This window comes from Mangrovimonas futianensis (genome assembly GCF_021245805.1).
In the GTDB taxonomy this organism is placed as follows: Bacteria; Bacteroidota; Bacteroidia; order Flavobacteriales; family Flavobacteriaceae; genus Mangrovimonas; species Mangrovimonas futianensis.
On sequence record NZ_JAJJNF010000013.1, the window covers coordinates 1 to 53,462 of the forward strand.

Below are 53,462 nucleotides of genomic sequence, written 5' to 3' on the forward strand. Positions count from 1 at the left end.
GTCAGGGTCGTGGTGGTATGGCAGCCGGTGTTCACGCTCTCTACCCTTACGTAAACGACTTCACCGTCCGTACCCACATAGGCATCTGCGGATGGGGCCACCTCTGGTGTACCGGCATCGGCATCGGCCTGGCTGGCATGGTAGCTCACCACGTAGTTCGGGTTGTTGCCCGTGATGGGACCGTCCATTTGGGTCAGGTCCATCTCCACAACACCGTCGGGGGTGTTGTCGTCACAGACGATCAGTTCTGCCGGATCCTGTGCCAGGGTCGGAAGCGGGTGTACGGTTACTGTATTGGTCGTCGTGTCCGGACAGGTACCGTTGGTGGTATAGACCACCTCATAGGTCGCTCCCGGGGTCCCACCGGTGATGGTTCCCGTAGCTGCATCAATCACGGCATCCGTTGGTTGTGGGTCTGTAAAGGCATAGGTCCCTCCCGGGGTTACGGCTTCAGCTGTAGCGCCATCACAGGTTGGGGTCAGCGTAAAGCTTGGGTCGTCGGTCACTATTACCGTGACATCCAAGGTCGTTGGCTCACTGCATACGTTCTCAAAGGCGTAGGTAACGGTATAGGTCTCTCCAGAGGCTGCTCCGGTGATCTCCCCGGTAACAGGATTGATATCCGCAGCTCCCGATCCTGTCATGGTAAAGGTTCCGTCCACATCGCCCAATATGGTAGCGGTTGCTCCGCTACAGTTGGGGGCCATCTCAAAGGTGGTATCCTCGGAGAAAGGTACGGTTACCGTCAGGGTCAAAAAGTCCGGACAGGTACCGCTGGTGGTATAGGTCACGTCATAGACCGCCTCGGATGGACCGCCGGTGATCTCACCGGTATCCGGGTTGATCGTACCGCCAACGCCATTGACGTCCACCATGGTAAAGGTCCCGCCAGGGGTACCTGTTACTGCTGCTGTGGCACCGTCACAGGTCGGGGTCAGGGTAAAGCTCGGGTCGTCTATGTCGATCACATTGAAGGTCACTTCAGAGGAAGCGCTACATTCGTTGTCAAGGGCGTATATGATGGTGATCTCCTCGGATGGGGAGGCTCCGGTCACTTCTCCGGTAGTTGGGTCAATCACCGCAACAGGTGGCTGGGGATCCCCAAAACTGAAGGTCCCGCCAGGTTCGCCCGTAAGGGTTACAACACCTCCGTCACAGGTTGGGTCTACCGTAAAGCTCGTGTCGGCAAATGGCTCGATGATCAAAAAGAATACTGGGTCGGGGCTAATGCTAATACATTCTGAATTGGGATCGGTGGGCTCGATACGCACCCATATTGGTTGCGGGGATGATGTAACTGTATATGGGCTTGTTAAGTTTCCAGTTTCAGCATCTGCATTCTCAAAACTCGTATAATAGGTAACAAGAAAATCGGAGGGATTTTGGGCTCCAAGTATATTAGAGGTTTGTGATTCCAAATCAAAATCGGCAATGCCGTCATTGCTTTCGTCGTCACACTGAATTATGTCTTCAACGGGGTTAATGATGGGAGCAGTGTAGATGGTGACCGTTAAAGGTACCAAATCACTCATACAACCATTGCTATTTTCTTGAGATACATAATAGGTTGTTTCTCCGACAATATTGGTGTCTATGGTTGGTGTGTCTGCAAGCGGTAACGAACCATCAGCATCTTCAAACCATAGTATCGTATGGTCTTCAAGAGGGGTGATTTCTAACGAGTCAGGTGTGCTTCCTTGGCAATAAAATACATCGTCAGCAATAGGTTCCTCAACATCATCCTGACTGAATATGATGGAGATGGTGGATGTACAATAAATTGATGACCATTCATAAACATATTCTCCCGGAGTAGTAAATCCTGATATTGTAATGTCGTTTCCATTAACATCACTAATATTAGTGCTTGAAGGATTGTTAGGATCTTCAATCCAGGTACCACCTCCAATACTTTCTAATGAAATTTCATCGACACAGAATACTTCTAGGGGGCCTTCTGTTAAAATACCTACATTAGCAGTAAAAGTGATGGCATCTAGAAAGTTACCTACACTTGCTCCACCAACACTGCTAACCGATTGAAAAATAAATCTAGTGGTAGGTTGGCCCGCAGGAACGGTATAGGTCCCTGTATTATAACTCCATGACGAATTGCCTGTGGAAACAGGTGGTCCAACATTGACGTATGGACCTCCGGGAGGACCAGCCATCAATTGACAAGTATCTGTTCCCATTCTTCCTCTGTGAGCAAAACCATAGTTGAAAATTGTTCCAGCAGGCGTATCATAGTCTTGATAAAGTCCGGAAACCACATTTGCATTTAATTCTACAAACTGACTACCAGAATAGGCAGGGACATTTTGATAATTTGGGTCATTCCACATTTCGATTTGACCGTCTGAAGCGGTAGTGTTCCATCCTGGGACATAAGTTTGATTTAAAAAGGTTGGATAAACACCAGTAATAGATGGTTGTTCAAAATCATCATTTTCGGTGGTAACCATACAGTCCTCTGGATCTATCAAAAATGAAGAGTTATCAATCTTCAACCAATAAATTTCTGGAATTGCAGGATCTATAGGTAATTTGACAAGATGATCCGTACTTCTATAAATCACCTTTCCTTTTAAATTGTAGATTTCAAAATATAGAGCATCTCCCTCAAAATCCTTACTATTTAACTCAAATAGTTTTTTGGTATCGGAAGAAGATATTTTAACAAATTGGGAGTTGTTAAAGCCTTTTTTGAAGCGTTGAATTTTTTGAATAAAGACGTTTGTTGGGTTCTCCTTGGCAATAGCAAAAAATGGCAATGAGAAAAGGGTCCAAATAAGGAATGAACAAGCTATTTTTTTAGTCATTAGGGATTATTTTGGGCGTCTAAAATAACTAAAAAAAATAACACTAAATTAATATGTATTTTGCATTGAAAATTTTTGATAAATTGTTAATTAATTATAGATTTATTTATGATTTAATATTTCTGTTAATACACTACTGCAATTTTACTAGCTTCTTCCAAAAAAGGTTTAAATTTACCTTCTTGATATTAAAATAATTAATGCAATTACAACCAACATGAAAAAAAGATTACTTTTTATTTTATTGATAATAACGAAGCTTTCAATAGTAGCTCAGGAATATGAAATTCTGACTGTTACTTCTGGTTACAATGCCGATGTAATAGCCAATGGGAATGGTAGTGCATTCGATTTAACATCTGTAGGTGTTGATGATGCTAATTATGCCTTTATGTCTACCGATTTTGTTAATCCATCAGGTGTTTCAGCCCCTGCTACAGCTTTACCTGGTGACGGACTTATTTCTAGTGGAAGTATTTCTGGTTTGACTTATCAAATGGGGGATTATTCTTCCAATAATTCATTGAGATTATCTGCTTTAGATCAAACTGAAACGATGATTTTTTCAAATCAAGTTTCGGCAACCGATCTATATGTTTTGGTTACGTCAGGGAGTGGTGCATCCACCATATTTTTACAAGTTAATTTTGCTGATGGAACCAATACGTCGTCCATACACACGGCGCCAGACTGGTATAATAGTAATACCTTGCCGATTGCGTTGCAAGGGGTAGGTAGGGTGAATAGGAATAACAACAACATTGAAACACCTTTCAATAATCCTAGAATTTATAGAATTGATGTTGAAATCGCACCTGAAGATCAAACTAAATTGATTGAAAGTGTGCAGTTTTCTAAAATATCAACAACTGGAGTTTTTAATGCCTTTGCTATATCAGCAAATTTGTTGAGTACATGTCCTTCCCCAGAATCAGTCACGTTTTCTTCTATTTCTCTGGAAGGGGCTGTTGCCTCATGGGATGTTCCAGTTGTTGAGCCCACTTCTTATGACTATTATTTTAGTGATTCTAACACAGCGCCTACAGATACGACAGAACCAACCGGAAATACGACGGATACTTCGGCAGATTTGGATGGGTTTACTCCAGTTACTACTTATTACTTTTGGATACGAAGTAATTGTGGAGAAGGGGATGAAGGCCCTTGGATTGGACCTTTTTCATTTCTTAGTCCAATCGGGAATGATGAATGCTCTGGAGCTTTGGATATTCCGGTAAATCCAGATGAAGATTGCGTTTCAGTAGTTTCTGCTGATTTTTCAGGTGCTACGGAGTCGGCTCAAGCAAGTGATTGTGCGACGGCTAATAGTGGGGATATTTGGTATCAATTTACAGCTGTGGAAAATACCCATATTATTGATTTGGTAAATTTTGATTATCAATCAGACCAATATGTTTCCACGGTTATTTTAACCCTTTATGAAGGAACGGAATGTGATGCATTGAATCAAATGTATTGCAGTACAAATAATAGTATTACTGCCTATGGATTGACTCCAGGAACCAATTATTTCTTGAAAGTGTTATACATATTTACTGCGGGAGATATTGATTTAGGTTTTGATATTTGTGTCAAAACTCCAGAACCTAATGAGGATGGTTCTAGTGTAGATTGTTTGATAAACACTGTAAATAGTGACTTTTCTTATCCAGTCGTGAATGGTATTTTTCCTCCACTTATCGATCAGGATGCCGTTTTGGGGTGGAGTACCACGGCTGCTGATGGTTTTATAGAAATATGGCCAGTACCAAACTTTCAAAATGTGCCTTCTTATTCTGGTGATCAATTTATTGAATTGAATGCCAATTTGGAAGGTGGCGTTTACCAAGATTTTGATACACCCGTCACTACCACATTCAATTATGGTTTTGCACATAGAGGGCGAAGTGGAGTAGATACTTGTGAATTGTTAGCAGGTCCTCCCGGTGGTCCTTATGTAAGTGTAGAGCAAGTAAGTACGGGAAATTCTACATGGAGTTATAATACAGGTAGTTATGTTGTTCCAAATGGGCAGCCAGTGACCCGATTTATATTTCAGGCGGTTTCAACGGCTACAGGAGATAATAGTGTTGGTAACTTTTTGGATGCTATCAGTTTTACAGCCAATAATGGAATTTTAACTGATAATCCCCTAAATATGGCATGTGATCAAGACGAAATTACCGTATCTGCTGCTGGAATTGGATCATGGACCATTTTGGAAGGAAATCCATCGGAAACTGTGATAGCAGATCCTTCTTCTAATGAAACTGTCATTTCAGGGTTTTCAGCGCCTGGAACTTATTATTTTGAATGGGAAACCCTTTATTGTTCAGATATATTGGAAGTTGTTTTCACAGCACCCGTTTTAGAGTTTTCATTTGAATTTGATACAATTTGTTTTGATCAGGATTTCGTATCTCCAATTTTATCGGATGGTTTTGAGGCTGGAGGAGCATTTTCTTCTGCAGAAGGTTTGTCTATCGACCCTATCACAGGTGTTATTGACGTTCAAAATAGTATCCCTGGATCCTATGATATAACTTACACCATTGACCCTAGTCAAGCAGGTGATTGTGATAATACCTATAGTACGTCCATTTCCATAGTAAATCCGGTTGCAGAATTCTCTTATGATCAAGATCCAATTTGTGGTGATGTTGGTTTGGTAGCTCCAATTTTTGCAGAAGGTTTTAGTGAAGGTGGTATATTTTCAGCAGATATAGCTGGATTGGATCTTAATGCGGCTACGGGAGAAATTAATTCTGACAACAGTGCAATTGGAGACTATGTTGTGACTTATACTTTGGACGAATCAGTCCTTGGTTGCGGTGCTTCTTATAGTGTATCGGTTTCCATAGTAGCTCCAGTTGTTGAATTTAGTTATGAGTTTGCTGGTATTTGCTTTGACGAAACAACGGTAAGCCCTATTTTGGGAGATGGCTTTACTACCGGAGGAACTTTTACGGGTCAAACAGGTTTGACCTTGGATGCATCCACAGGAATAATTGATGTGGCTAATAGTAGTCCTGGAATGTATATGGTAACATATAATTTACCTGCCGATGTTCTAGGCTGCGAGGATTCTTATGAAGTAGAATTTTCTATTTATGAAGGAGTCGCCTTAGAAATTTCAGGAGCTTGTGACGGACTTTCTTATTATTTAAGCGTGGAGAGTTTAAATGATTTGGATGTAAATGATATGACTATTACGTGGACAGGTCCAAATTCATTTTCTGATAGTGGAGATATTATTGAGATTGTAGATTCTGGTGTATATGAAGTAACTGCAGTTTCAGTAAATGGTTGCGAATATACAGGTTCTTTTACTGTTGAAAGTACGTTCTGTACCATACCAGAAGTTATTACACCTAATAGTGATGGTTTTAATGATTCGTTTGATCTTACTGGATTGAATGTAAGTGATATTAAAATTTTCAATAGATATGGAACTGAAGTATTTTCTGAAGCCAATTATACCAACCAGTGGCATGGACAAGAAAAGGGTAGCTCTAAAACGTTGCCAGTAGGAACCTATTTCTATGTTTTAAAGTTCGCAGACCAAAGAGAATCTCTGACAGGCTGGGTATACATGACTTACTAATAGTCAAACGATACTGAATATTTTAGAAAGACCATTTTATAATGGTCTTTTTTTGTTTCTAATGGTTTGGTTTAGAGAAGTATTGAAATATTAACGGAAAAGTAAATAAGTTAAAATAAGGTAGGTAGGATTCTATATCTATACGCTTTGGAACGCTGGTTCTATGGTTAAAAAGGATTGTTGCTTATTGTTTTAATCCTTAGCATTGGTTTATAGGAGTAATTGCCATAGATATTTTTTTATAGAGATAGGGCCTAAGTTTAGATTTAAATTAAATGGTTGAATCGAGTGTTGAAAAAAAATCCCTGACACGTCGATGCCAGGGATTTTCAAATTTAAAAAGTAAAGGGCTATTAAAAGGGTAATTTTTCTTATTGCTTGATAATTCTAAATGTTTTAGAACCCTCTGTAGAATTAACTGTTACAAAATAAACACCTTGAGAAAGGTTGCTTACATAGATCGTGTTTTCATTGAAATCAACGGCAACTTTTTGTCCAAGAACGGTAAAGACATCAACTGATTGTACATTCATACCTTTTACAAACAATTGATCCTTAACAGGGTTTGGATACATAGTCACATTTACCAAAGTTTGTTCGTTCACAGATAATCCTGCTTCTTCAGAGAACTTAATACTTGCAGCAAACACGTTAATTACGCCTCCTGTTTCTTTCTGAAAATCAATTGAGGTTATAGTCTTTGTATAATTGCCTTCCTCTAGAGGAATAGCCATTTCGTAAATTCTTGGATTGTTACTTGGGGTCTCAACGTTATCACTTGTAGTATTTACACGTCCAATTCCAGCAATCACATAGTTACCTCCATTGTACCAATCTGATACTGCAGTAGTCGGGATGGCTTGTGTAGACCCATCATTAAAGTGGATAGTTCCTGACATGCTACCTGAACCACCTCCAGAAACGACACTTAAATAAAGGGTTTCAGCAGGGTAAGCATTTGTAACCGTTAAAGTACCACCTTCACTAGCAGTTGGCATTCTTAAAGAATTGTTGTCTGCATATGATTGAAGTTCAAAACTTAAACCAGATGTATTCGGGCTATTCAAAACACCATTTAGAGGCAAACCAACGGAAACTAAGTTAGATCCTGTGGGGTCAAAATCTTTTGAGAAATAGGCGAAATTACCACCGTCTATATCATTGGTTGTAGAAGAAGCTGATGCACCAACACCGTTAGCAATAACATCATCTGTATACCCTGAAGTTTCAAGAGTGGTATAGCTTCCAAATGTAAATGGTCCAGACCAAGGGCTATAACCACCACCAGTACATATCGTTCTGACGTAATACTCTTTAATTTCGCCATAGGTCAAGGATTCTTCATAAGAAGCCTCAGAAACAACCATTCCAGATGATGGTTCTCCAGATTCTGTTGCTTGAACAGCAATTTCATATCCATCCTCAGAAGGACCAGACCAGTTCAAAGTAGCTGAAGTAGGAGTAACGATTGCATCCAAATCTGAAGGGGCATCACAATAAGGTGATCCAAAAGTCATGACATCATCAACATATAAAAACCATTCATTGGTTGAAATCGCTTTAATAGCAAAATAGATGGTTTCCCCTACATAGGCAGATAAATCATAGGTGTATTCGGTATAACTTGTTCCAGGGCCAACATTGGTTGCTAATACCTCTGTAAAGTCAGCCTCTGAATTCCCAGTAGTTGAAACAAGGACATCAAATTCATCTACATATGAGGAACTGTAATTTCGAGCCCAAAAACTAATCATATCAGAAACATGGTCGGTTACTGTAAATGCAGGCGTAATTAAATAATCATTATGAGTTGCTGATTGATATTGAATTCTCATAGATTTAGTGCCACTATGTGCATAGAAAGAATAATCATATAAAGTCCAGGTATTGCTACCGCCACCATTGATAATGCTCCAACAAGTAGGGATTCCATCACCTTCAAAATCTTCGTCAATACCGGGAAGCGCATCACATAAGGTTGTAAAGTTAGTCGTTGTCCAAGAGCTATAACCATCAACGCCACAATTAGCTCTTACATATACGGTGTAAGTAGTTGCAGGATCTAAACTTGAAAAATCAAAGGAATTGGTATCTGTTGGTTCTCCAGAAGTTGGTGCTGGGTCCCCATTTAAAACATAGGCTACTTCCCAAGCAGAAGCTGAACCCATATCCCAGGACGCAGAACCTTCTGTTGTTGAAGTTGCAGCAGCACTTAAGTTGGTAGGTGCTGGACATGCAATAGTGGTTGTAAAGCTTAATGGTCCCACCCAGTAGCTATATCCTGTTGTTTGGCAAACAGTTCTAATATAAGCATCGTAAGCTGTTTCTGGTGTTAGGTCTGTAAAAGTATAAGTTGATTGATCTGTAGTGTCATCACCAGTAACTGGCTCACCAGCACCATCTAAAACAACGGCCACTTCAAACGTATCATTCACATCGTATGGCGTCCAAGAAATTTCGGCATCGTAGGCACCAACAGTTCCTAAAGCTAAATCTGTAGGAACTGGGCAATCTGCGGCCAATTTCCCTGAAACAGCAAAAATGTTTAAGGTAATATTTGCAGAAGTACCCCCTGCGGTTACATTGGTAACTGTTATTCCTGTAACCGTTTTAGATTGATTAGCAGGATTGACGTCAACAGAAAGTTCATAAATTCTAGGATTACTAGTATTAGCCTGTAGAACATTATCAGGAATACTAACTCTTCCTATACCACTGATGATATAATTACTACCTCCATACCAATCAGAAACACTTAAACCAGAAAAGGCTTGAGTAGTTCCATCCTGAAAATCGATAGTACCACTGAAGGTAGAAGGTCCACTCCCTGAAGTTGCTGCAAAGTAGATGGTTTCGTAACTTCCCGTTTCGGCGAAAGTAATTGAAGAATCTACATCTCCAGAAGCAGGAATTCTTAGAGAGTTATCTGCATCATAACTGGCTAGTTGAAAAGATAAATCGGTTGTATTTGGACTAGAAATTAGACCTCCTACAGGAAGCCCGTAAGAAGCACTTTGATAGCCTGTTTCCAAAAAACAATATCCGGTATTGTCGATGTCATTGGTAGTTACTTCAGCTGCAGCTCCCACGCCATTGGCTACAACATCGGCATTAAGACCTGAAATTGTGAATGTGACAAAATCAGCAGGATCCATGATGGGATTCATTTCAGATTTGTTGGGAGAAGGGTTTTTGGAGGCAAATGTTGCCAAACCAAAAACAGTTGTTAAAAAAGCAGCAGAAGCAAATCTCTTAGCCACCCTAAAGTAGTTTTTTCTCATAAAATTTTAGTTTAAAAAATAGAGTTAAAATTAACGTGACTAATATATTTTTTGTTGAAGAGGAGCACTATAAGATGTGTTTCAAATAGTATCATTTTTGTTTCATTTTCTTTGAAACACCTGATAATGTGCATTTTTTTAACAATAAGACAATAAGAAAAGATAATTAAATGATCATAATATAATTATCTGATTATTGCCAATGGATATATGGAAAAGGCTTTATTTTTTATCAAAATGTTTTCAGGACGATCGATCACAAATGAGTAGTGGCTGATTTTTTCCTCTCATTATTTATTAAAAGGCAGGCTTTGGTAGTTGTATTTTAGGGAAGTAAATTCTTATAGTTTAAGAGGTCATTTTTTATTTTTAGGAACTTGCGATCTATTGTTTTAAACCTTCGTTCTCTAAATACTCTGTAGGCGTCAAACCATAGGTTTCTTTAAAACACTTTGAGAAGTATGAAGGACTTCCAAAGCCAGTCTTGTAAGACACTTCGGCGATATTGTAATTTTCTTTTAGGAGCGAAGAAGCTCTTTTTAATTTATAGACTTGTATAATCTTGCCTGTTGTCATATTCGTTAAAGCTTTAATTTTTCTATGAAGACTGGTTCTGCTCATATTCAAACTTGAAGCTAAATCGTTCACACCAAATTGTTCATTGCTTAAGTTGTTTTCAAGTATCTGTTCTACTTGTAATAAGAAAGGATCACTCTTTTCCTTGTTGTTTTTTTCTTCGCTATAATTAGGTAAGAGTTTGAGTTCTTCAAAAATAGTCTCTCGTTGACTCTTTTGTAATTCAAGCCTATTTTTAATTCTAAGCAGCAATTCCGAAATATTAAATGGTTTTGAAACATAATCATCAGCCCCAAGGGTTAGTCCCTCTAATCTGCTTTTTAAATCGGTTTTGGCGGTTAATAGAATAACGGGAATATGGTTTGTTACCATATTTTCTTTTATTTGTTTACATAGCTCGAGACCATCCATTTTGGACATCATTACATCGCTTATTATGATATCTGGAATGATTTCATTGGCTAATTTTAGTCCTTTTATAGCGTTGTCAGACTTAATAACGTTATAGTGGGGCTTTAAACTAATGGATAGGAAATCCAGCATTTCTTCATTATCCTCTACTAATAGAATGGTAGGAGATTCATCATCCTTAATAAATGTAGCACTATCTAGAGGTTGATTTTTTTCTTTCGAAACGTTAGCCAAGGACTCAACCTTCTTATAAGGTAAATAAATTTTGAAAATGGTACCCGAGTCATCTCCAATTTTACTTTCTACATTTATTTCGCCATCTTGCATTTGAACAAGCTCGTTCACTAAGGATAGACCTATACCGCTGCCAGTAACAATATTTGGATTGTTTTTGGAATTTTCTGATTGATAAAACCTTTCAAAGATATGTGGTAAGTCTTTTTTAGAAATTCCAATACCATCATCTTCAATCTTTATGATTACGCCGTCTTCTTTTTCTGATAGGTTCACAAGTATTTTGCCTCCTCTTTTACCATATTTAATGGAATTGGAGATTAGATTGTTTATAATTCTTTCGAGCATGTATGGAGAGAAAATATAATTTGCTGTCAGTGGAGATATTAAATCAATTGTTATGATTTTTTCTTTGGCTTCTTCCTTAAAGGCTTCTATACATTTTTTTATGGATAATACCATATCGCCGGGAAAATAGTTGGCTTCCAAAACACCAGCCTCTATTTTTGAAATGTCCAATAACTGATCTGAAAGGTTCAATAGATTATTGGCGTTTTTTTTAATGATGGACAGTAAACGTTTTCTATTTTTTTTCTTTTTGGTCTTTTTCAGCTGCTCCACAGGAGCTATAATAAGAGACAGAGGTGTCCGTAATTCATGGGTTAGGTTTGTGAAAAATCTTGTCTTAAGATTGTTAATCTCCCTAAAGTGATCAGCTTCTTTTCTTTTAAGTTCTATTTCTTTATTAATCAATTTTTGCTTTATGGATCTTTTGATGAAAAGGAATATTATGCCAGAAAATGCCATGATATATAAAAAAATAGCCCAGTTGGTCTCCCACCAAGCAGGAGAAATATTTATATCTAATGTTTCAATATCAGTACTCCATACCCCTGAAGTATTTGTGGCATTCAATTCCAAAGTATAATCACCAAAGGGTATTTTTGTATAAACAGCTTCATTTTTTCCTTTTAAAACTACCCATTCGTCATCATACCCTTTTAAGCGATATCTATATTTAATATCATCTGACTGAGAGAATTCTAAAGCCGAAAACTCAATGGTTAAATTATTTTTAAAATAGGGCAAGTCTAAAGTGTTTAAATCGCTATATATTAAAAAGTTATCGCCTTCTTTTAAATATGATTCATTGTTTATTTTAATTTGAGTTATAACAACCGAGGGGTTGAATTTGTCATCACCTATACTTAAAGGATTAAAAATGGCGCCTCCATTTATTCCTCCAAAAGCAAAGTCTCCATTTGGCATAATGAACTGGTGATACCTATTATATTCCAGAGCTGTTAATCCGTGAGACGAAGAAAAAGTCCTATGGTTTAAAGTTTGGCTATTGAATCTACAGAGACCTTTATTGGTTCCCAGCCATAAAAATCCTTTATTGTCTTCTAGTAGGGTGTAAATAGTGTTATCTGGTAGTCCATCTTCTATAGTGAACAATTTATTTTCAAAGGTATTTTTGTTGAATTTCAGTAATCCATAATAACTGGCTATCCATAAAATGTTTTTCTCTTTGCTGTCCGAAATAATGCTTATTAAGTTGTTGGTAGGTAAGCTATTTGCGATATTTTCAGCTTTAAACTGGGATATTTTATTTGTTTTGGTGTCTATACGAATCAGCCCACTGAATTCAGTTGTAATCCAAATATTATTATCATCGAATAAGATAGAACTAGGGCTTAGTTTATTTTTAAAACTATTTTGAAGTAAATGTGAATAGGGTTCTAACAGCCATTGCTGCTCTTTATCATTATAGCTAAATAGATTGCAACTTTCATCAATAACCAATGGATTACCATTTCCATTAATAGTTATTCCCTTAATCGGCACAAAATCATCAATGATGGGAACTGGCAAAGCCTTGAGTTTGTATAGCTTGTTCTCACCTGGCTTGTAGTAAGCAACAGTTCTATGTAAAGCCACCCAGATTTTATCGTTGTTCTTTACAGATCTTAGATAGTAACTAGGGAGTAAAAGTAATTTATTACTGGTGTTGAAATTGAAATAATCCTCTAGAGAAATATTAAATTCATTTTTAAAAAGAGTCATTGCAAAATCGTCTTCATAACTAAAGTCTTTAAAATTCAAGCTAAAATCAACTTGATATACACCATCTGTATTGGCCGCAAGCCAAATCAGACCAGATTGGTCCACTAGAAAATCATAAAATAAAGGTTCCTTTTTAGTATTGTCTTCGTCAAAGGGTAACTGACCTAAGAGTGTTATGCCTGAGACATCTTCGTATGTATAAATATTTCTATTGATAATTAAATAGTCTTTCCCATTTGAATTTGTTTGAATTTGCTTAAATCCTTTAGTGTCATCTTTGGGTAAAGGCAACCTTCTAAATGAATTAGTCATAGGATCGAAAAAGTATAGATACTCTTCCTCTATCCACATGAATTCCCCATTATCTCTCTCAAATAAGTTTGTACCGGGCTCATTTTCTATAGAATTTGACGCATAAGGGTTGACTATGAGCTCAAATTTATTCAGGGACGTATTAAATTTATTTATCCCCTTAAGGCCAAGAACCCAAATGTTGTTACTACGGTCAATAAAAATGTTGCTTATTTTGTCTTCGTCGGGAGTATATGTTTTTTTGTCAAATGCCTTTTCAGTAGCATTTAAGTTTAGACTATAAACATTATTCCCATAATAGTACCATAGTTTACTTTTCTTATCTATATAGCCATTCCCTGTTTGATAGTAATTTTCAACACCTGGTATATGGGTTATCTTACCCGTGTTTAAGTCCAGTAAATCTAATTCGTCCGTTTCATACTGGATCCATATGGTGTTGCCTTCCCCTTTTTGAAGTTTGGATATGATATTTGAAGCCAGTGAATTAACTTCTCCAGGAACGTGTTGTAAGATTTCAAGTTTATGGCCTTCATAACGTGCCAATCCATTTCTGGTACTTATCCAGATAAAACCATTATTGTCTTCCAATAAATCTGAAACAAAGGACTGAGGAAGGCCTTCATTTACAGAGATGTGTTTGATGTTTTGGGCATTGCAAAGTAGAGAAGTTATAAAAAATGAAATTAAAAACTGGAAGACCCTCATGCGCTAATCTGTGATAAATAATTTTAGGTTTTAATTAATTATAATCATAAAATTTCCTATTTCGGAAGGCAACTATAAAATTGTTGTTAGAATTGTATTAAAATTCAAATAAAGCATTTAAAATTACACTTATTCAATTTTTAGGCATTTTTATTATAAAATTAAAAGCCAATAGCAGTGTCATCACCTCTCGAGTCGGCGCCTCCTTCATAGGAGCCATTTTCCAATTTTAGAATACCGTCTACTTTTCCAATAATCGGTGTTTTTACTTGGTTTGTTTTATAACCCTTTGCTTCCAGTTCATCAATAAGTTTTGGACTAAACTCATTGGGTTCCATAACAATTTCGTCTGGTAGCCATTGGTGATGAAATCGTGGTGCATTGACAGCTTGCTGTAAAGACATTTCAAATTCGTACACATTTAAAATGGTTTGAAATACAGAGGTGATAATGGTAGAGCCACCTGGGGTCCCTAGGGTCAAATAAAGATCCTTGTTCTTTTCAACAATCGTTGGAGTCATGGAGCTTAGCATCCGTTTTTCGGGTTCAATTTTATTGGCCTCGGCTCCAATCAAACCAAACATGTTAGGTTGTCCTGGCTTGCTACTAAAGTCATCCATTTCATTGTTTAGGAAAAAACCAAGTTCATCAACATAAACTTTAGATCCGTAGGCGCCATTTAAAGTGGTTGTAACTGCAATAGCATTTCCAAAGGGATCAACAATAGAGTAGTGGGTGGTTTCGTTACTTTCATTTGGTAGGATATCACCATGAGAGATAGCTGAGGATGAAGTCGCTTGGTCAAATGAAAAGGAAGCCATTCTCTCGCCTAAGTAGGAGCTAGCAATTAAGGAGTCTGTAGGGATATTTACAAAATCTGGATCACCTAAATAATAACTTCTATCTGCAAAACTTCGTCTTTCTGCTTCTGTCATAACTTGTATAGTTTCTAATGAATTATGACCATATTGCTTTAATGGAAACGATTCTACCATTTTCATCATTTGGGCTAAACATATTCCACCACTTGCCGGAGGCGCCATAGAAATTATTTTTAAATCCTTGTAGTCAAAGGTTATAGTATTTCTCCATTTAGCTTCATACTTGGATAAATCTTCCTTGGTTAAAATCCCTCCCTTTTTTTGAATGTAATCAATCAAAATTTCAGCTGTTTGACCATGATAGAATTCTTCCTTTCCATTGTGAGCGATTCGTTCCAAGGTTTGGGCTAAGGCTAGATTTTTTAAAGTATCGCCTTGGACCAAGTTTTTAGATATTAAAGTGTTTTTACCGTTTACCAAGTGAATAAGGCTATCATATTTTTTAAATTGTCCTTCTTGATGTTTTGTGATTACCACCCCTTTTCTAGCAAGTTCAATAACTGGTTTGATTAGGTCTTTAATTGGCATACTGCCAAATCTTTCATGGGCTTCAAAAAGTCCAGCCATACTTCCAGGAACGCCCACGGCATAAATTCCTAAGGTACTTTTATTAGGTATGATTTCTCCGTTTTCATCTAGATACATAGTTTCACTGGCATTCATGGGAGCTTTTTCTCGAAAATCCAAACTTCCTACTTCGCCATTGCTTAGTCTATAAACAAGGAAACCACCGCCTCCCAAATTACCTGCATAGGGGTAGGCCACTGCTAAAGCAAGATGGGTAGCAAACATTGCGTCAAAGGCATTACCGCCTTTTTTCATGATGTCTGATCCTATTTTAGAGGCTTCTTTTCTAGCTGAAACCACCATAGCCTTTTTTGTAATCAAACCTCTTTCAACAATATTTCTTGGTTTATTGCATGAAATAAGGTTTACGAGAAAAATGGCAAGGATTGTGTTAAGATATCTTACTCTCAATTTCAGGAAGTTTAGTTTTGGAAAAGTTGATAAGTTCAGCAAAGAAGTGAGTGAATTCGCTTTCAAAATCAAAGTAGAATTGGCGCAATTCATTGGTTGCTTGATGCATGCCAGATTTGTAATTTGTTCTGCGATTCATGCCATTTAAAACGTTTTGGATGCCTTCAATTTGCGCATAATTAAGGAGCCAATCTTCGGCTTTCATAAAGGGAAGCATTCTTTGGGTATTTGCAGGGAGCCAATCAAAGTTTTCTTCCATAATTTGATAAAAATTCGCTGTAAATTGCTTTAAAGGAACTGCGCTGTAATCTGACCAATTTTTTGCTAGAAAGTGATCATATAAAATATCTACAATTACTCCACTGTAATGACTGTACTTGGAATGTAATCGTTTGGAACTTTGTCTTACTATTGGGTGAGCATCAGTAAATGTGTCAATTTCTCTGTGGAGCAGGATACCTATTTGAACTTCCTTGGGGTAGTCTAAATATTGTTTTCCTTTAATACTATCGGCAATAAAATTTCCAATGGTGACCATTTCATTGTTTCCCGATAAATAGATGTGGGCCAAAAAATTCATGTTTCCAATTTACAAATTTTATCTCCCGGGCTTTTATCTCCTTCAGGGAATTAATTCACAAAGAGTTGTTTAAAAAATTAATCAATCAGTTGTCTGTAATCGGTTTTTAGAAAATTTAGAAGGCTTATATTTGCTAATATTCTTAATAAAAAACAATGACTCTTATAAAATCAATTTCAGGAATTCGTGGGACTATTGGAGGTGAAGTGGGAACTAATTTAACGCCTATTGACACAGTAACTTTTGCCGCTGCTTACGGAACATGGCTTAAGCAATACCGACAAAAGGAGAATTATAAGGTAGTAGTAGGGAGAGATGCCAGAATATCAGGAGAAATGATTCAGAGTTTGGTGATGAATACCTTGGTAGGTATGGGAATTCACGTTGTTGATTTGGGATTATCTACAACACCCACCGTTGAAGTTGCTGTTCCTATGGAGCATGCTGATGGAGGCATTATATTAACGGCCAGCCATAACCCAAAACAATGGAATGCTCTAAAACTTTTGAATGAAAAGGGGGAGTTTTTAAGTGGAGCAGATGGCGAGCAAATTTTAAAAATTGCAGAAAGTCAGGCTATGTCGTTTTCAGAAGTGGATGCGCTTGGGAAAATCACCAAAAATGATGCTTATATCGATTTACATATTGATGAGGTATTAAACCTCAAGTTGGTTAATAAATCTGCCATAGAAAAGGCTAAATTCAAAGTGGTTGTTGACGGTGTGAATTCCACGGGAGGGATTGCCATTCCAAGATTATTGGAACGATTGGGTGTAGATGTTGTGGAATTATATTGTGAGCCCAATGGTCATTTTCCTCACAATCCCGAACCATTAAAAGAGCATTTAACCGATTTGTCTCAAGCAGTGGTAAAAGAACATGCTGATTTGGGAATCGTGGTAGATCCAGATGTTGATAGATTAGCATTTATGGATGAGAATGGTAATATGTTTGGCGAGGAGTATACCTTAGTGGCTTGTGCCGATTACGTTTTAGACAAGCATCCTGGTAACACGGTAAGTAATATGAGTTCAACTAGAGCTCTTAGAGATGTAACAGAGAAGCATGGTGGAACTTATGAAGCCAGTGCCGTAGGAGAAGTAAATGTGGTGACTCTTATGAAGAAGAATCAAGTCGTTATTGGAGGTGAAGGAAATGGAGGAATTATTTACCCTGAGCTTCATTACGGTAGAGATGCCTTGGTAGGGGTTGCTTTGTTTTTAAGTCTTTTGGCAGAACGTAAAATGGCGGTGAGTGACTTAAGAAAAACATATCCTAGCTATTTTATGAGCAAGAAGAAAATTGAATTGACTCCTGATTTAGACGTGGATGGTATTTTAAAAACCATTGAAGCGAATTACTCTGAAGAAAACCTAACAACTATCGATGGTGTTAAAATTGATTTTCCTGAAAATTGGGTGCACCTAAGAAAAAGTAACACTGAACCGATTATCCGTATATACACCGAAGCTAAATCACAGAATGAAGCCGATGAATTAGCCGATAGATTTATTTCGGAATTAAAGCAAATAGCTGATTCCTAGTTATTTTTTTAAAGCAGGAGCCTCATGACGGTGTTTCCATCGCTTGTGAGTCCATAGGTAATATTCAGGAGCTTGTCTAATTTGAGATTCTAGAATTCGATTAAACTGTTCGGTTATTTCGAAGTCTTTTACAGTTTTTGGGTCTTTTGATAAAATAATAAATTCCGACTCGTAATAACCCCTTTTAACTTTATCTATTTTTAAATAGGTGATGGGGTAATTGTATTTTTTGGCTGTTAATTCAGCTCCTATAAAACAGGGGATAGTAACTCCCATAAATTCTCCCCAATAGTTATTTGGTTTTAATTTAGGAGATTGGTCACTTATAAAAGCAATCAGTCTTGTTTCCCCATTATCATGAAGCTCTTCAATTCTACATAAAGCTCTTTTGCTGTCAACGAGCACCGAGTTATATTTTGAGCGAATACGTCTCACCAATCTATCGAAGTATTTATTGGCAATTCTTTTATAAATGCCTAGTGCCTTATTGGTAGCGTAAGATTGTAAAATAATGGACCATTCATAACTTGCATAGTGCCCATACATCACAACAATACTTTTTTCGGTGGCTTCAAGTTCTTTTAAAGTTTCAAGGTTTTTAAGGACAAATCGTTTAGAAAGTTCCTTTTTGGAAACGGTAAGTGTTTTAATCATTTCCAAAAACATATCACACATGTGGTGGTAGAATTTCTTTGTAATCGATTTAATTTCCTGATCAGATTTTTCTGGGAAAACTAATTTAATGTTATCCCTGACAATATTTTTGCGATAGCCAATGACATAGTATAACAATAAATAAACACCATCGGATATGGCATATAGAATCCTAAAAGGCATTATAGAGATTATCCAAAGTATTGGATAAATTAAAATGTAAGCAATAAATTGCATGAATAAATATTAGATTTGCATTGGCAAATATAACCTTTATTTTTATTGATAATTTAATGTATTTATGGGTAATTTAAGTATCGTGACCATTATTATAATCGCAGCCAATGTGCTAATATCCTATAAAGGGTTAGGTGATTTTGGTTTCTTTGAAAAATATAAATTTAATGTGGGAGCTATCAGAAGGGGGGAGCAAATTAGAATGTTTAGTTCTGGTTTTTTACATGTGGATGTAGCCCATTTGGTCTTTAATATGTTTACGCTTTACTTTTTTGCAAATGTGGTGTTGGCTTATTTAGGTAATATTAATTTTATAATTGTCTATGTAGGAAGTTTGTTATTGGGTAATTTGTTGTCTTTATACTTTCATAAAAATGAATATTATTACAGTGCAGTAGGGGCCAGTGGAGCCGTTATGGGAGTCATTTATTCTGCAATTTTGCTTCGTCCAGATTTAACTATTTACTTGTTTTTAGTAGTTCCGATTCCTGCTTATATTTTCGGGATTGCATATCTGCTTTATACCATATATGGTATGAAAAGTAGAGTAGGTAATATAGGACATGATGCACATTTTGGTGGAGCAATTGGTGGTTATGTCATAACATTGATGCTAGCTTCGTGGCTCTTTGAAACCCATTTAACCATGATTATATTATTATTGATTCCAATAGTGCTATTGTTTGTTTTGAAGAAAATGAATAAAATCTAAATATGAAAAAAGCCCTCCAAACTTGGAGGGCTTTTTTATTCTGTGTCTTGCTTTAAACTACTGAAGTAATTCGGCTACTTTTTTATCAAGCTCTTCACCTCTTAAATTTTTAGCAACGATTTTACCTTCACTGTCCAATACAAAAGTTGCAGGGATAGCTTGGATATTATATTGTTTAGCAATAGGATCATTAAAATAAGACAGGTTGGAAACTTGGTGCCAAGTAAGTCCATCCTTTTCAATGGCGTCTAACCATTCTTGTTTGGCGTCTTTTTGTCTAGGCGTACCATCCAGTGAAACACCAATGATTTCAAGACCTTGTTCATGGTATTTGTTATAGATCTCCACTACATGCGGATTTTCTTTTCTACATGGTCCACACCATGCTGCCCAGAAGTCAATGATAGTTACTTTTCCCATCACATCTTTCAAAGCTAAGGTATCACCACCAGGAGTTGGTGCACTAAAATCAGGAGCCATACTACCTTCGGCAGTAACCATAGCAGCTTCTATTTTTTCACCTACTTCTTTTCCAACACGACTTTCTTTAACTTCTTCAGTAAAACTGTCAAAGATGGATTTTGCTTCATTGGTTTTTACGACACCTGAAGAAGATAAATTATCTAAGAAAGCCATACTAGTTACTAAATCAGTATTTTCTTTTACAAGCTTTATGTTCTTTTCATTCATGATGGCAATCACACTATCATAAGTGGCTTTCACTTGATCCATCGTGATGGTATCTTGCTTTTGTTGGGCGATGGCATATTTTTGCCCTAATTCAGCATTCACTTTTCTTGCAGGCTCGCTGTTTAATCTAAACTCACCTAATAAGTCATTTTCTTTACTACCGGTAACCTTAGATTTAGGAAGGCTATCTTTGTAGAATTCAATATCCATTTCTGTGTTTTCAACCACTAAAGGCAATCCCATATTTAATCCATCTATGGTCACCAAATAAAAATCTGGAGACTCCACTTTTCCTTGCATCAGAATCTTTCCATCTTGAACAGTAGTAGAATCAACTGTTATTTTTTGCATTCTTTCATTCTTAACCAAAAGCACTTTTTTACCATTGGCTGATGCATCTATCGTACCCTTAATACTGTAGCCATCCTGTTTTTCATTCTTACAGGATAAAAACATGGTAGTAATTGCCATAATGGCAAATAAATTTCTAGACATAATCTATTTTTTTATTAAAGTTTGGCACAAATATAACGGTTCTTCTAAATAATGTTTGTTAATATCTGCCTAATAATGAAGATGCTTATTAAAAGCCATTTAGTACTTTTGCTGTATGGTACAAGATGACAATATCATTGCGCTCGCTACAGCATCTGGTGTAGGTGCTATTGCAGTTTTAAGAATTTCAGGTAAGCAGGCTATAGAAATGGCTTCGGGTGTTTTTAAATCCATTCATGGTAAACAGTTGACAGATCAAAAAACACACACGGTGCATCTAGGCCACATTATGGATTCTGAAAGGGTCATCGATGAGGTTTTGGTTACCGTTTTTAAAAATCCCCACTCTTACACTGGTGAGAATGTGGTTGAGATAAGTTGTCACGGTTCTAGTTTTATTCAGCAGGAAATTTTGCAACTTTTTTTGCGTCGCGGATGCCGAATGGCGCAACCTGGTGAGTTTACCCTTAGAGCCTTTTTAAATGGAAAACTGGATTTAAGCCAAGCCGAGGCGGTAGCCGACTTGATAGCGAGTGATAATGAAGCTTCCCATAAATTGGCCATGTCGCAAATGCGAGGTGGGTTTTCAAATGAAATCGCCAAACTAAGAGAAGAGCTTTTGAATTTTGCATCGCTTATTGAATTGGAATTGGATTTTGCAGAAGAGGATGTGGAGTTTGCAGATCGTACGCAATTTAAAGATTTGGTGGAACGCATTCTTTTTGTTTTAAAGCGATTGATAGACTCCTTTGCAGTTGGTAATGTGATTAAAAATGGGATTCCTGTGGCTATAGTGGGAGAGCCCAATGTTGGGAAATCAACGTTGTTGAATGCGCTCTTAAATGAGGAACGAGCCATTGTTAGTGATATAGCTGGGACGACTAGAGACACTATTGAGGATGAAATCTCCATAGGAGGTATCGGCTTTCGATTTATTGATACGGCTGGGATTAGGGAAACGGAAGATGTGGTGGAGAGCATCGGTATCAAAAAAACCTTTGAAAAAATTGAACAAGCGCAAGTCGTCATATTTCTAGCGGATGGCCTTCAATTAAAAAATGTCAATTACTTGAAAGGATTTCAGGTTGAAATCGAAAAGATAAAAAATAAGTATCCACAGAAGCCTATTATCATCATAGCTAATAAGTTGGATATGCTTTCTGAAGCAGAAATAGAATCTATAACTTCCGAAATAGAGCAAGTGCACTTACTTTCTGCTAAGACCGGATTTGGCGTAGAGGCCTTAACCGAAAAATTACTCAACCTAATTAACACTGGTGCTTTGAGGAATAACGAAACGATTGTCACCAATACCCGTCACTATGATGCCTTGTTAAAGGCTATGGAAGAGATGCAAAAGGTAAAATATGGCTTGGATTCTGGACTGTCGGGAGATTTAATGGCTATAGATATTCGGGAGGCTTTGTATCACTTTGGAGAGATTACAGGGCAGGTCACCAATGACGAACTATTGGGGAATATCTTTGCCAACTTCTGTATCGGAAAGTAATTTATTTATGTTTTCTGTCTTTTTGGTAACAGAAATATTTGAACCTTTAAAAATACAATCCCCCTTCAAATTAGGGTTGAAAATTGCCTAACATTTGTTAAACAAGGCACCGGTTTCTTTATTTTTTGTAATTTCGTACTACTTATGAAACAATTATTGCATAAAACGGTATCTTTTGTAATGGCTATGGTGGTGCTATTCTCTACCATGTCATTTACTGTAAACATGCATTATTGTGGCGATAAGCTTGTTGAGACTGCTGTATTCCACAAGGCAAAAGGTTGTGGCATGGAGATGGAAAAACCAGCAAGTGATGGTTGTGCCATAAGCAAAAAAAGTTGTTGTAACGATAAACAATTGGTAGTTGATGGGCAAGACGAACTACAAACCATTGACAAAGTTTCATTTGAACAACAAGTTTTTATCACCTCATTTGTATATTCATACATCAATCTTTTTGAAGGGATAGATGAAAATGTTACGTCCTACGAAGCATACAAACCACCTCTCGTTGTCAGGCAAATCTTCAAGATTGACGAGACCTATTTAATTTGATTTTAAACTTTAGACTAGATTATCTTTTAACCGAATGGAATGGTTGTAAGGATAATTTGTTGTATCCGGTGTTGTTGTAACGCCAATGTCTAACGGTTTAACAATCAGAACACATGCTAAATAAAAGCATCAAATTTTTAATCGAGAATAAACTTGTCGCAGTCTTGCTACTCGTCCTTTTTGTAGGATGGGGAACCGTACATGCACCTTTTAATTGGGATAGAGGATTTCTTCCTAATGATCCAGTTGCGGTAGATGCTATCCCTGATATTGGTGAGAACCAACAAATTGTATTTACCAAATGGGATGGCCGCTCACCTCAAGATATTGAAGACCAAATTACGTATCCGTTAACGACATCGTTATTAGGTATTCCTGGCGTAAAAACCATTCGTAGCTCCTCCATGTTTGGGTTTTCTAGTATCTATATCATCTTTGAAGAGGATGTGGAATTTTATTGGAGTAGAAGTCGGATACTTGAAAAACTCAATTCGTTGCCAAGTGGTTTGTTGCCAGAGGACGTCAATCCCACTCTTGGTCCAGATGCAACTGGTCTCGGACAAATATTTTGGTATACCTTGGAAGGTAGGGATGAAAATGGAAATGTAACAGGTGGTTGGGACTTGCAAGAATTACGTAGCATTCAAGACTACTATGTAAAATACGCTTTATCCTCGGCAAGTGGTGTTTCAGAAGTAGCTTCCATTGGAGGATATGTGCAAGAATATCAGGTTGATGTCAATCCAGAATTGATGCGACAATATCAAATTGGTCTTGGCCAAATTGTAACGGCTGTTAAGGAAAGTAACAGAGATATTGGGGCACAGACTTTAGAAATCAACCAAGCTGAATATTTAGTGCGTGGTTTGGGTTATGTTAAATCCATATCAGATATTGAGAATGCTGTAGTGACTTCAGAGAATTACACAGCTATCAAGATTAAAGATGTCGCCAAGGTGTCTATAGGTCCTGCAGCAAGACGGGGGATTTTGGATAAGGAAGGTGCTGAGGTAGTTGGTGGTGTTATCGTAGCGCGTTATGGTGCGAACCCCATGGAAGTCATTAACAATGTAAAAGCTAAAATCAATGAGCTAAGTGCTGGCCTACCAACCAAAACATTGGCAGATGGTAGAACTTCTCAAGTTACCATTGTGCCATTTTACGATAGAACCGAACTTATTCAAGAGACATTAGGAACGCTTAATGAAGCGTTAACCTTAGAAATATTAATTACCATTTTAGTCATTATAATTATGGTATTTAATCTACGCGCATCGGTGCTCATTTCAGGGTTATTACCGGTAGCCGTTTTAATGGTTTTCATTGCTATGAAACTCTTTGGAGTCGATGCCAATATCGTAGCATTATCAGGTATAGCCATTGCTATTGGTACCATGGTGGATGTAGGTGTTATTCTTTCAGAAAATATTATACGCCATTTTGATGAAGCTGGAAAATTGGAAGCTGGAGGCTCGATGTTAGAAGTAGGGAATCCAACTTCCAAGAAGGAGCCATCTACCCTCCAACCTCTAACTTCTAGTGTACAAAGTAGCAATCAAATTGTATACAATGCGACCGCGGAAGTTTCTGGGGCTATTGTAACCGCAGTTATGACGACTATTATTAGTTTCATTCCTGTGTTTACCATGATTGGTGCAGAGGGTAAATTATTCCGTCCCTTAGCATTTACCAAGACCTTTGCTTTAACGGCTTCTATCATCGTAGCTTTATTTTTAATACCACCATTTGCCGCCTATTTATTCCGAAAAAAGAGCCTTCAAAAACAATTTAAATATGTTTTAAATGGTGTTTTAATTGCTTTAGGTGTCTTGGCTATTTTTTATGGATATTGGTTGGGATGCATTCTAATCGCATTTGGTGTTACGGCCTTTTTAAATCTTCAAAATAGGATTACAGAAAAGCAGGCAAACTTGGCCAATATTATTATTTCAGCTTCGGCAATCGTGTTCTTGTTGGCAGAGTATTGGCGACCATTGGGTGTCAATGAAAGCATCTTTTTAAATCTCATTTTTGTAGCCATTATTTGTTTTGGTTTGTTAGGGGTTTTCTCATTGTTCATTACATATTACACACGTATTTTAAGATGGTGTTTAGATAATAAATTACTGTTTCTGTCTATTCCCACGGCCATAGTCGTTGCCGGATTTTTCATTATGAAAAACACAGGAAAGGAGTTTATGCCCTCTCTAAATGAAGGTTCTTTTCTTTTAATGCCAACGTCTATGCCACATTCGGGAGTCGAAGAAAATAAACGTGTGTTGCAGCAATTGGATATGGCTGTAGCTAGTATTCCAGAAATTGAAACGGTTGTAGGTAAAGCGGGTAGAACGGAATCGGCATTGGATCCAGCTCCATTATCTATGTATGAAAATATCATTCAATATAAACCAGAATACATGTTGAATGAGAAAGGAAAACGCCAACGCTATAGAATCAATGGTGATGAGCTGTTTGAGCTGAAAGATGGTCGTTTTATTGCAAATCCAAACAATACCGATAATGTCACCCTGAGCGCAGTGGAAAGGTCTCAATTAGTAGAAGATGATGATGGCGAATTCTACCGAAACTGGCGCCCGGAAATTGAATCGCCTGATGATATATGGAATGAGATTGTAAAAGTTACTAAGTTACCAGGGGTAACCTCGGCTCCAAAACTGCAACCTATTGAAACCCGCTTGGTCATGTTGCAAACAGGGATGCGTGCTCCTATGGGAATTAAAGTAAAAGGGCAGGACTTAAAACAGATTGAAGCCTTTGGGGTGGAATTGGAAACCATTTTAAAACAAGCGGAAGGTGTGAAAGAAGAGGCAGTTTTTGCAGATAGAATTGTAGGAAAGCCTTATTTACTTATTGATATCGATAGAGAAAAGATTGCACGTTATGGCGTTAGCATAGAGGAAGTGCAAAATGTTTTAAAAGTCGCCGTTGGTGGCATGTCTTTAACTCAAACCGTTGAAGGTCGTGAGCGCTATGGCGTACGTGTGCGTTACCCGAGGGAATTGCGGGCTAATCCAACCGATTTAGAGCAAATTTATATTCCTGTTGAAAGTGGAAGTCCTGTTCCTCTGGCGGAATTGGCAACCATAAGATATGAGCAAGGACCACAGGTGATTAAAAGCGAGGACACTTTTTTGGTAGGCTATGTGTTGTTTGATAAAAAAGATGGGTTTGCCGAGGTTGATGTCGTTGAGAATGCTCAAGTTTTGATTCAAAGTAAAATAGATTCCGGTGACCTCATTGTTCCAAAAGGTATCAATTACCAATTTACCGGAAGCTATGAAAATCAATTGCGAGCAGAAAAGACCTTGTCTGTTGTTGTTCCCTTGGCATTGGTGATAATCTTTTTAATCCTGTATTTCCAATTCCGTTCTGTTGCAACTTCATTAATGGTATTTACGGGTATTGCCGTAGCATTTGCAGGTGGATTTTTAATGATTTGGCTATATGGACAGTCGTGGTTTTTGAACTTTAGTTTTTTTGGAGAAAATCTTAGAGACTTGTTCCAAATGCACCCTATTAATTTAAGTGTGGCTGTTTGGGTTGGATTTATTGCCCTTTTTGGAATTGCAACCGATGATGGCGTTGTGATGGCCACCTACTTGACGCAGACCTTTCAAAGAAATACACCAAAAAGTAAAAAAGGAATAAGAGCTTCAGTAGTTGAAGCGGGTGAGAAACGTATTCGTCCGTGTTTAATGACTACAGCTACAACACTTTTAGCCTTATTACCAGTTTTGACCTCTACAGGTCGTGGGAGTGATATTATGATTCCCATGGCCATACCAAGTTTTGGAGGTATGCTTATCGCTTTAATTACCTTGTTTGTTGTTCCTGTTCTGTACAGTTGGAAAGCAGAGTTGAAAGTGAAAAACGAAAAACTAGAAGTGAAAAATTAGAGGCTCGAAGTTAGATATTTGATGCTGGAGACCGGAAGCTAGAAGTTAGAAGTTAGAAGTTAGAATTGAGTTGAAAAATAAAGAATTATGATAAAGTCATATAAGGATTTAAAGGTTCATGAGGAAGCGTTTGCTTTGGCGATGGCTATTTTTTGGCGAACTAGAAAGTTCCCAAAAGAGGAAGTCTATTCCTTGACTTCGCAGATTGTGCGTTCGTCTAGGTCAGTCTCAGCAAATATTTCTGAAGGTTGGGCTAAAAGACAATTTGATGCCGTTTTTAAACAGCAAATCATTATTGCATTGGGTTCAAATTCTGAAACACAGGATTGGTTGGATTATGCTTTGGCTTGCGACTATATTTCTAAAGATGAACATTCTGATTTCTCTGAAAAGAATGATAAAATCGGAAAAATGTTAACCAAGCTACATCAAAATTGGGAAAGCTATGAAAAATAACAAAATCCGTATAGAGTTTCCACCGTCCAACCTCCAGTTTCGAGCTTCCAGCTTCCAACGTATCATTATGTTGTTAGTCGGTTTATCGATTAGTTCAGGATATTCTCAAAACTTAGAAGAATACTTAAATAGAGCGTTAGAGAACAATCCAGAAATTGCAAAGTTTGAATTGCAATATCAGATTGCTTCCGAAAAGGTGAACGAAGTAAATGTAGTTCCAAATACCGAGTTTGGTGTGGGGTACTTTGTAAGCGAACCAGAAACCCGTACGGGAGCCCAACGTTTTAAGGTGTCGGCCAAACAAATGTTGCCATGGTTTGGAACCATTACTTCTCGAGAAACCTATATGAATTCATTGGCAGATGCTAAGTATGAAGATGTGGTCATTGCCAAACGCCAATTAATGGTTTCAGTAGCTCAATCTTATTTCAGGTTATATGCCAATAAGGCGAAACAAAGCATACTATTGAAAAACATTGACCTTTTGGAAACTTATGAAACCATGGCCTTAACATTCGTTGAGGTTGGCAAAGCTTCGGCGGTTGATGTTTTGAAGCTTCAAATGCGTAAAAACGATATGCAACAATTAATAGAAGTGCTTCAGCAGCAATATGTATCTGAGCAAACCACTTTTAATAAACTTCTTAATAAGGATAAAGATGAAGAAATAAATGTGGTATCAGAACTTTTTATTCCTTCGGAAGAGGTAGATGTCAATACGGAAGATTTAAAGGTACACCCAGAGCTGATAAAGTACGATAAGTTGTTCCAGTCTGTGGAACAGTCCGAGTTGCTCAATCAAAAAGAGAGCAGTCCTATGATTGGTTTTGGCTTGGATTACATCAATGTTGAAAAACGTCCAGATATGACCTTCTCTGATAATGGGAAGGATATTGTTATGCCTATGGTATCCCTTTCGATACCCATATTTAATAATAGATACAAATCGGTTTCCAAACAAAATGAATTTCAGCAACAACAAATAAATTATCAAAAGCAAGAGCGTCTAAATGTATTGGAAACGCGTTTGGATCAAGCCATAAATGAACGTCATGCTGCAAGAATAAGCTTTGATACCCAATCCAAAAACTTAAAACAGGCCAATAATGCCGAAGACATTTTGATAAAGAACTATGAAACCGGAACGATTGATTTTAATGATCTTTTGGATATCCAAGAACTGCAATTCAAGTTTGAGGTGAATCAAATTGAGGCTGTAAAAGCCTATTATGTGCAGAGTACCATCATAAATTATTTAACAAACCGCCATGAATAAATCTATTTTCACATACCTATTTCTGTTGATTGCATTATTCATTATTTCTTGCAGAGGAAATAAGGAAGATTCAAAAGGAGTTGAGGTAAGGTATTCGGGAGCCTTGAAGACTATAATGTCTGGTGATATTCAATCTGTCATGGGATTGGATAGTCTTTCAAAACTAGATAACCTTTATGCTCTTGGTGCTGCTGAAAACTTAAAAGGTGAAATACAAATATTCATTGGGCAACCAAGCAATAGTTCTGTGAAGAATGGAAGCATAGTTATTTCAGATTCTTTTGACCAAGGAGCCTCATTGTTGGTTTATGCCAGTGTAAAGGAATGGGAAGAACATAGGATAGATGGGAATTTAAATAAAAAAGAATTAGAAGCTCTTATATATGAATTGGCAAAGGAACAAGCTATAAATGTTGAAAAGCCATTTCCGTTCCTGTTGGAAGGCGCCATAGGTTCATTGGATTGGCACGTCATAGATTGGGAGGATGGAGATAATGTTCATAGCCATGAGAAGCACAAGAATTCTGGTTTAAATGGAACGCTTCAAAACGAAGAGGTTCAAATAGTAGGATTTTATTCAACGAAGCATAAGACCATCTTTACGCATCATACTACAAATATGCATATGCATTTCAAAACGGATGATAATAAGTTGGCTGGTCATATTGATGACTTAAATACAAGCAGTTCAATAACCTTGAAATTACCAAAACAATGACACATACATTATATATCAAAAATATGGTTTGTAATCGTTGTAAAATGGCGATACTCAAATTGTTGAATGAGGAGGGTTTTGAAGTGGAATCCATTCAACTTGGAAAAATATCTGTAAAGGAAGATTCAAAGAATGATTATTTAAAACTTGAAAAACATCTTAATGATTTAGGTTTTGAATTGATTAAAGATCCTTTGAAAGCATTGATTGAGAAAATTAAAGTTACTCTTATTCAATATATTGAAATGAATGATACCGGTGTTATTCTAGCTAATCTTGAAAATGAAATTGGCAAGAGTTATTCCATATTGAGTAAAGCTTTTAGTAAATCAGAAGGCATAACACTCGAAAAGTATTTTATCAACTTGAAAATTGAAAAAGTAAAGGAATTAATCCAGCTTCAGGAGCTTAACTTTTCAGAAATAGCTTATAGCCTCAACTATAAAAACAGTAGCCATTTGGCAAAACAGTTTAAACAAGTAACTGGAATGTCTATGACGGAATACAAGACTTTGCAAAAGTGGAACAGAAAACCTTTGGACACAATTGTATAAATATGAACCAATATTGGAAAAACAAAGCTTGGGCATGAAAGGTACTTTTGTTGGTGAACTTTAAATTATGGAAAAAATGAAACATACTTATCAAATACAAGGAATGACCTGTCAAGGTTGCATGCGAGCGGTACAAGCGGCACTGTCCGATGTCCCTGGTGTATCAAATGTTGATATAGATTTTGAAGCTTCCACAGCGGTTATCGAAATGAAAGAGCATGTTCCAATAGCTACTTTTGAAAAGGCATTACAAGATAAAAAAGCAAAATATCACATACACCCTTACAAAGATTATAAAACTGTTACTCGTACCTTTCCTATAAATGGTATGACATGTAACGGCTGTAAATCTCATGTAGAAGAGGTATTATCAAAAGTAGATGGAGTTACTGATGTTTCGGTTGATTTGGAAAATGCTGAAGCTACCATAAATATGACATCAGATTTACCAATTGAACAATTTCAAAATGCTTTAGAAAAGGACGGTGGTAGATATAGTATCTATAAGGCTGGTCAAAGACCAGAAGCTATTCAAGAGGAAAAGCAAAAACAGAAGGATAAAGGCACCGGCACATTTTATTGTCCCATGCATTGTGAGGGTGACAAAACTTACGACAAACCTGGCGATTGTCCTGTTTGTGGGATGGATTTGGTAGAAGAGCAGCGTTTTTCAAATACAGAATCAGAACAATGGACCTGCCCCATGCATCCAGAAATTGTCAAAGATGAAGCAGGTTCATGTCCCATTTGCGGAATGGATTTGGTACCTAAAAAACCTGACCTGTCTGCTGAAGAGAAAAATTATAAAAAGCTATTAAGAAAATTCTGGATTGCTGTAGCCTTTACGTTGCCAGTATTCTTGATTGCCATGAGCGAAATGCTTAACAACAATCCATTGTATGACATTTTAGAGCAGAAGTATTGGAATTGGATACAGTTAGGACTTTCAATTCCAGTGGTTTTTTACGCCACATGGATGTTCTTTGAGCGCGCTTATCGCAGTATCAAAACTTGGAATTTAAACATGTTTACACTCATAGGGATTGGTGCAGGTGTTGCTTGGATCTTTAGTGTATTTGGTTTGTTATTCCCCGATTTTTTTCCAGCTCAGTTCAAAACTGAAACGGGGACGGTTCATGTATATTTTGAGGCAGCTACTGTTATTCTAACCTTGGTACTCTTAGGACAGGTTTTGGAAGCAAGAGCGCACAGTAAGACTAACGCAGCGGTGAAGGAATTGCTTAAGTTGGCCCCGAATAAAGCCATTAAAGTAGTAGATGGAGATGAGGTTGAGGTGTCAATAGATGCTATCGAAGTTGGCGATGTTTTGAAAGTTAAACCAGGAGATAAGATTCCTGTTGACGGTGTCATTACCGAGGGTGACAGTAGTATAGACGAATCCATGATCACAGGGGAACCAATCCCAGTCAATAAAGCGGAAGGAGATCATGTAAGTAGTGGAACCATAAACGGTAATCAAATGTTTTTGATGAAGGCCGAAAAAATAGGTAGTGATACACTATTGTCCCAAATTATCAAAATGGTAAATGATGCCAGTAGAAGTAGAGCGCCTATTCAAAAGTTGGCCGATAGAGTATCAGCTTATTTTGTTCCTGTTGTTGTGTTGATTTCTGTAATTGCGTTCATTGTATGGGCCATTTTTGGTCCAGATCCCGCTTATGTGTTTGCATTGGTAAATGCTATTGCCGTTTTGATTATAGCTTGTCCGTGTGCTCTTGGGTTAGCCACTCCTATGTCTGTGATGGTTGGCGTTGGTAAAGGAGCTCAACATGGTGTTTTGATCAAAAATGCTGAGGCACTTGAAAAAATGAATCAGGTTACTACCCTCATAATTGATAAAACTGGAACCATTACTGAAGGAAAACCTACTGTGGAAAAGGTAGGGGCCTTTAAGGATGGTTTTGACGACAAACAAGTTCTTGATTACATCGTCTCAATTAACAGCCATAGTGAACATCCTCTAGCAGATGCAACTGTAAAGTATGGCAAGTCAAACGGCGCCGATATTCTAAAGGCAATTAATTTTAGTGCTTTGACTGGTAAAGGTGTTAAAGCTGACATTCAAAATTCAAAGGTAGCTTTAGGAAACCCGAAAATGATGGATGAAGCTCAGGCAAAAATAACTTCAGAAATGGAAGAGGTGGTTAAAAGCTACCAACAAAAAGGTAAGACAGTATCTTATTTAGCGGTTGATGGATCTGTTGTTGGCTATGTGGTTATAGGGGATCAAATAAAAGAGACTAGTAGTAAAGCTATAAAAGAACTTCAGGATTCTGGTGTTGATGTAGTCATGCTTACCGGGGATAACAAGGAAACGGCTCAAGCCGTGGCATCCGAATTGCAACTGGCTAGTTTTAAGGCTGGGATGCTTCCTGAAGATAAGCTTAAAGAAGTGGAAAGATTGCAAAAAGAAGGGAAAGTAGTGGCTATGGCGGGAGACGGAATCAATGATGCCCCTGCATTGGCTAAAAGCGATGTGGGTATCGCCATGGGAACAGGAACTGATGTAGCTATAGAAAGCGCCATGATTACTCTCGTAAAGGGAGATTTGCATGGAATTGTTAAGGCGAGACATTTAAGTGAATCCGTGATGAGTAATATTAAACAAAACTTGTTTTTTGCTTTGATCTATAATACGGTTGGGGTTCCGGTGGCAGCAGGTATCTTGTTTCCGTTTTTCGGAATATTATTATCACCTATGATAGCAGCCTTAGCTATGAGCTTTAGTTCCGTTTCGGTAATTGCTAACGCGTTACGATTGAGAAATGTGAAGATTTGAAGATGGGTAGATGTGCGGATGTACAGATCGGTAGATGAGTAGATATGAAGATGGGAGTATGTTAGATTAAGATTATTATGGTAGATATGATGAAAAAAAAATGAATTGTTAGAGGTTACGTTTCAATTGGCATTGGAAGTAGTTGCTTATTCTGAGTGTTTGGAGGAGCATAAAAAATATGTCATTGCTCGTCAAATATTACGTTCAGGTACTTCGATTGGTGCGAATGCAAGAGAAGCACAAGGTGCTGAAAGTAAAGCAGATTTCATTCATAAACTAAAAATAGCTTACAAGGAAGCTGAAGAGTTGACCTATTGGTTGGATCTAAGTACGTATTCCAAAAACTATCCAGACCCTACCAAGCCATTAATAGATTTATTAGAATCCAGTAAAAAATTATTAGGTAGAATTATTTCAACATCAAAATCAAGAACATGAAAAGAATATTATATATAAAGTTGATTCTTGTACTCATTTTGGGTATTGTGATTGGTGTGGTGGTTACAAGATTGTTTTCTAATCAACAAATATATTCATCCACTCATTCGCACATCGAAACATCCTCGCATCAAAATCAAATGTGGACCTGCTCCATGCACCCTCAAATTATGCAGCCGGAACCCGGTGATTGCCCCATATGTGGTATGGATTTAATTCCTGCAGAAGCCGGAGCTGATGGATTAACAGCCGACCAATTTAGGTTAACACCTAATGCCATGGCGCTAGCCGACATTCAGACAAGTGTTGTGGGGGTAGGTAAGGAAAATCATTCCTCTAAATTGTCTGGTAAAATTGTAGAAAATGAAGAAGCTAATAAGGTGCAAGCCAGTTATTTTTCTGGGCGCATAGAACAATTATATGTGAGTTTTACTGGTGAAAAGGTCAATAAGGGGCAGATTCTTGCTACCATTTATTCACCAGAACTATATGCAGCACAACAGGAATTAATCACAGCACTATCTCTAAAGGAATCCCAGCCAGAATTATATAAAGCAGTTCGTAATAAATTAAAATTATGGAAGCTTTCTGAAAGTCAAATCAATCAAATAGAGGAAACAGGGAAGGTCAAAGAAAATTTTCCGGTATATGCTAATGTTTCAGGGACCGTTACCGATAAATTGGTGGAAGCAGGAGATTATGTAAAGCAAGGACAGGCTTTATTGAAAATTGCCAATCTGAATTCTGTTTGGGCTCATTTTGATGTGTATGAAAACCAAATAGAGCAATTTAAAGAAGGTCAAGAGGTGAAGGTTGCAACAAATGCCTATCCTAATAAAGAGTTCAAGGGAACAGTAGATTTTATTGACCCCATTTTAAACACAAAAACACGTACGGTTACTTTAAGGGTCGTTTTAAATAACAAAGATTCGGTTTTTAAACCTGGTATGTTTGTGTCAGCAGAAGTTGAAGGTGTCAATAATAATTCAAATGAAGTTTTAACGGTTCCGTCATCAGCTATTCTTTGGACGGGGGAGCGCTCAGTGGTTTACTTGAAAACCAATTCCGATGAACCTGTTTTTGAAATGCGGGAAGTAACTCTTGGTAATAAACAGGGAGATAGTTATGAGATATTGAATGGTCTTTCTGGGGGAGATGAAATTGTAACAAACGGAACCTTTACAGTGGATGCTGCGGCACAATTGCAAGGGAAGAAATCAATGATGAATGGTAATCGATCACAATTAGGATTTGAAGTGCCTGAGACCTTTAAAAATGAATTGCAACAAGTTTATGAAGCTTATATAGAATTAAAGGATGCTTTGGTTCAAACAGATTTAAACTTGGCCAAATCCAGTGCATCTCAACTTGAGGAGAAAATCCAGGCTGTTGATATGGAATTGTTAACCAATGATAAGGCTCATCTTGAGTGGATGGAGATTTTAAAAGCCTTGAAATCAAGTACCCAGACGATTAAACAAACAAATCAAATAGATGAAGTGCGAATGGGGTTTAAAACTTTGTCTGAAAACCTCATTAAAGCGATCCAAACCTTTGGAATTGGAGAAACTACCTATAAGCAATACTGTCCCATGGCAGATAGCGATAAAGGGGCCTACTGGTTGAGTAAGGAAAAAGAAATATTGAATCCATATTTTGGTGATAAAATGCTAAAATGTGGTGAAGTAAAAGAAACAATCTATAACAAATAAATTTTAAACATGAAGCGAGTAATTTTAAGTATGGCAGTTGTTGCTGCCATGATTTCAACAAGTTGTAAGAATGAAACGAAACAAGCCGAGGATGTGGCCGATACCACTACTGTTGCAAGCGAAGAAATTGCAATGACCGATGCTACTTTTGGAGTAAGAGGGAATTGTGGTATGTGTAAAAGTACCATTGAAACAGCAGCAAATGGTGTAGAAGGTGTTGCCAGTGCCAATTGGGATGTTGATAAGAAAAAGATCGATGTCACCTTTGATGAATCTAAAACAGATTTGATGGCGATCCATCAGGCCATCGCTGCCTCTGGATACGATACTGAAAAAGTGGCGGGCAATTTAGAAGCTTATGAGAAATTACCAGGATGTTGTCATTACGATCATGAGATGGCTATGAATCAAACAGGTGAGGTTAAAGCGGAAGATCATTCTGGTCATGACCACTAATTAATCAGGTTACAGATAAAAAAAAAATCGTCTTTTTGGGACGATTTTTTTTTCCATCAATCGCCGATTGGTAATTTGCAGATGAAATCTACTATCTTATGCCATAATTACTAAAACGCCTTCCCTTTGGCATTTTTACAATGAACATTAAATGGATAGACTAAATGATATAGTTTCTGAATTTGCCTCACTGGCTTGGGGACTGCCCTTGCTTGTATTGTTAATAGGAGGAGGATTGTATTTGTTGATTCGATCAAGATTGCTTCCATTTATATATTTTGGACATGCCATCAACGTTTTAAGAGGCAAGTATGATGACCCAAATGATCCCGGGGAAATTAGTCACTTTCAAGCCTTAAGTACGGCCTTGTCTTCTACCATTGGAATGGGAAATATTGCGGGAGTAGCTGTAGCGATTTCAATTGGTGGTCCTGGGGCTGTGTTTTGGATGTGGGTAAGTGCCTTTATAGGAATGGCGACCAAATTTTTCACATCCACTTTGGCTGTCATGTATCGGGGTAAGGATTCTAATGGTGAGCTACAAGGTGGTCCTATGTATGTCATTATGGAAGGCCTTGGTAAACGATGGAAATTTTTAGCGGTACTTTTCAGCTTTTGTGGGATGGTTGGAGCACTACCCGTTTTTAATGCGAATCAATTGACTCAAGCCATTGGGGATATTCTCTTAGTTCCGAATGGGATTAGCGTAAATGACACGACTAATTTGATGATAGGGGGTGTTTTGGTAGTACTGACGGCTATGGTTATTTTGGGCGGACTGAAACGCATTGGAAAAATTGCATCCAGAATGGTCCCAAGTATGGTTTTACTGTATTTTATTTTGGTGCTCATTATCTTGTTTGTGAACGCTTCCGAAGTTCCAAAATATCTCAAAATGATTTTTACAGATGCCTTTTCAGCCAAAAACTATTTGGGCGATGAGTTTTTAGGTGGAATGGTAGGAGGCCTTATCTTATTAGGAATAAGAAGAGGCGCTTTTTCAAATGAGGCGGGTATTGGTACGGCACCTATGGCTCATGGAGCTGCGAAAACCAAAGAGCCCGTTAGGGAAGGATTGGTAGCCATGTTAGGTCCTTTTATTGATACGATTGTTGTTTGTACCTTGACAGCATTGTCTATCTTGGTGACAGGTGTTTGGCAAACCTCCAATGATAATGGGGTTAGTTTAACGGCCTCTGCTTTTGAGAAGGCCATACCTATTTATGGAAGTTACCTGCTATTGCTTTGTGTGGCGGTATTTAGTTTGTCTTCCCTGTTTTCATTTTCTTATTACGGTTCAAAATGTTTGTCTTTTTTATTCGGAGCGCATAACAAGAAATACTACAACTATATTTATGTGGTAAGCATTTTACTGGGTGCCGCAACACCACTAAGCATGATGATTAATTTGGTGGACGGCGCGTTTGCCCTCATGGCTATTCCAACGATGATCTCCACACTGATATTGGCACCCAAGGTACTTCAAGAATTTAAAGCGTATGTAGAAAGAATTAATCTTACTTCTCGAAGGAATTCTTGAATTGTTGAGGTGTCATTAGTTCGAGCTTTTTAAACTGTCGGTTAAAATAACTGGTATTGTTGAATCCAGATTTAAAAGCGATTTCAGAAATACGTAAATCAGCAGATTCTTTTATAAGTTTTTTGGAAAACTTGATTTTTTCAGAATTGATATAATCTATAGGAGAAATTCCCAAAGTGTTTTTAAACTTTTTATGGAAATGGGAAGTGCTCATACAAGCCTTTTCAGCAAGAAGATCTACGGTTATATCCTTGTTGGTTAAATTTTTCTTGATGTATTTGATAACCATTCCAATGCGGGTGTCATTAAATATACCTTCTGTATCATTTAATAGGAAAGCTTTCGCTTTTGTTTGAAGCAACCTAACAATCAGTTCTTGAATCATTAAGTCTAATAGGACGTCTTTCGATTTGTTACTATTGGTGAATGTAAGAACCAGTCTTTCTATTAAATGGTTGACATCTATATTATTTATAAGGTGGGAGGCATTATTATCCAGTTTCCATTGGTTGTTCTCTTCTTCAATAGAAACATGGTTATTGAACTTTTCAACCACTTCTTCAATTTTATCAGTGTCAATTCCCAAAGCCAAACACTGGGTAGGATCATCTGCTTTTGCCAAAGGGAAATCAATAACCATTTCCTTATTAGTTGGCATCACCACAGATTCACCGGGGAAAAAATCAAAGGAAGGCAAGCCGTCAATGTGCATCACTTTTTTACCCGTTAGCATGCTGGCAATGATAGGAAAATCAAATTTTAAAGACACTTTTTCAGCGTAGGCATGAGTTTCATAAATGTTTAACTCGGCATAGTTTGAATTATAGGTCGTTCTGTTTTCAACCAAAGTGGTGATTTTTCGATGCGTATTATGGTGCTTTAAAAGTTGATTCATGTCCAATGATACAAAATTCTAATGTTGGAATTGGGAGATAATAGAATTGTACAACAATATAATAAATATGTTCAATTTTTTTAGAATAAGACAAAATAACTTTATAAAAATGATAAAAGAGTTAAAATTTACTAGGTGAAATTGTTAAAAATGTAAAACATTAACCTTTTTATTCGTTTATTATAATTATTTAATCACACACTAATTTAATAATAATGAGTTATTCAAAACCAAAATTCAAACAAGCTTATGGCAACTTCATCAATGGGAAATTTGTAGACCCAGTGGGTGGAGATTATTTTGAAAATCGATCGCCAGTTGATGGAACATTAATAGCGAAGTATCCCAGATCGCAAAAGGAAGATATTGATTTAGCTTTAGACGCTGCCAATGCGGCTAAGGAAAGCTGGGGCAATACTTCTGCAACAGAAAGAGCTACTCTTCTAAATAAAGTGGCAGATATTATTGAAGCTAATTTAGAGGAGTTTGCTCTTGTTGAAACTTGTGATAACGGGAAGCCTATCAGAGAGACTTTAAATGCTGATGTTCCTTTATCTGTGGATCATTGGCGTTATTTTGCGGCGTGTATTAGAGCAGAGGAGGGAACAGCAACCGAATTGGATTCCAATACCCTTTCCATGAACATCAAAGAACCCCTTGGCGTTGTTGGACAAATCATTCCGTGGAATTTTCCGTTATTGATGTTATCATGGAAATTACCACCAGCACTGGCAACAGGTAATTGCGTGGTTCTTAAACCTGCGGAACAAACCCCTTCATCAGCAACCTTGCTTATGGAAAAAATAGCCGATGTTTTTCCTCCAGGGGTTATAAATGTGGTACACGGATTTGGTCCGGAAGCTGGAAAACCATTGGCTTCAAGTTCAAGAGTGGACAAGGTGGCCTTTACAGGTGAAACTACAACAGGACAATTGATCATGCAGTACGCTTCAAAGAATCTAAATCCTGTAACAATGGAGTTAGGTGGTAAGTCACCAAACATATTCTTTAATAGTGTCATGGATGAAGATGATGCCTTCCTGGATAAAGCCATTGAGGGTGCTGTGCTATTTGCCTTCAATCAAGGCGAGGTATGTACCTGTCCGTCCAGAATTTTGGTTCAAGAAGATATTTACAACAAATTCATGGAGCGTGTTGTTAAAAGAACCGAAGCCATTGTTCAAACCAATCCTTATGATACGTCCACAATGGTAGGGGCTCAGGCTTCAAATGATCAATTTGAAAAAATTCAGTCTTACATTAAAATAGGTAAAGACGAAGGAGCAAAAGTGTTATGTGGTGGTGAAGCAAACAAATTGGAAGGAGAATTTGCTAATGGTTATTATATCAAACCAACCATTCTTGAGGGACATAATAAGATGCGGGTTTTCCAGGAAGAGATTTTTGGGCCGGTCGTTTGTGTAACCAAGTTTAAGGATGAAGCCGAAGCTATAGAAATAGCAAATGATACATTATATGGATTGGGAGCAGGTGTCTGGACCAGAGATGCCCACCAGTTATATCAAATTCCTCGCGCCATTAAGGCAGGTCGTGTTTGGGTGAATTGTTACCATGCCTATCCAGCACACGCACCATTTGGAGGATACAAGAAATCCGGTTTCGGAAGAGAGAATCACCTAATGATGATGGATCACTATCGTCAAACCAAGAATATGCTTATCTCATATGATAAAAATAAACTTGGATTCTTTTAGGAGTTTAGTTAGTTAGTTTGAGGCTGGGTGGTTCCAGCCTTTTTTTTTAAATTTAAGTTTATGGAAAGAGTAGCAATTACAGAAAATGCCGCAAAGGTGGTTGAAGAACTTAAAGAAAAATTTGGGGAACTCATTTTTCATCAAAGTGGAGGATGTTGTGATGGGTCATCACCCATGATTTTTGAAAAGGAAGATATGTATCTGGATGAAAGTGATATTCTAATGGGTAATTTGTTGGGTGTTAATTTTTATATGAACAAAGATCAATTTGAATATTGGAAACATACCCATTTAACTGTGGATATTACAGAAGGCAGAGGCGCCAGTTTTTCGTTGGAGATTCCTATGGGAGTCAGGTTTATTATCCACTCTAGAATGTTAACTCCAGAGGAGGAAGCCTATTTTAATGCAAAAGCGGAATAATGGAGTAAAATGTCATTTTGTGATAATTTTTCAATTTGCAGCTGTAAAATATAGGTATATCCAATTATTTAAGTGAAAATATTAATGAATTGATATTTTAATGTTGCTAAATTACTATATTTATGCAAAATTAATATATATGAAGATTGACTTGTGTCCCAATTGCGGTTCAGACCATTATATAAAGAGTGGCATTGTTAACGACCGCCAACGTTATAAATGTAAATCATGCGGTTATTTCTTTACTGTTAACAAGCTTGGAAAGCGCATCGACGACTATTATGTCAATAAGGCATTGCAATTATATCTAGAAGGATTGACCTATCGTGAAATCGAACGAATTTTAGGAATTTCACATGTGAGTATCATGAATTGGGTTAAGAAGTATAATGTCAAACGCCCTTATAAGACAGATTATCACCCAACTTATAAGATTTTAAATGCAGAGGAATTGGGGAAATATTTTTCCAATTCTAATAATTTGTCGGGTGCCGGTGTCCTGGTAACCGAGCTTGGAGATAAGTTTATGTTGATTAAATGGGAACGGTTTAAAGATTAACTATACCTAATAAACATAAAAATATATTAATTTTTTGTTAACAAAAGAATTTAAAGAGATTAGCAATGCACACAAAACTAATTGTTAATTAACTAATCTTTTTAAATTTTATGAGAAAAACACTATTCATAATGGCAGGATTTCTTTTTGCGTCCTGCCATTTTTTATTTGCCCAAGGATCGCCCGATTATACTGGCGGACTTAAGGTAAAACTGGATGAAGAAGGGAAAAAATACTTCCGTATTATCTCATGGGCACAAGTTCAAGCGGCTTACAGTGATGACGTACCAGACGAATCCAGTAAGCTTAACTTTAATCTGCGACGTGCCAGGGTTTTAATGTATGCCCAAATCAATGAGAAATTTTTAATTCTAACCCATTTCGGACTTAATAGTCTAAATGCTTCAAACATGACTCCAGTGGGAACAGGTAATAATTCCCAATTGTTCTTTCATGATATTTGGGCACAATATAATATAGCTAAAAATCACACCATTGGTGGTGGTTTACACTATTTCAATGGGATTTCTAGATTGAATAATCAAAGTACTTTAAATTTTCTAACCTTGGATAATAACAGACAGTCTTGGTCTACTCTAGGGCTTTCTGATCAGTTTGCAAGACATATAGGAATCTTCGCCAAAGGTAAGTTTGGCAGATTGCAATACCGTGTAGCAGTAAATGATGCGATTACCAATTCATTAGATGTTCAGAATAGAGTAGCATATGATGGCGATGGAAATCTGGATATAGCTGAAAACACCACTTATTATGCCGGTAGAAAACTATTAGGAACTAAAGACGCTGGAAAAGCATATTCAGGCTATTTTGATTATAACTTTTTTGATCAAGAATCCAATTTTCTGCCTTTTAAAGTAGGTTCCTATGTAGGTACTAAAAAGGTATTCAATGTTGGAGCTGGTTTCTTCTTGCATCCCAATGGTGCGGTAAGAATGGAAGGAACTGAATTAGCTGGAGAGGACGTAGCCATTTTTGCAGTGGATGCATTTTATGATGCGCCGCTAGGGGAGAGTGGTAGTGCTATTACAGCCTACGCTACGTTTCAATCCAATGACTATGGTGAAAATTATTTATTCAGCGCTTATGGAACAGGATCTATGGTTTATGGCCACTTTGGTTTCCTAATTCCTGGTGATAAGACTAAAGCGAGATTTCAGCCCTATGTGTCCTATGCTTCTAATAGTTATGATGCTGTGGATGACAATCGCAATATTCTGGGAATTGGCGCTAATGCCTATTTCAGTGGACATAATTCCAAACTGACCTTGGAATATAAAAATCAAAAATTTGGAGATTCAAACGTTGGATCTGTCACATTACAAGCAATGATTTATTTATAAAATTTAAGATAATGACTGAAAAACAAAAACATGCAACTGCTTATTGGAAAGAAAACCTGAAATATCTAATCATCTTGTTGGTGATCTGGTTTTTGGTTTCCTATGGGGCAGGGATTTTATTCAAAGATGCTTTGAATGAAATTAGATTGGGTGGATTTAAACTAGGGTTTTGGTTCGCACAACAAGGGTCTATTTACGTATTTATCGTGTTGATTTTCGTTTACGTAAGACTAATGAACAAATTGGATAAAAAATATGGTTTCGACGAGTAAACCAATAAAAACATATTAAAATTATGAGTGTACAAACGTGGACTTGGATACTAGTAGGGATCACTTTCGCCCTATATTTCGGAATTGCTATTTGGGCTAGAGCTGGCTCAACCAAAGAGTTTTATGTTGCTGGAGGAGGCGTATCTCCTTTAGCCAACGGTATGGCTACGGCTGCTGATTGGATGAGTGCTGCTTCCTTTATTTCCATGGCGGGGATTATTTCCTTTGCCGGATATGACGGATCGGTATATTTGATGGGCTGGACTGGAGGCTATGTGCTCTTGGCCTTATTATTGGCGCCTTATCTCCGGAAGTTTGGAAAATTTACGGTGCCAGATTTTATTGGTGACCGTTATTACTCCAATGCGGCTAGAACGGTTGCTGTAATCTGTGCCTTAATTGTTTCATTTACCTATGTTGCCGGACAAATGCGTGGTGTGGGAATCGTATTTTCCCAATTCCTTCAAGTGGATATTAATACAGGTGTCATTATTGGAATGGCTGTAGTATTGGTTTTCGCCTTTTTGGGTGGAATGAAGGGTATCACCTATACCCAAGTAGCACAATATTGTGTTTTGATTTTTGCCTTTATGGTACCAGCTTTCTTTATCTCAATGCAAATGACTGGAAACCCGATTCCTCAGATCGGAATGGGAGGAAAACTGGAAGGTGGCGCCTATTTATTGGATAAATTGGACGCTTTACACACACAATTAGGTTTCAACGAATATACAGATGGTACTAAATCAACTTGGGATGTTTTTGCAATTACTTTAGCTCTAATGGTTGGTACGGCTGGATTACCTCACGTGATCGTGAGATTCTTTACGGTGCCTAAAGTGAAGGATGCTAGAAAATCAGCAGGTTTGGCCTTGTTGTTCATTGGTATCCTATATACCACAGCACCAGCGATTGCCGTTTTTGCTAGAACCAATCTTATTGATACGGTTAGTGAGCAAGAATATGCACAAATGCCAGAGTGGTTCAAAAATTGGGAGAATACAGGACTTATCGCTTGGAGCGATAAAAACAACGATGGAAAAATCCAATATGTGGCCGGTAGTGCCATAGATGGAAAAAAACCTTTGTTTTCTGATACCCGTGGCGAGCATGGGGAACGCATGGTAACCAATGTAAATGCCGAATCCAAAAATGAGCTTTATGTAGATAGGGATATTATGGTATTGGCAAATCCAGAAATTGCCAAGTTGCCAAACTGGGTTATTGCTTTAGTAGCAGCAGGGGGATTGGCAGCAGCTTTATCAACGGCAGCTGGACTTCTTTTAGTAATATCTACCTCCATTTCCCATGACTTGATTAAAAAGCAAATCAAACCAGATATTTCTGAAAAAGGTGAGCTTTGGGCAGCTAGAATAGCTATTTTAGTAGCCATTATAATTGCTGGATTGTTTGGTATTTATCCTCCAGGATTTGTAGCTGCGGTAGTAGCACTTGCCTTCGGATTGGCAGCGGCATCCTTTTTCCCAGCCATTATCCTCGGAATATTTGATAAGCGTATGAACAAGCAGGGAGCTGTTTCTGGTATGATCGTTGGAATTACGCTTATGTTGTTTTACATGATTCGTTACAAAACAGGTTTGATTGGGGTGATGGACCCAAGACCAGCATCTGAATGGTGGTTTGGAACTTCCCCAGAAGGTTTTGGAACAGTAGCTATGATTGTCAACGTGATTATTTCTGTGGTCGTTTCTAGAATGACGCCAGCACCTCCACATGAGGTACAAGAAATTGTTGAGCATATAAGAATACCTAGTGGAGCAGGAGAAGCCACTCATCACTAGGCTATATTTTAGGTTTATTAGTTAGCTTTAAACAGTGTCAATGGGTTTTTTGACACTGTTTTTTGTTACATTTATGGTTCTATCCATGAGTATGAAAAAAAGACATGAACAAAAATTGGTTGTCGTTTCAATAGCCTTGTTGCTATTGTTTAATATTCCGTTTTTGCTTATTTATAGTTTGGAAGGAGCCATCTTGGGCATTCCTGTTTTTTACTTCGTTATTTTTTCTATTTGGTTGGTGTCCATTGTAATCGCATACATTGTATTAAAAAGGCATTATGAGTAATTATATATTAATTGCCATCATCATGTTCTATTTGGCAGTCTTGTTTTTTTTGGCTTTCAAAGCTGAAAAAAATGCCAAGAGCCGCTGGGTGAACAATCCGTATGTGTATTCTTTATCGCTAGCTGTTTATTGTTCAGCTTGGACGTATTACGGGAGTATTGGGATAGCGGCCAATTCGGGTGTGGATTTTTTGCCTATTTATATCGGACCGGTAATAGCAGCACCACTCTGGATTGTATTGCTGCGTAAAATCATCCGTATTTCTAAACAACACAAAATTTCTTCCATTGCCGATTTTATTTCTTTGCGCTATGGAAACAATCGGTTTCTAGGAGCTTTGATTACCGTCATTTGCTTTCTGGCCATTCTGCCTTACATCTCACTTCAACTAAAAGCTGTCTCTGAAGGGTTTGAAATCATTTCAGATGAAACGAGCTATGTCTCAAAAAGCATTTGGGATGACTCCACCTTTTATATTGCTGTCTTATTAGCCGTATTTGCTACTTTTTTTGGGACACAAGCTACAGATGCCTCTGAAAAACACCGGGGAATCGTGACCACAGTAGCTTTGGAGTCCATTTTGAAAATCGGATTTTTCCTTTTAGTAGGGATATATGTCACCTTTTTCATCTTTGATGGTACACAGGATATTTTTGACCAATTTTCGCAAATTGGAGATGTAGACCGACTCACAACCATTCAAGGCTTAGAAGGCGGTGTTAATTGGTTCTTCATGGTAGCCCTATCATTCTTCGCTATTTTTCTATTGCCGCGGCAGTTTCAAATGGCAGTGATAGAAAATAACCGGGAAAAGCATTTAAAAACAGCTATTTGGGCTTTTCCACTGTATTTGTTGCTGTTCAATTTGTTTGTGATTTTTATTGCTTTTGGCGGGAAATTGGTTTTTGGTGATACAGCCAATGCAGAGTACTATACACTGCTACTTCCCTTGAGTGAAGGTCATTTGTTTTTAACATTATTGGTGTTCTTGGGAGGTTTCTCCGCGGTAATATCCATGGTGGTTGTTTCCACCCTGGCATTGTCAACCATGGTAAGTAATAACCTGATTATACCTTATGGGTTTTTGGACAAATTTATTGAGAACCATCCTGATAAAAATGCCTACTATATTAAAAACATCCGCCGTATATCCATTTTCTCTATTATTATACTGGCCTATGTTTTTTACTACCACTTTTCTATAGAGCGGTCCTTGATTTCTATAGGACTGGTATCATTTGTAATTGTATCACAATTGGCACCTTCTTTTTTTATAGGGTTGTATTGGAATAGAGGATCGGCGAGAGGGTCTATCGCTGGGATCATAATTGGATTTGCCATTACGGTTTATACTTTAATACTGCCATTTACTACCAATATAGTTTCGGGTAACAATAATTTAGCTGAGCATGGATTATTCGGTATTTCCCTGTTAAAGCCTTATGCTCTTTTCGGAATTGACTTTTTGAATCCCTATGCTCATGCCATGTTTTGGAGTTTGACCTTCAATATTTTGGTTTATTTGGTTTTATCCCTTATTTATAAAGGAAACTATCGAGAAAGAAACTATGCAGAAATGTTTATTGATAGTAAAAACTATTCTTCTTTACAAGACAGTGCTTTGGTATGGAAAGGAGAAGCTTATGTAGCAGATATTAAAAATGTGTTGGCTAAGTTTTTAGGAGAAAAGGAAACCACAAGGGCTCTACGGATATTTTTTACAAAATATGACCTACCTCAGGACACCCAAGTTGCCGATGCTCGATTGATTAATTTTTCTGAAAAGCTTTTAACGGGAAGCATTGGTAGCGCATCGGCAAAAATCCTTATTGCAAGTGTGGTGAAAGAGGAAGAAATTAGCTTGTTGGAAGTCTTGAAAATTTTAGAAGAATCAAAGGAAACCATTGCAAGAAATAAAATGCTTAGAGAAAAGTCAGAAACATTAACCTTACTGACAGACCAGCTAAGACAAGCCAATTTGGATTTATTGGACAAGGACAAACAAAAAGATGAATTCTTGGATACCGTTGCCCATGAATTAAAAACGCCAATTACAGGAATAAGGGCCTCAACCGAATTGGTATTGGAAGATAAAGAAATGCCCGATCCAATAAGGGAGCAGTTCTTAAAGAATGTGCTTCAGGATAGCGACAGACTCTCTAGGTTGATCAATAATATTTTAGATTTTGAAAAACTCTCAAAAGGCAAGACTACGTTAGATTTGGCTCAAAATGACATTCAGCAAACCATCAAAAAAGCGATGGAAGTTGTGAAACATATGGCAGCCAAAAAACAGGTAGCCTTAGTTAATAAAAACCCTCACAAACTTTCCTTAAGGTATGATGCAGATAGAATCCTTCAGGTGTTGACAAATTTATTATCAAATGCCATTAAGTTTTCACCTGCAGAAACCGGTGTGGTTACAATGGATTATAAGTTGTCAAATCAAAGTATAGAACTATCTGTCACTGATAACGGCAAGGGAATTCCACCGGAAGATTTTGACTTTATTTTTGATAAATTTTACCAATCAAAACACCAGAATACTAAAAAGCCAGAAGGTAGTGGGTTGGGGCTAGCCATTTGTAAGCAAATTGTGGAGCAACACCAAGGAACCATATGGATTGATAAATCTTATAAAAAAGGGGCTAAGCTTGTTTTTAAACTGCCTTTTGATTAAATTGCCTACCGAAACTATGACGAGGAAAATTTTAATTGTAGATGACGAACCGAATATAGTGATGACCCTGGAATATGCCTTCAAAAAACAAGGCTTTGAGGTGTTTATAGCGCGAGATGGAGGTGAAGCATTGCAAATTTTAGAAAGTAATATTCCAGATGTTGTTTTACTGGATATTATGATGCCAGAAGTAGATGGGTATGAGACCCTTAAGTTCATAAAAGAAAAGTCAGGTTTAGAACAGGTGAAAGTCGTGTTTCTAACTGCAAAACATAAAGCTTCAGATATTGAAAAAGGCTTAAAACTTGGAGCAGATAAATATTTAACCAAGCCGTTTTCGATAAAGAAAATTATCTCCGAAATACAGGATTTACTTGATTAACAATTGGTTTTGTGTGCAAATTAAACCAATGTGTAATTAAAGTAAGTTGTTATGAAATTTCGACTAGGACCGTTAGCATCGGATATATTGATATCCATATATGCCATAGGGTCCCTATATCTTCGTTTTAAGTTTGAAAGTCAAACTCCTATTAGTCCTTTAAACTCCATTGTTATGGGGGTATGTTTTGTTGTGGTTATTTGGGCTTTAATCAAATTAAAGGTCCTCAATCCAAATTGGTTTGGTTTGTTTAATTCTAAAAAGGCTCAATAATGGACTACATGGATTTTTACAACCAAAGCATTGCAGAACCTGAAGTATTTTGGTTGAAGCAAGCGAAACAGTTAGATTGGAGCCAACTTCCTAAAACCATTACTTCAAAAAATGATGAAGATTATAACCAATGGTTTGCAGATGGCACTTTAAACCTTAGCTATTTATGTATAGATAAGCATATAGCCGATGGATATGGTGAACAAAATGCGATTATTTATGATTCTCCAGTAACCAATACCATTCAAAAAATCAACTATAACGAGCTTCATGAAGAAGTGTCCAAATTGGCTGGTGGGTTACAGAAATTGGGAATTGGCAAAGGGGATACCGTAGTTATTTACATGCCTATGATTCCTCAAGCGGTATACGCCATGTTAGCCTGTGTTAGAATAGGAGCGATTCACTCTGTAGTATTCGGGGGATTTGCACCACATGAGTTGGCTATCCGGATTGACGACTGCAAGCCCAAAGCCATCATAACAGCAACTTGTGGTATAGAGATAAAAAGAATTATTCCCTATAAACCGTTTGTAGATGAGGCCATCAATCAGGCAGAGCATAAACCTAATCATGTCGTCATCTTTGATCGTGGAATTGATGTGGAGAGACCACAAAAAACCTATGACGTCGATTATAGTGAATTGGTTGCTGAATCAGATTCCGTAAAACCAGTGGATGTACATTCAAACCATCCCTCTTATATTTTATATACCTCAGGAACCACAGGAAAACCTAAAGGTATTATTAGAGACACGGGTGGTTATGCCACAGCCCTAAAATTTTCAATGAAATATATCTATGGGGTTGATGAAGGCGATGTGTTTTGGGCAGCCAGTGATGTAGGTTGGGTTGTAGGACATAGTTACATTGTTTATGGTCCTTTGTTAAATAGAAATACCACCATCCTTTTTGAAGGTAAACCTATTAAAACACCAGATGCTTCCACGTTTTGGCGAGTGATAAGTGAACATCGAGTCAAAGTCATGTTTACAGCACCTACAGCTATAAGGGCCATTAAGAAAGAGGACCATGATGGTGAATTTATTGAAAAGTATGATTTATCCTGTTTGAAATATCAATTCCTTGCTGGAGAGAGATGTGATGTGGCTACCCTTTCTTGGACTCAGCAACATTTGCATATACCGGTCATTGACCATTGGTGGCAAACAGAATCTGGTTGGCCTATGTTAGCCAATATGGTGGGCGTGGGATTACAGGAAATCAAACCTGGTTCCGCGGGGTTACCAGTTTGTGGTTATGATATCAGAATCCTTGATGAACACGGGGAAGAAGTTTCTGATGGCGTAGAAGGCTATGTGACTGTGAAATTACCATTGCCACCAGGTACGTTAAGCAGTCTTTGGGGAAATCCTGAACGATTTAAAGCAGGATACCTAAAAAGATTCCCAGGATATTATTTTTCCGGTGATGGAGGCTATAAGGATGAAGATGGTTATGTCTTTATTACAGGTAGGGTAGATGATATTATCAATGTGGCTGGCCACAGGTTATCAACCGCCGAAATGGAAGAAATTGTCGCTTCCCATAAAGATGTGGCAGAATGTGCCGTTTTTGGAATCCATTGTGAAATCAAGGGACAGAAACCACTGGGATTGGTTGTCTTAAAATCAGGTCAAACAAGTGATGAAGAAGTTTTAAAATCAGAGGTCATTCATGATGTGAGAAAGGAAATAGGTGCGGTGGCATCGTTTAAGGATGTCTTGGTTGTAAAACGCCTTCCAAAGACGAGATCGGGAAAAATTCTTCGTAAATTGTTACGACAAATGGCTGATGATTTATCTTTTAACATCCCATCAACCATAGATGATATGGATATCATTCCCGAAATCCAATCGGTTTATAAAGAAAATGAAATAGGAATACACAAACACTAATTATTAAAACATACATTAATTATTATGAGTAATTATCACATTAAACATTTAGAAGAGTACTTTCAGGTTTATAGAAAATCAGTTAGAAACCCTGAAAGTTTTTGGGAAGAGGTTGCTGAAGAACATTTTTTATGGAGAAAGCGATGGGATAATGCCCTAAGTTGGGATTTTTCCAAGCCCGAGGTAAAATGGTTTGAAGGCGCCAAATTAAATATTACAGAGAACTGTATTGATAGGCATTTAAATACAAGAGGCGATAAAACAGCCATAATCTTTGAGCCCAATGACCCAAATGAAGCGGCGCAACACATTACCTACAAACAGTTACATGATAGGGTGTGCAGATTTGCCAATGTACTTAAGGAACAGGGAATCCAAAAAGGAGATCGCGTTTGTATCTACCTTCCCATGATTCCAGAATTGGCTATTTCAGTCTTGGCATGTGCCCGTATAGGAGCGATCCATTCGGTAGTATTTGCTGGTTTTTCCTCAACGGCTTTAAGTACTAGAATCAATGATAGTGACTGTAAAATGGTCATCACGTCTGATGGGTCTTATCGCGGTTCAAAAACAATTGACCTAAAAGGTATTGTAGATGAAGCGTTAGAAGATTGTCCAAGCATCCAAAGTGTCTTGGTAGTGAAAAGAATCAACTCTGATATCCAAATGAAAGAAGGTAGAGACCATTGGTTACAACCTTTATTGGATGAAGCTTATCACGATTGCGAACCAGAAATTATGGATTCAGAAGACCCATTATTTATTTTATACACCTCAGGTTCCACTGGGAAACCTAAAGGTATGGTGCATTCGTCAGGTGGGTATATGGTATATACAGCCTATACCTTCAAAAATGTATTCCAATATCGGGAGAATGATGTGTATTGGTGTACGGCAGATATTGGATGGATTACGGGACACAGTTACATCGTTTATGGGCCATTGGCAAATGGTGCTACAACGGTGATGTTTGAAGGCGTGCCTAGTTATCCAGATTTCGGTCGCTTTTGGGAAATTGTAGACAAGCACCAAGTCAACCAATTTTATACAGCGCCTACGGCTATTCGTGCTTTGGCTAAAGAAGGGGTTGACTATGTTGAGAAATATGATTTATCATCTTTAAAAGTGTTGGGAACCGTTGGTGAACCTATCAATGAGGAGGCTTGGCACTGGTATGATGACAATGTAGGTAAAAAGAAATCACCTATTGTAGATACTTGGTGGCAGACTGAAACAGGTGGGATTATGATTTCACCCATTCCGTTTGCAACACCTACCAAGCCTACCTATGCGACCTTACCATTTATTGGTATCCAACCTGCATTAATGGATGAAAACGGTAAGGAAATCAAAGGAAATCAGGTAGATGGTAGACTCTGTATTAAATTCCCTTGGCCATCCATGGCTCGAACCATTTGGGGCGACCACCAAAGGTATAAGGACACCTATTTTTCTGCTTTTGAAAACATGTACTTTACAGGTGATGGTGCTTTGCGGGATGAAGTAGGTTATTATAGAATTACTGGTAGGGTAGATGATGTCATCATTGTTTCTGGCCATAACTTAGGAACAGCACCTATAGAAGATGCTATTAATGAGCACCCAGCGGTTGCAGAAAGTGCTATCGTAGGATTCCCTCATGACATTAAAGGAAATGCCCTTTATGGTTATGTGATCTTAAAAGATACAGGTGAATATCGTAGACATGATAACCTGCGTAAAGAGATAAACCAATTGATTACAGAACAAATTGGCCCTATCGCCAAGTTAGATAAAATCCAGTTCACACAAGGGTTGCCTAAAACACGTAGTGGTAAAATCATGCGTCGTATTTTAAGAAAAATAGCGAGCAAGGACACGTCAAACTTAGGAGACACCAGTACGTTATTAAACCCTGAAGTGGTTCAAGAAATTATAGATAATGCTCTATAATGTCATAATTAGTGTTATGTGAAAAAGAGGGTTAAAAAACCCTCTTTTTTTATGTGATTATACGTCCTCCTCTTGGTTTGATGAGCTTCTAAATATTTTCTTCTTGAAAGCACTAAATAAACCAATAGCACCTATGGCTATAAACTTCCAAAACTTTATAAGTAATGCAAAAAAGCCAGCTTTGGCTAGTATTTTTCCAGCAATAAGTCCTCCGATACCGTAGGCAGCCACTTGGTCAATATCAGGATTGAAATCCTCATAGCGATGACCTTTGTTAAACTCCACACTTCGAATCACATAGTCCTTATCTTGGTTGAATTCATCTAAAACAGAAACGTCACCAATAGCCGTTAAGCTTAAATAACCTTTTCTTCCCAGGACTCTTATTTCATAGTTTAAGGTATTCACATCATAGTTTTCAAATTTAAGCTCCTTGGCCCAATGTAATTTTTTGTTTTCGTGATCATAATAAGGTGGAGCTGCCCATCCTACCAACTCGATTTTTTCATAGCCCATAGTTTCTCGTTGCGGATTGGCTTCTAGAACATCTTTTTGCATTTCTTCTAATAGATCATCATAATCCAAATCTTCGGCATCTTCATCATCGATATAGCCATCCTCTGAATAGGAAATTTCGATGCAATAGGAAAAGTCATCATCCAATGGTGAAACATTCTCCGGAAGCAACATACCTAAAGATTCACTAGGCGGATTGTTCCATAATTCAGTTAGAACATACTCGGTTTGCTCAGAATTTAAAAACTTATAGCCGTTTGGAATGTGAATGATTGCCAAATCATCACCAAGGGTGACATCCCCATGCTCATATTTAAAGCTATTGTTGATGCTATCCATAGCTTTTTGATAGGTGGCAAGATCAAACGATAGGGTGTCAGTTGATTCCTGTGCTGAAACAGAGAAAATTGAAAAAATAATAAATAATGAAAACAGTTGGTTTTTCATGGTTAGTTTGGGTTAGTGTTAATAATTAAGCTTGCAATATAATATTCTTGAATTTTAAATGCCTTATTTTTTTATCAGTTTGCTTGCTTTTTCGACCTCCCGTTTCTTCTAAAATTAATATTTTTGAAAAGGATTTTTAGGAATGATGAACTACCAACCTTTACTTGATTATATCGCCCAGTATGTGTCCTTGACCAAAGAAGAGGAAGCCTTTTTATTGAGTAAATTAAGCTACCGTAAATATCTTAAAGGGCAATACGTGCTGCAACAGGGAGATATCAGTAGGGTAGAGTGCTTTATAGTAAAAGGATGCACCAAAATGTTTTTTGTAGATGATTCGGGTCAAGAACATATCATTATGTTTTCTATTGAAGATTGGTGGACGTCCGATTTAGGAAGTTTTAGCACCCAAACTCCTTCCGATTTTAATGTACAATGTTTAGAGGATACTGAGCTCATTCAATTCTCACACGATACCATTGAAGACATTTTTGAACGCATACCTAAAATGGAACGCTTTTTCAGAAAGATCATTGAAAAGGCCTTTGTAGCCTCCCAGAAAAGAATCATCCGTAATTTTAGTATGACAGCCAAGGAGCGTTACACCTCCTTCAGAAACAAATACCCTTCCATGGACCAACGCATTCCTCAATACATGATTGCGTCCTATTTGGGTATCACCAAAGAGTTTTTAAGTAAGATAAAAAGCCAACTGCTTTTAGAAGACTAAGGCGGTTGTTTTTTTTCCTGTCATGCTGAACTCGTTTCAGCATCTCCAACCTTGTCACGCTGCACCCCAATTCTGTCACGCATAACCCAAGCCCTTGTCATGCTGAACTTGTTTCAGCATCTTTAACTTCATCATCCCCAATCCCAGCATCTCTTATCTCACCACCCCACAAAAAAACCTCATTTTTTAACAAATAAACACCTACATTTTTAATAAAAATCATAAATTAGTGATTCTCCTTAAGTTATAACGACCAGTTGCTAGCTCGTAGGGTTTATTATTTGAAATAAACCTATGATTTAATGTATTTTAAAAAGATAATAACAAACTCGAAACCCACACAAAAAGATATCCCGACAAAAAGAGGAGTGAAAGATTATTTTAGTAAGGATGTATCAAATTGTGCTTCATTATAACCAACCAATGACTAATGATAAAATTCTTCAGAAAAATTAGACAAAAAACCCTGACTGAAAATAAATTTGGAAAGTATTTAACCTATGCTATTGGAGAAATTATTCTTGTAGTTATTGGGATTTTGATTGCCCTACAGATTAATAACTGGAACATAAA

Annotated in this window: 38 protein-coding genes and 1 pseudogene; 29 read left to right on the forward strand and 10 right to left on the reverse strand. The window is 37.5% G+C overall.

Translation table 11 applies throughout. The features are described 5' to 3' along the window. Positions 1-2,822, reverse strand: a 2,822-nt coding sequence (locus tag LOK78_RS15935) for an FIDD domain-containing protein (RefSeq protein ID WP_440590244.1), incomplete at its 3' end; no start/stop codon positions are given. A 217-nt stretch (positions 2,823-3,039) separates the two neighbouring features. Here LOK78_RS15935 and LOK78_RS15940 point away from each other — a divergent pair. Beyond that, positions 3,040-6,426 (forward strand): T9SS type B sorting domain-containing protein, encoded by a 3,387-nt coding sequence (locus tag LOK78_RS15940; protein ID WP_232635602.1) that lies wholly within the window; start codon positions 3,040-3,042, stop codon positions 6,424-6,426. 371 nt (positions 6,427-6,797) lie between these two features. Here LOK78_RS15940 and LOK78_RS15945 read toward each other — a convergent pair whose 3' ends face one another. From LOK78_RS15945 to LOK78_RS15960, 4 genes are all read right to left on the reverse strand, one after another. Further along, positions 6,798-9,707 carry a T9SS-dependent choice-of-anchor J family protein gene (locus tag LOK78_RS15945; RefSeq protein WP_232635603.1) on the reverse strand — a complete coding sequence of 970 codons (2,910 nt, stop codon included), beginning with the start codon at positions 9,705-9,707 and terminating at the stop codon, positions 6,798-6,800. A gap of 384 nt (positions 9,708-10,091) precedes the next feature. After that, positions 10,092-14,015 (reverse strand): hybrid sensor histidine kinase/response regulator transcription factor, encoded by a 3,924-nt coding sequence (locus LOK78_RS15950; protein WP_232635604.1) that lies wholly within the window; start codon positions 14,013-14,015, stop codon positions 10,092-10,094. 161 nt (positions 14,016-14,176) lie between these two features. Beyond that, on the reverse strand, positions 14,177-15,874 hold the full coding sequence (ggt, locus tag LOK78_RS15955) for a gamma-glutamyltransferase (protein WP_237692856.1): 1,698 nt from the start codon (positions 15,872-15,874) through the stop codon (positions 14,177-14,179). Continuing rightward, entirely contained in the window at positions 15,855-16,454 is a 600-nt protein-coding gene (locus LOK78_RS15960) for an acyl carrier protein phosphodiesterase (protein WP_232635605.1), read from the reverse strand. The genes ggt and LOK78_RS15960 overlap by 20 nt, the downstream gene beginning before the upstream one ends. A gap of 155 nt (positions 16,455-16,609) precedes the next feature. On the opposite strand from LOK78_RS15960, the gene glmM reads away from it, so the two are divergent. Beyond that, on the forward strand, positions 16,610-17,998 hold the full coding sequence (glmM, locus tag LOK78_RS15965) for a phosphoglucosamine mutase (RefSeq protein ID WP_232635606.1): 1,389 nt from the start codon (positions 16,610-16,612) through the stop codon (positions 17,996-17,998). On the opposite strand, the gene LOK78_RS15970 is transcribed toward glmM, so the two are convergent. Next, positions 17,999-18,889 carry a lysophospholipid acyltransferase family protein gene (locus LOK78_RS15970; protein WP_232635607.1) on the reverse strand — a complete coding sequence of 297 codons (891 nt, stop codon included), beginning with the start codon at positions 18,887-18,889 and terminating at the stop codon, positions 17,999-18,001. It lies immediately after the preceding gene. A 64-nt stretch (positions 18,890-18,953) separates the two neighbouring features. Between LOK78_RS15970 and LOK78_RS15975 the strand changes: the two genes are divergently transcribed. Continuing rightward, positions 18,954-19,601, forward strand: a complete 648-nt coding sequence (locus tag LOK78_RS15975) for a rhomboid family intramembrane serine protease (protein WP_232635608.1) — start codon at positions 18,954-18,956, stop codon at positions 19,599-19,601. 57 nt (positions 19,602-19,658) lie between these two features. Here LOK78_RS15975 and LOK78_RS15980 read toward each other — a convergent pair whose 3' ends face one another. Beyond that, positions 19,659-20,786 (reverse strand): TlpA disulfide reductase family protein, encoded by a 1,128-nt coding sequence (locus LOK78_RS15980; RefSeq protein ID WP_232635609.1) that lies wholly within the window; start codon positions 20,784-20,786, stop codon positions 19,659-19,661. 115 nt (positions 20,787-20,901) lie between these two features. Here LOK78_RS15980 and mnmE point away from each other — a divergent pair, with 115 nt between their 5' ends. From mnmE to LOK78_RS16040, 12 genes are all read left to right on the forward strand, one after another. Then, the gene (gene mnmE / locus LOK78_RS15985) at positions 20,902-22,296 is read left to right on the forward strand and encodes a tRNA uridine-5-carboxymethylaminomethyl(34) synthesis GTPase MnmE (RefSeq protein ID WP_232635610.1); all 1,395 of its coding nucleotides are present in this window, start codon (positions 20,902-20,904) and stop codon (positions 22,294-22,296) included. Positions 22,297-22,440: 144 nt separating this feature from the next. Further along, the gene (locus tag LOK78_RS15990; RefSeq protein WP_232635611.1) at positions 22,441-22,851 is read left to right on the forward strand and encodes an HYC_CC_PP family protein; all 411 of its coding nucleotides are present in this window, start codon (positions 22,441-22,443) and stop codon (positions 22,849-22,851) included. Between the two features lie 113 nt (positions 22,852-22,964). Beyond that, positions 22,965-26,768, forward strand: a complete 3,804-nt coding sequence (locus tag LOK78_RS15995) for an efflux RND transporter permease subunit (RefSeq protein WP_232635612.1) — start codon at positions 22,965-22,967, stop codon at positions 26,766-26,768. Between the two features lie 87 nt (positions 26,769-26,855). Next, complete coding sequence (locus tag LOK78_RS16000; RefSeq protein ID WP_232635613.1) at positions 26,856-27,224, forward strand: four helix bundle protein; 369 nt, start codon at positions 26,856-26,858, stop codon at positions 27,222-27,224. 67 nt (positions 27,225-27,291) lie between these two features. Further along, complete coding sequence (locus LOK78_RS16005; RefSeq protein ID WP_232635628.1) at positions 27,292-28,500, forward strand: TolC family protein; 1,209 nt, start codon at positions 27,292-27,294, stop codon at positions 28,498-28,500. Next, positions 28,493-29,218 carry an acetolactate decarboxylase gene (locus LOK78_RS16010; RefSeq protein WP_232635614.1) on the forward strand — a complete coding sequence of 242 codons (726 nt, stop codon included), beginning with the start codon at positions 28,493-28,495 and terminating at the stop codon, positions 29,216-29,218. Before LOK78_RS16005 ends, LOK78_RS16010 begins: the two co-directional genes overlap by 8 nt. 44 nt (positions 29,219-29,262) lie before the next feature. Continuing rightward, complete coding sequence (locus LOK78_RS16015; RefSeq protein ID WP_232635615.1) at positions 29,263-29,772, forward strand: helix-turn-helix domain-containing protein; 510 nt, start codon at positions 29,263-29,265, stop codon at positions 29,770-29,772. A gap of 76 nt (positions 29,773-29,848) precedes the next feature. Then, positions 29,849-32,572: a heavy metal translocating P-type ATPase gene (locus LOK78_RS16020; protein WP_232635616.1), complete on the forward strand. Its 2,724-nt coding sequence runs from the start codon at positions 29,849-29,851 to the stop codon at positions 32,570-32,572. Between the two features lie 105 nt (positions 32,573-32,677). Beyond that, complete coding sequence (locus LOK78_RS16025; protein ID WP_232635617.1) at positions 32,678-33,010, forward strand: four helix bundle protein; 333 nt, start codon at positions 32,678-32,680, stop codon at positions 33,008-33,010. Further along, on the forward strand, positions 33,007-34,722 hold the full coding sequence (locus LOK78_RS16030) for an efflux RND transporter periplasmic adaptor subunit (RefSeq protein ID WP_232635618.1): 1,716 nt from the start codon (positions 33,007-33,009) through the stop codon (positions 34,720-34,722). The genes LOK78_RS16025 and LOK78_RS16030 overlap by 4 nt, the downstream gene beginning before the upstream one ends. A gap of 9 nt (positions 34,723-34,731) precedes the next feature. Then, positions 34,732-35,178: a heavy-metal-associated domain-containing protein gene (locus LOK78_RS16035; protein ID WP_166961991.1), complete on the forward strand. Its 447-nt coding sequence runs from the start codon at positions 34,732-34,734 to the stop codon at positions 35,176-35,178. 151 nt (positions 35,179-35,329) lie between these two features. Next, the gene (locus LOK78_RS16040; RefSeq protein ID WP_232635619.1) at positions 35,330-36,718 is read left to right on the forward strand and encodes an alanine/glycine:cation symporter family protein; all 1,389 of its coding nucleotides are present in this window, start codon (positions 35,330-35,332) and stop codon (positions 36,716-36,718) included. On the opposite strand, the gene LOK78_RS16045 is transcribed toward LOK78_RS16040, so the two are convergent. Continuing rightward, positions 36,696-37,613 carry an AraC family transcriptional regulator gene (locus LOK78_RS16045; protein ID WP_166961985.1) on the reverse strand — a complete coding sequence of 306 codons (918 nt, stop codon included), beginning with the start codon at positions 37,611-37,613 and terminating at the stop codon, positions 36,696-36,698. The genes LOK78_RS16040 and LOK78_RS16045 overlap by 23 nt on opposite strands. A 215-nt stretch (positions 37,614-37,828) precedes the next feature. On the opposite strand from LOK78_RS16045, the gene LOK78_RS16050 reads away from it, so the two are divergent. The 12 genes from LOK78_RS16050 (at position 37,829) to acs (ending at position 51,196) form a co-directional block, all read left to right on the forward strand. Beyond that, the gene (locus LOK78_RS16050) at positions 37,829-39,328 is read left to right on the forward strand and encodes an aldehyde dehydrogenase family protein (RefSeq protein ID WP_232635620.1); all 1,500 of its coding nucleotides are present in this window, start codon (positions 37,829-37,831) and stop codon (positions 39,326-39,328) included. Between the two features lie 60 nt (positions 39,329-39,388). Then, entirely contained in the window at positions 39,389-39,751 is a 363-nt protein-coding gene (locus tag LOK78_RS16055) for a DUF779 domain-containing protein (protein ID WP_053970135.1), read from the forward strand. A 139-nt stretch (positions 39,752-39,890) separates the two neighbouring features. After that, positions 39,891-40,310 carry an IS1/IS1595 family N-terminal zinc-binding domain-containing protein gene (locus LOK78_RS16060; protein ID WP_053970134.1) on the forward strand — a complete coding sequence of 140 codons (420 nt, stop codon included), beginning with the start codon at positions 39,891-39,893 and terminating at the stop codon, positions 40,308-40,310. A 110-nt stretch (positions 40,311-40,420) separates the two neighbouring features. Next, the gene (locus LOK78_RS16065; RefSeq protein ID WP_232635621.1) at positions 40,421-41,671 is read left to right on the forward strand and encodes a hypothetical protein; all 1,251 of its coding nucleotides are present in this window, start codon (positions 40,421-40,423) and stop codon (positions 41,669-41,671) included. Between the two features lie 11 nt (positions 41,672-41,682). After that, positions 41,683-41,943, forward strand: coding sequence for a DUF4212 domain-containing protein (locus LOK78_RS16070; RefSeq protein ID WP_232635622.1), 261 nt, complete (start codon positions 41,683-41,685; stop codon positions 41,941-41,943). A 23-nt stretch (positions 41,944-41,966) separates the two neighbouring features. After that, a complete protein-coding gene (locus tag LOK78_RS16075; protein WP_166961977.1) occupies positions 41,967-43,745 on the forward strand; it encodes a sodium:solute symporter family protein in 1,779 nt (592 codons plus the stop codon). Between the two features lie 91 nt (positions 43,746-43,836). Further along, the gene (locus LOK78_RS16080) at positions 43,837-44,031 is read left to right on the forward strand and encodes a hypothetical protein (protein WP_166961975.1); all 195 of its coding nucleotides are present in this window, start codon (positions 43,837-43,839) and stop codon (positions 44,029-44,031) included. After that, positions 44,024-46,711 (forward strand): sensor histidine kinase, encoded by a 2,688-nt coding sequence (locus LOK78_RS16085; protein WP_232635623.1) that lies wholly within the window; start codon positions 44,024-44,026, stop codon positions 46,709-46,711. Before LOK78_RS16080 ends, LOK78_RS16085 begins: the two co-directional genes overlap by 8 nt. 16 nt (positions 46,712-46,727) lie before the next feature. After that, positions 46,728-47,093: a response regulator transcription factor gene (locus tag LOK78_RS16090; RefSeq protein WP_053970097.1), complete on the forward strand. Its 366-nt coding sequence runs from the start codon at positions 46,728-46,730 to the stop codon at positions 47,091-47,093. Between the two features lie 51 nt (positions 47,094-47,144). Beyond that, complete coding sequence (locus LOK78_RS16095) at positions 47,145-47,366, forward strand: hypothetical protein (protein WP_053970096.1); 222 nt, start codon at positions 47,145-47,147, stop codon at positions 47,364-47,366. Next, entirely contained in the window at positions 47,366-49,264 is a 1,899-nt protein-coding gene (locus LOK78_RS16100; RefSeq protein ID WP_232635624.1) for an acetate--CoA ligase, read from the forward strand. The genes LOK78_RS16095 and LOK78_RS16100 overlap by 1 nt, the downstream gene beginning before the upstream one ends. Positions 49,265-49,288: 24 nt before the next feature. Further along, the gene (gene acs, locus LOK78_RS16105; protein ID WP_053970094.1) at positions 49,289-51,196 is read left to right on the forward strand and encodes an acetate--CoA ligase; all 1,908 of its coding nucleotides are present in this window, start codon (positions 49,289-49,291) and stop codon (positions 51,194-51,196) included. 57 nt (positions 51,197-51,253) lie between these two features. On the opposite strand, the gene LOK78_RS16110 is transcribed toward acs, so the two are convergent. Continuing rightward, positions 51,254-52,159 carry a DUF2167 domain-containing protein gene (locus tag LOK78_RS16110; RefSeq protein ID WP_232635625.1) on the reverse strand — a complete coding sequence of 302 codons (906 nt, stop codon included), beginning with the start codon at positions 52,157-52,159 and terminating at the stop codon, positions 51,254-51,256. A 142-nt stretch (positions 52,160-52,301) separates the two neighbouring features. Between LOK78_RS16110 and LOK78_RS16115 the strand changes: the two genes are divergently transcribed. After that, positions 52,302-52,889 (forward strand): Crp/Fnr family transcriptional regulator, encoded by a 588-nt coding sequence (locus tag LOK78_RS16115; RefSeq protein ID WP_232635626.1) that lies wholly within the window; start codon positions 52,302-52,304, stop codon positions 52,887-52,889. 97 nt (positions 52,890-52,986) lie between these two features. On the opposite strand, the gene LOK78_RS16695 is transcribed toward LOK78_RS16115, so the two are convergent. After that, complete coding sequence (locus tag LOK78_RS16695) at positions 52,987-53,112, reverse strand: hypothetical protein (RefSeq protein ID WP_255673767.1); 126 nt, start codon at positions 53,110-53,112, stop codon at positions 52,987-52,989. A gap of 207 nt (positions 53,113-53,319) precedes the next feature. Here LOK78_RS16695 and LOK78_RS16890 point away from each other — a divergent pair. After that, positions 53,320-53,462, forward strand: a pseudogene (locus LOK78_RS16890) (DUF6090 family protein); the annotation flags it as partial.

Bases quoted from the DNA above. Each gene is read 5' to 3' on its own strand.
- LOK78_RS15940 (WP_232635602.1), top strand. From the start codon at position 3,040: ATGAAAAAAAGATTACTTTTTATTTTATTGATAATAACGAAGCTTTCA.
- LOK78_RS15945 (WP_232635603.1), bottom strand. From the start codon at position 9,707: ATGAGAAAAAACTACTTTAGGGTGGCTAAGAGATTTGCTTCTGCTGCT.
- LOK78_RS15950 (WP_232635604.1), bottom strand. From the start codon at position 14,015: ATGAGGGTCTTCCAGTTTTTAATTTCATTTTTTATAACTTCTCTACTT.
- LOK78_RS15960 (WP_232635605.1), bottom strand. From the start codon at position 16,454: ATGAATTTTTTGGCCCACATCTATTTATCGGGAAACAATGAAATGGTC.
- glmM (WP_232635606.1), top strand. From the start codon at position 16,610: ATGACTCTTATAAAATCAATTTCAGGAATTCGTGGGACTATTGGAGGT.
- LOK78_RS15970 (WP_232635607.1), bottom strand. From the start codon at position 18,889: ATGCAATTTATTGCTTACATTTTAATTTATCCAATACTTTGGATAATC.
- LOK78_RS15975 (WP_232635608.1), top strand. From the start codon at position 18,954: ATGGGTAATTTAAGTATCGTGACCATTATTATAATCGCAGCCAATGTG.
- LOK78_RS15980 (WP_232635609.1), bottom strand. From the start codon at position 20,786: ATGTCTAGAAATTTATTTGCCATTATGGCAATTACTACCATGTTTTTA.
- mnmE (WP_232635610.1), top strand. From the start codon at position 20,902: ATGGTACAAGATGACAATATCATTGCGCTCGCTACAGCATCTGGTGTA.
- LOK78_RS15990 (WP_232635611.1), top strand. From the start codon at position 22,441: ATGAAACAATTATTGCATAAAACGGTATCTTTTGTAATGGCTATGGTG.
- LOK78_RS15995 (WP_232635612.1), top strand. From the start codon at position 22,965: ATGCTAAATAAAAGCATCAAATTTTTAATCGAGAATAAACTTGTCGCA.
- LOK78_RS16000 (WP_232635613.1), top strand. From the start codon at position 26,856: ATGATAAAGTCATATAAGGATTTAAAGGTTCATGAGGAAGCGTTTGCT.
- LOK78_RS16005 (WP_232635628.1), top strand. From the start codon at position 27,292: ATGTTGTTAGTCGGTTTATCGATTAGTTCAGGATATTCTCAAAACTTA.
- LOK78_RS16010 (WP_232635614.1), top strand. From the start codon at position 28,493: ATGAATAAATCTATTTTCACATACCTATTTCTGTTGATTGCATTATTC.
- LOK78_RS16015 (WP_232635615.1), top strand. From the start codon at position 29,263: ATGGCGATACTCAAATTGTTGAATGAGGAGGGTTTTGAAGTGGAATCC.
- LOK78_RS16020 (WP_232635616.1), top strand. From the start codon at position 29,849: ATGAAACATACTTATCAAATACAAGGAATGACCTGTCAAGGTTGCATG.
- LOK78_RS16030 (WP_232635618.1), top strand. From the start codon at position 33,007: ATGAAAAGAATATTATATATAAAGTTGATTCTTGTACTCATTTTGGGT.
- LOK78_RS16035 (WP_166961991.1), top strand. From the start codon at position 34,732: ATGAAGCGAGTAATTTTAAGTATGGCAGTTGTTGCTGCCATGATTTCA.
- LOK78_RS16040 (WP_232635619.1), top strand. From the start codon at position 35,330: ATGGATAGACTAAATGATATAGTTTCTGAATTTGCCTCACTGGCTTGG.
- LOK78_RS16045 (WP_166961985.1), bottom strand. From the start codon at position 37,613: ATGAATCAACTTTTAAAGCACCATAATACGCATCGAAAAATCACCACT.
- LOK78_RS16050 (WP_232635620.1), top strand. From the start codon at position 37,829: ATGAGTTATTCAAAACCAAAATTCAAACAAGCTTATGGCAACTTCATC.
- LOK78_RS16055 (WP_053970135.1), top strand. From the start codon at position 39,389: ATGGAAAGAGTAGCAATTACAGAAAATGCCGCAAAGGTGGTTGAAGAA.
- LOK78_RS16060 (WP_053970134.1), top strand. From the start codon at position 39,891: ATGAAGATTGACTTGTGTCCCAATTGCGGTTCAGACCATTATATAAAG.
- LOK78_RS16065 (WP_232635621.1), top strand. From the start codon at position 40,421: ATGAGAAAAACACTATTCATAATGGCAGGATTTCTTTTTGCGTCCTGC.
- LOK78_RS16070 (WP_232635622.1), top strand. From the start codon at position 41,683: ATGACTGAAAAACAAAAACATGCAACTGCTTATTGGAAAGAAAACCTG.
- LOK78_RS16075 (WP_166961977.1), top strand. From the start codon at position 41,967: ATGAGTGTACAAACGTGGACTTGGATACTAGTAGGGATCACTTTCGCC.
- LOK78_RS16080 (WP_166961975.1), top strand. From the start codon at position 43,837: ATGAAAAAAAGACATGAACAAAAATTGGTTGTCGTTTCAATAGCCTTG.
- LOK78_RS16085 (WP_232635623.1), top strand. From the start codon at position 44,024: ATGAGTAATTATATATTAATTGCCATCATCATGTTCTATTTGGCAGTC.
- LOK78_RS16090 (WP_053970097.1), top strand. From the start codon at position 46,728: ATGACGAGGAAAATTTTAATTGTAGATGACGAACCGAATATAGTGATG.
- LOK78_RS16095 (WP_053970096.1), top strand. From the start codon at position 47,145: ATGAAATTTCGACTAGGACCGTTAGCATCGGATATATTGATATCCATA.
- LOK78_RS16100 (WP_232635624.1), top strand. From the start codon at position 47,366: ATGGACTACATGGATTTTTACAACCAAAGCATTGCAGAACCTGAAGTA.
- acs (WP_053970094.1), top strand. From the start codon at position 49,289: ATGAGTAATTATCACATTAAACATTTAGAAGAGTACTTTCAGGTTTAT.
- LOK78_RS16110 (WP_232635625.1), bottom strand. From the start codon at position 52,159: ATGAAAAACCAACTGTTTTCATTATTTATTATTTTTTCAATTTTCTCT.
- LOK78_RS16115 (WP_232635626.1), top strand. From the start codon at position 52,302: ATGATGAACTACCAACCTTTACTTGATTATATCGCCCAGTATGTGTCC.
- LOK78_RS16695 (WP_255673767.1), bottom strand. From the start codon at position 53,112: ATGATTTTTATTAAAAATGTAGGTGTTTATTTGTTAAAAAATGAGGTT.